General features: G+C 53.8%; 55 protein-coding genes and 1 tRNA gene (1 of these 56 only partly in view). 18 read left to right on the top strand and 38 right to left on the bottom strand.

Going from position 1 to position 57,671, the window contains the following annotated elements:
* From ntrB to DBR37_RS16110, 3 genes are all read right to left on the bottom strand, one after another.
* Positions 1-19, bottom strand: partial view of a nitrate ABC transporter permease gene (gene ntrB, locus DBR37_RS16100; RefSeq protein ID WP_124575499.1) — the beginning only. The gene continues 899 nt to the left of window position 1, outside the view; the window shows 19 of its 918 coding nt (coding positions 1-19); its start codon is at positions 17-19; its stop codon lies beyond the left edge, outside the window.
* Between the two features lie 9 nt (positions 20-28).
* Entirely contained in the window at positions 29-1,252 is a 1,224-nt protein-coding gene (locus tag DBR37_RS16105; RefSeq protein WP_124575500.1) for a CmpA/NrtA family ABC transporter substrate-binding protein, read from the bottom strand.
* A gap of 302 nt (positions 1,253-1,554) precedes the next feature.
* Positions 1,555-2,226, bottom strand: coding sequence for an ANTAR domain-containing response regulator (locus DBR37_RS16110; RefSeq protein ID WP_124575501.1), 672 nt, complete (start codon positions 2,224-2,226; stop codon positions 1,555-1,557).
* A 103-nt stretch (positions 2,227-2,329) separates the two neighbouring features.
* On the opposite strand from DBR37_RS16110, the gene tsaD reads away from it, so the two are divergent.
* Positions 2,330-3,358 (top strand): tRNA (adenosine(37)-N6)-threonylcarbamoyltransferase complex transferase subunit TsaD, encoded by a 1,029-nt coding sequence (gene tsaD, locus DBR37_RS16115; protein ID WP_124575502.1) that lies wholly within the window; start codon positions 2,330-2,332, stop codon positions 3,356-3,358.
* A gap of 39 nt (positions 3,359-3,397) precedes the next feature.
* Here the strand turns inward: tsaD and plsY are convergent, their stop codons facing one another.
* Together plsY and ybaK are read right to left on the bottom strand one after the other, a co-directional pair.
* Positions 3,398-4,003: a glycerol-3-phosphate 1-O-acyltransferase PlsY gene (plsY, locus tag DBR37_RS16120; protein WP_124575503.1), complete on the bottom strand. Its 606-nt coding sequence runs from the start codon at positions 4,001-4,003 to the stop codon at positions 3,398-3,400.
* Positions 4,004-4,047: 44 nt separating this feature from the next.
* Positions 4,048-4,539 carry a Cys-tRNA(Pro) deacylase gene (gene ybaK, locus DBR37_RS16125; protein WP_124575504.1) on the bottom strand — a complete coding sequence of 164 codons (492 nt, stop codon included), beginning with the start codon at positions 4,537-4,539 and terminating at the stop codon, positions 4,048-4,050.
* 36 nt (positions 4,540-4,575) lie between these two features.
* Here ybaK and DBR37_RS16130 point away from each other — a divergent pair, with 36 nt between their 5' ends.
* Complete coding sequence (locus tag DBR37_RS16130) at positions 4,576-5,565, top strand: endonuclease/exonuclease/phosphatase family protein (RefSeq protein ID WP_124575505.1); 990 nt, start codon at positions 4,576-4,578, stop codon at positions 5,563-5,565.
* Positions 5,566-5,595: 30 nt separating this feature from the next.
* Here the strand turns inward: DBR37_RS16130 and DBR37_RS16135 are convergent, their stop codons facing one another.
* The 7 genes from DBR37_RS16135 to DBR37_RS16165 form a co-directional block, all read right to left on the bottom strand.
* The gene (locus DBR37_RS16135) at positions 5,596-5,784 is read right to left on the bottom strand and encodes a hypothetical protein (RefSeq protein WP_124575506.1); all 189 of its coding nucleotides are present in this window, start codon (positions 5,782-5,784) and stop codon (positions 5,596-5,598) included.
* A 243-nt stretch (positions 5,785-6,027) separates the two neighbouring features.
* Positions 6,028-6,933 carry a site-specific tyrosine recombinase XerD gene (xerD, locus tag DBR37_RS16140; RefSeq protein WP_124575507.1) on the bottom strand — a complete coding sequence of 302 codons (906 nt, stop codon included), beginning with the start codon at positions 6,931-6,933 and terminating at the stop codon, positions 6,028-6,030.
* On the bottom strand, positions 6,933-7,445 hold the full coding sequence (locus DBR37_RS16145; RefSeq protein WP_124575508.1) for a methylated-DNA--[protein]-cysteine S-methyltransferase: 513 nt from the start codon (positions 7,443-7,445) through the stop codon (positions 6,933-6,935). The genes xerD and DBR37_RS16145 overlap by 1 nt, the downstream gene beginning before the upstream one ends.
* Positions 7,446-7,992: 547 nt before the next feature.
* The gene (locus tag DBR37_RS16150; RefSeq protein WP_124575509.1) at positions 7,993-9,495 is read right to left on the bottom strand and encodes a tripartite tricarboxylate transporter permease; all 1,503 of its coding nucleotides are present in this window, start codon (positions 9,493-9,495) and stop codon (positions 7,993-7,995) included.
* Between the two features lie 12 nt (positions 9,496-9,507).
* Complete coding sequence (locus tag DBR37_RS16155) at positions 9,508-9,969, bottom strand: tripartite tricarboxylate transporter TctB family protein (protein ID WP_124575510.1); 462 nt, start codon at positions 9,967-9,969, stop codon at positions 9,508-9,510.
* A 178-nt stretch (positions 9,970-10,147) separates the two neighbouring features.
* Entirely contained in the window at positions 10,148-11,125 is a 978-nt protein-coding gene (locus DBR37_RS16160) for a tripartite tricarboxylate transporter substrate binding protein BugD (RefSeq protein ID WP_124575511.1), read from the bottom strand.
* A gap of 419 nt (positions 11,126-11,544) precedes the next feature.
* Positions 11,545-12,564 (bottom strand): DctP family TRAP transporter solute-binding subunit, encoded by a 1,020-nt coding sequence (locus DBR37_RS16165; protein WP_370454267.1) that lies wholly within the window; start codon positions 12,562-12,564, stop codon positions 11,545-11,547.
* A gap of 252 nt (positions 12,565-12,816) precedes the next feature.
* On the opposite strand from DBR37_RS16165, the gene DBR37_RS16170 reads away from it, so the two are divergent.
* From DBR37_RS16170 to DBR37_RS16190, 5 genes are all read left to right on the top strand, one after another.
* Positions 12,817-14,853, top strand: coding sequence for an ATP-binding protein (locus DBR37_RS16170; RefSeq protein WP_124575513.1), 2,037 nt, complete (start codon positions 12,817-12,819; stop codon positions 14,851-14,853).
* Positions 14,854-14,954: 101 nt separating this feature from the next.
* Entirely contained in the window at positions 14,955-15,548 is a 594-nt protein-coding gene (locus DBR37_RS16175; protein WP_124575514.1) for a response regulator transcription factor, read from the top strand.
* A 91-nt stretch (positions 15,549-15,639) separates the two neighbouring features.
* A complete protein-coding gene (locus DBR37_RS16180; protein ID WP_124575515.1) occupies positions 15,640-16,530 on the top strand; it encodes an AEC family transporter in 891 nt (296 codons plus the stop codon).
* A 178-nt stretch (positions 16,531-16,708) separates the two neighbouring features.
* Positions 16,709-17,194 carry a tRNA (adenosine(37)-N6)-threonylcarbamoyltransferase complex ATPase subunit type 1 TsaE gene (tsaE, locus tag DBR37_RS16185; protein ID WP_124575516.1) on the top strand — a complete coding sequence of 162 codons (486 nt, stop codon included), beginning with the start codon at positions 16,709-16,711 and terminating at the stop codon, positions 17,192-17,194.
* On the top strand, positions 17,158-18,462 hold the full coding sequence (locus DBR37_RS16190) for an N-acetylmuramoyl-L-alanine amidase (RefSeq protein WP_124575517.1): 1,305 nt from the start codon (positions 17,158-17,160) through the stop codon (positions 18,460-18,462). Before tsaE ends, DBR37_RS16190 begins: the two co-directional genes overlap by 37 nt.
* A 52-nt stretch (positions 18,463-18,514) precedes the next feature.
* Here DBR37_RS16190 and DBR37_RS16195 read toward each other — a convergent pair whose 3' ends face one another.
* Positions 18,515-19,159, bottom strand: coding sequence for a VTT domain-containing protein (locus tag DBR37_RS16195; RefSeq protein WP_124575518.1), 645 nt, complete (start codon positions 19,157-19,159; stop codon positions 18,515-18,517).
* A 126-nt stretch (positions 19,160-19,285) separates the two neighbouring features.
* On the opposite strand from DBR37_RS16195, the gene mutL reads away from it, so the two are divergent.
* The 3 genes from mutL (at position 19,286) to DBR37_RS16210 (ending at position 22,246) form a co-directional block, all read left to right on the top strand.
* Positions 19,286-21,127 (top strand): DNA mismatch repair endonuclease MutL, encoded by a 1,842-nt coding sequence (gene mutL / locus DBR37_RS16200; RefSeq protein WP_124575519.1) that lies wholly within the window; start codon positions 19,286-19,288, stop codon positions 21,125-21,127.
* 1 nt (position 21,128) lies between these two features.
* Positions 21,129-22,073, top strand: coding sequence for a tRNA (adenosine(37)-N6)-dimethylallyltransferase MiaA (gene miaA / locus DBR37_RS16205; RefSeq protein ID WP_124575520.1), 945 nt, complete (start codon positions 21,129-21,131; stop codon positions 22,071-22,073).
* Positions 22,074-22,169: 96 nt separating this feature from the next.
* Positions 22,170-22,246: transfer RNA gene (locus DBR37_RS16210), tRNA-Met, on the top strand.
* A 378-nt stretch (positions 22,247-22,624) separates the two neighbouring features.
* On the opposite strand, the gene DBR37_RS16215 is transcribed toward DBR37_RS16210, so the two are convergent.
* The 5 genes from DBR37_RS16215 to DBR37_RS16235 form a co-directional block, all read right to left on the bottom strand.
* Positions 22,625-23,203 (bottom strand): hypothetical protein, encoded by a 579-nt coding sequence (locus DBR37_RS16215; protein ID WP_124575521.1) that lies wholly within the window; start codon positions 23,201-23,203, stop codon positions 22,625-22,627.
* A 24-nt stretch (positions 23,204-23,227) separates the two neighbouring features.
* Complete coding sequence (locus DBR37_RS17330; protein WP_233588412.1) at positions 23,228-23,479, bottom strand: hypothetical protein; 252 nt, start codon at positions 23,477-23,479, stop codon at positions 23,228-23,230.
* A 57-nt stretch (positions 23,480-23,536) separates the two neighbouring features.
* On the bottom strand, positions 23,537-23,878 hold the full coding sequence (locus DBR37_RS16225; protein ID WP_124575522.1) for a hypothetical protein: 342 nt from the start codon (positions 23,876-23,878) through the stop codon (positions 23,537-23,539).
* Complete coding sequence (locus tag DBR37_RS16230) at positions 23,865-31,373, bottom strand: hemagglutinin repeat-containing protein (protein WP_124575523.1); 7,509 nt, start codon at positions 31,371-31,373, stop codon at positions 23,865-23,867. Before DBR37_RS16230 ends, DBR37_RS16225 begins: the two co-directional genes overlap by 14 nt.
* A 318-nt stretch (positions 31,374-31,691) precedes the next feature.
* Positions 31,692-32,591: a hypothetical protein gene (locus tag DBR37_RS16235; RefSeq protein ID WP_124575524.1), complete on the bottom strand. Its 900-nt coding sequence runs from the start codon at positions 32,589-32,591 to the stop codon at positions 31,692-31,694.
* Positions 32,592-32,862: 271 nt separating this feature from the next.
* On the opposite strand from DBR37_RS16235, the gene DBR37_RS16240 reads away from it, so the two are divergent.
* On the top strand, positions 32,863-33,324 hold the full coding sequence (locus DBR37_RS16240; protein ID WP_124575525.1) for a MarR family winged helix-turn-helix transcriptional regulator: 462 nt from the start codon (positions 32,863-32,865) through the stop codon (positions 33,322-33,324).
* Positions 33,314-33,751 carry a hypothetical protein gene (locus DBR37_RS16245; protein ID WP_124575526.1) on the top strand — a complete coding sequence of 146 codons (438 nt, stop codon included), beginning with the start codon at positions 33,314-33,316 and terminating at the stop codon, positions 33,749-33,751. The genes DBR37_RS16240 and DBR37_RS16245 overlap by 11 nt, the downstream gene beginning before the upstream one ends.
* A 10-nt stretch (positions 33,752-33,761) precedes the next feature.
* On the opposite strand, the gene DBR37_RS16250 is transcribed toward DBR37_RS16245, so the two are convergent.
* From DBR37_RS16250 to DBR37_RS16340, 19 genes are all read right to left on the bottom strand, one after another.
* On the bottom strand, positions 33,762-34,184 hold the full coding sequence (locus tag DBR37_RS16250) for a YeeE/YedE family protein (RefSeq protein ID WP_124575527.1): 423 nt from the start codon (positions 34,182-34,184) through the stop codon (positions 33,762-33,764).
* Positions 34,185-34,194: 10 nt separating this feature from the next.
* Positions 34,195-34,626 (bottom strand): YeeE/YedE family protein, encoded by a 432-nt coding sequence (locus DBR37_RS16255; RefSeq protein WP_124575528.1) that lies wholly within the window; start codon positions 34,624-34,626, stop codon positions 34,195-34,197.
* Positions 34,623-34,955: a helix-turn-helix transcriptional regulator gene (locus DBR37_RS16260; RefSeq protein ID WP_124575529.1), complete on the bottom strand. Its 333-nt coding sequence runs from the start codon at positions 34,953-34,955 to the stop codon at positions 34,623-34,625. Before DBR37_RS16260 ends, DBR37_RS16255 begins: the two co-directional genes overlap by 4 nt.
* Positions 34,956-35,071: 116 nt before the next feature.
* Positions 35,072-35,599 carry a thioredoxin fold domain-containing protein gene (locus DBR37_RS16265; protein ID WP_158610263.1) on the bottom strand — a complete coding sequence of 176 codons (528 nt, stop codon included), beginning with the start codon at positions 35,597-35,599 and terminating at the stop codon, positions 35,072-35,074.
* A gap of 7 nt (positions 35,600-35,606) precedes the next feature.
* On the bottom strand, positions 35,607-36,122 hold the full coding sequence (locus DBR37_RS16270; RefSeq protein WP_124575531.1) for a TlpA disulfide reductase family protein: 516 nt from the start codon (positions 36,120-36,122) through the stop codon (positions 35,607-35,609).
* A 48-nt stretch (positions 36,123-36,170) separates the two neighbouring features.
* Positions 36,171-36,755: a rhodanese-like domain-containing protein gene (locus DBR37_RS16275; protein WP_124575532.1), complete on the bottom strand. Its 585-nt coding sequence runs from the start codon at positions 36,753-36,755 to the stop codon at positions 36,171-36,173.
* A 21-nt stretch (positions 36,756-36,776) separates the two neighbouring features.
* On the bottom strand, positions 36,777-38,495 hold the full coding sequence (gene soxB, locus DBR37_RS16280) for a thiosulfohydrolase SoxB (protein WP_199739142.1): 1,719 nt from the start codon (positions 38,493-38,495) through the stop codon (positions 36,777-36,779).
* Positions 38,496-38,610: 115 nt separating this feature from the next.
* Positions 38,611-39,228 carry a sulfur oxidation c-type cytochrome SoxX gene (soxX, locus tag DBR37_RS16285; RefSeq protein WP_199739143.1) on the bottom strand — a complete coding sequence of 206 codons (618 nt, stop codon included), beginning with the start codon at positions 39,226-39,228 and terminating at the stop codon, positions 38,611-38,613.
* 9 nt (positions 39,229-39,237) lie between these two features.
* Complete coding sequence (soxA, locus tag DBR37_RS16290) at positions 39,238-40,041, bottom strand: sulfur oxidation c-type cytochrome SoxA (RefSeq protein WP_012078316.1); 804 nt, start codon at positions 40,039-40,041, stop codon at positions 39,238-39,240.
* 86 nt (positions 40,042-40,127) lie between these two features.
* Entirely contained in the window at positions 40,128-40,439 is a 312-nt protein-coding gene (soxZ, locus tag DBR37_RS16295; RefSeq protein WP_124575533.1) for a thiosulfate oxidation carrier complex protein SoxZ, read from the bottom strand.
* 65 nt (positions 40,440-40,504) lie between these two features.
* Positions 40,505-40,966, bottom strand: a complete 462-nt coding sequence (gene soxY / locus DBR37_RS16300) for a thiosulfate oxidation carrier protein SoxY (RefSeq protein WP_124575534.1) — start codon at positions 40,964-40,966, stop codon at positions 40,505-40,507.
* A 52-nt stretch (positions 40,967-41,018) separates the two neighbouring features.
* Positions 41,019-41,453 carry a pseudoazurin gene (locus DBR37_RS16305; protein ID WP_124575535.1) on the bottom strand — a complete coding sequence of 145 codons (435 nt, stop codon included), beginning with the start codon at positions 41,451-41,453 and terminating at the stop codon, positions 41,019-41,021.
* An 88-nt stretch (positions 41,454-41,541) separates the two neighbouring features.
* A complete protein-coding gene (locus DBR37_RS16310) occupies positions 41,542-42,609 on the bottom strand; it encodes a c-type cytochrome (RefSeq protein ID WP_124575536.1) in 1,068 nt (355 codons plus the stop codon).
* Positions 42,593-43,951 carry a sulfite dehydrogenase gene (gene soxC / locus DBR37_RS16315; RefSeq protein ID WP_124575537.1) on the bottom strand — a complete coding sequence of 453 codons (1,359 nt, stop codon included), beginning with the start codon at positions 43,949-43,951 and terminating at the stop codon, positions 42,593-42,595. Before soxC ends, DBR37_RS16310 begins: the two co-directional genes overlap by 17 nt.
* Before the next feature lie 94 nt (positions 43,952-44,045).
* A complete protein-coding gene (locus DBR37_RS16320; RefSeq protein ID WP_124575538.1) occupies positions 44,046-44,393 on the bottom strand; it encodes a helix-turn-helix transcriptional regulator in 348 nt (115 codons plus the stop codon).
* 99 nt (positions 44,394-44,492) lie between these two features.
* Positions 44,493-44,924 (bottom strand): DsrE family protein, encoded by a 432-nt coding sequence (locus DBR37_RS16325; RefSeq protein WP_199739144.1) that lies wholly within the window; start codon positions 44,922-44,924, stop codon positions 44,493-44,495.
* A gap of 36 nt (positions 44,925-44,960) precedes the next feature.
* Positions 44,961-45,935 (bottom strand): MBL fold metallo-hydrolase, encoded by a 975-nt coding sequence (locus DBR37_RS16330; protein WP_124575539.1) that lies wholly within the window; start codon positions 45,933-45,935, stop codon positions 44,961-44,963.
* A 111-nt stretch (positions 45,936-46,046) separates the two neighbouring features.
* Positions 46,047-46,619, bottom strand: coding sequence for a DUF302 domain-containing protein (locus DBR37_RS16335; protein ID WP_124575540.1), 573 nt, complete (start codon positions 46,617-46,619; stop codon positions 46,047-46,049).
* Between the two features lie 121 nt (positions 46,620-46,740).
* Complete coding sequence (locus tag DBR37_RS16340; RefSeq protein ID WP_124575541.1) at positions 46,741-47,883, bottom strand: DSD1 family PLP-dependent enzyme; 1,143 nt, start codon at positions 47,881-47,883, stop codon at positions 46,741-46,743.
* A gap of 374 nt (positions 47,884-48,257) precedes the next feature.
* Here DBR37_RS16340 and DBR37_RS16345 point away from each other — a divergent pair, with 374 nt between their 5' ends.
* The 3 genes from DBR37_RS16345 to DBR37_RS16355 all read left to right on the top strand — a co-directional run bounded on the left by DBR37_RS16345 (position 48,258) and on the right by DBR37_RS16355 (position 51,378).
* Positions 48,258-49,262: a tripartite tricarboxylate transporter substrate binding protein gene (locus tag DBR37_RS16345; RefSeq protein WP_199739145.1), complete on the top strand. Its 1,005-nt coding sequence runs from the start codon at positions 48,258-48,260 to the stop codon at positions 49,260-49,262.
* Between the two features lie 76 nt (positions 49,263-49,338).
* On the top strand, positions 49,339-49,860 hold the full coding sequence (locus DBR37_RS16350; protein ID WP_124575542.1) for a tripartite tricarboxylate transporter TctB family protein: 522 nt from the start codon (positions 49,339-49,341) through the stop codon (positions 49,858-49,860).
* Between the two features lie 9 nt (positions 49,861-49,869).
* Positions 49,870-51,378, top strand: coding sequence for a tripartite tricarboxylate transporter permease (locus tag DBR37_RS16355; protein ID WP_124575543.1), 1,509 nt, complete (start codon positions 49,870-49,872; stop codon positions 51,376-51,378).
* 128 nt (positions 51,379-51,506) lie between these two features.
* Here the strand turns inward: DBR37_RS16355 and DBR37_RS16360 are convergent, their stop codons facing one another.
* Positions 51,507-52,223, bottom strand: coding sequence for a GntR family transcriptional regulator (locus tag DBR37_RS16360; RefSeq protein WP_124575544.1), 717 nt, complete (start codon positions 52,221-52,223; stop codon positions 51,507-51,509).
* Between the two features lie 296 nt (positions 52,224-52,519).
* Between DBR37_RS16360 and DBR37_RS16365 the strand changes: the two genes are divergently transcribed.
* The 3 genes from DBR37_RS16365 (at position 52,520) to DBR37_RS16375 (ending at position 57,653) form a co-directional block, all read left to right on the top strand.
* The gene (locus tag DBR37_RS16365) at positions 52,520-53,737 is read left to right on the top strand and encodes an alanine--glyoxylate aminotransferase family protein (RefSeq protein WP_124575545.1); all 1,218 of its coding nucleotides are present in this window, start codon (positions 52,520-52,522) and stop codon (positions 53,735-53,737) included.
* A 211-nt stretch (positions 53,738-53,948) separates the two neighbouring features.
* Entirely contained in the window at positions 53,949-56,951 is a 3,003-nt protein-coding gene (locus DBR37_RS16370; protein WP_124575546.1) for an FAD-binding and (Fe-S)-binding domain-containing protein, read from the top strand.
* Between the two features lie 258 nt (positions 56,952-57,209).
* Entirely contained in the window at positions 57,210-57,653 is a 444-nt protein-coding gene (locus DBR37_RS16375) for a universal stress protein (RefSeq protein WP_124575547.1), read from the top strand.
* Positions 57,654-57,671: the final 18 nt, after the last annotated feature.

Raw genomic sequence — 57,671 nt, forward strand, 5'->3', positions numbered from 1 at the left:
CAGGCATAATTGCACTCATGATGTTTCCTTAGGCTTTGATCTTGAATGATTCCGCGTAAGCTTTTGGATTCTTGCCGTCCCACACCACGCCGTCGATCAGCTTGGACGAGCGCATAGGGCTCTTAGGAACCGGTACGTTCGCCAACGCAGCCGCTTCCTTGTACAGATCGATGCGGTTCACCGATTTGGCTGTACCCAGATAATCCGGCTCACCTTTCGCCAGGCCCCAGCGTTTGTGCTGCGTCATGAACCACATGCCATCCGACAGGTAAGGGAAATTCGCCTGACCGTCGTTGTAGAACTTCATGTAGTTAGGGTCATCCCAGGTTTTGCCCAGACCGTTTTGGTAACGACCAAGAATGCGTTGGTTGATCACATCGACCGAAGTATTCACATAGGATTTGGCGGCAATCACTTCGGCCATTTTGTTTTTGTTCGACAGCGAGGAATCAATCCAGCGACCTGCTTCCAGTATCGCGGCCGTCAGCGCACGTGCGGTGTTCGGATGCTTCGCGACCCACTCGGATGTCGTACCCAGTACTTTTTCCGGATGATCTTTCCAGATGTCTTGTGTCGTCGCTGCGGTAATACCGATGCCGTCAACAATCGCGCGGTGATTCCATGGCTCACCCACGCAGTAACCATCCATATTGCCGACGCGCATATTGGCAACCATTTGCGGTGGCGGCACGGTGATGACTTTGGCGTCCTTCATCGGATTAATACCGTAAGTCGCCAGCCAGTAATACAGCCACATCGCATGTGTGCCGGTCGGGAAGGTTTGCGCAAAGGTGTATTCGCGCTTTTCCATTTGCATCAGCTTGGCCAGACCAGGACCGTCTATCGCACCGCTGTCTGCCAGTTTCTTCGACAGAGTGATGGCCTGACCGTTGTTGTTCAGTCCCATCAGCACGGCCATGTCTTTCTTCGCACCACCTATGCCTTCATGTACGCCGTACACCAGGCCATACAAGACATGCGCAGCATCCAATTCGCCGTTCACCATCTTGTCGCGCACACCAGCCCACGAGGATTCCTTGGTCGGCACGATTTTGATGCCGTATTTTTTATCGAAGCCCATGACAGACGCCATGACGACAGATGCACAATCGGTCAACGGAATGAAACCGACTTTGACTTCTTCTTTTTCCGGCTTGTCCGAACCTGCCGCCCATGCACCCTGAGTTGCCAGACCACTGAAGGCCGATACCGAAATGGCTGTGCCCGCTTTCAAGACTGTGCGCCGTGTCATATTGAATTTCCTGTCGTTCGTTGTCATGGTTTTCCTCAAGGTCTTCAGCAATAAAAAAAGGACGCCCGGTCAGCAAGAGCAGCGCTCCTGCGACACGGACGTCCTTGTCCCAAACCATACCGGCCATCATTGGTCAGCACAGTTTTTAATTCTTAACACCGTCGTTGGTGTTACCTACAGTTCAGCAATATGCATGCCAGCGTTTAACGCATGTTTAAGCAAACACAGGGCGCACTCAAACGCGTTTTACTGCTCTTTTTTCGTGCAACAGCATTTATTTAGTGCAATGACAGGTGCAAACATCAACCCAGCAAATCGGCGACATCCAGGATACGTTGCGCCAGTTCCGACAGCTTCAGGTTCTTGTCCATCGCCATGCGACGCAGCTTGGAATAGGCTTCATCCTCAGAAATCCGGTGCCGCTCCATCAGCAAACCCTTGGCGCGTTCTATGGTCTTGCGCTCGGCCAGCTTGAGTTTGGTATCGGATAATTCAGTCCGCAGCTTTTGCTCTGCATTGAAGCGCGCCAGCGCCACATCCAGCACCGGCTTAATGCGCTCAGACTGCAAACCGGCCACCACATAGGCCGAAACGCCTGCCGCCATTGCCGCCTCCATACTGGAAGTCGCGTGATCTTCGGTAAACAAGACGATGGGGCGGCGCGCGTCACGCGTCGCCATCACCACATGCTCCAGCACGTCACGCGAATCGGATTCGGCGTCGATGATGATCATGTCCGGCTGCAGTTGCGCGACACGATCCGGTAAATGCATGTCGGCCGGGAAAACCGCAATGATGTTGTATCCGGCCTCCAGCAAACCGATGCGCAAGGCACGCGAGCGCTCGGCCTGCATCCAGGCGTTTTCATCCTGCTCGCCTTCCGGCGGCATGACAGTATTGACGACGATGATGCGCAGCGACCTTACGTCGGAGCGCACATCAGGGCGAAAATCGGGTGGTGTAGTTTCAATCATCACAACATTCCAAAAGCAAGTCCTGCGGTCGGTGACCAGAATAAGCTACAATCCACGCAAGAATCACACCACATGTTGCATCTGATTGGCAACTTTACTCCCCATGCTTGTTCTCGGTATCGAATCCTCCTGTGATGAAACGGGTCTGGCGTTGTATGACACACAACGCGGCTTGCTCGCGCACGCGCTTTATTCACAGGTGAAAATGCATGAGGAATACGGCGGCGTGGTGCCGGAACTGGCCTCACGCGACCATATCCGCCGCGCGATTCCATTGCTGGAGCAGGTATTTGCCGAAAGCGGCGTCCAACACGATGCCGTCGACGCCATCGCCTATACACAAGGCCCTGGCCTGGCCGGCGCTTTGCTGGTCGGCGCTTCCGTCGCCTGCGGTCTCGGCCTGGCGCTGGATAAACCGGTATTAGGCGTCCACCATCTGGAAGGGCATTTGCTGTCGCCGCTGCTGGCCAGCGAACCGCCGGAGTTTCCGTTCATCGCCTTGCTGGTATCCGGCGGCCATACGCAATTGATGCGGGTAGACGGTGTCGGCCAGTACACCATGCTGGGCGAAACGCTGGACGATGCGGCAGGTGAAGCCTTCGATAAATCAGCCAAGTTATTGGGCCTCGGCTATCCGGGCGGCCCGGCGATTTCGCGCATGGCTGAATTTGGTGATCCGACTGCTTACAAGTTGCCGCGCCCGATGCTGCATTCGAAGAACCTGGACTTCAGCTTCTCTGGTCTGAAAACCGCGGTGCTGACCGTCGTCAAAAATCAAACCACGAATATCTGCGAGCAGGACAAGGCCAACATCGCACGCGCGTTTGTCGATGCCATCGTCGAAGTACTGACGGCCAAATGCGTAACCGCACTCAAGCACACCGGCCTGAAACGCCTGGTGATCGCCGGCGGCGTCGGCGCCAACCAGCAATTACGCGCATCGCTGAATGCAGCAGCAGCGAAGAAGCACTTCAAGGTGTTTTATCCGGAACTGGAATTTTGCACCGACAATGGTGCGATGATTGCATTCGCCGGAGCGATGCGTTTGCAGCTGAATCCCGCTGCTGCCAAGCGCGATTACGCCTTCAATGTGAAGCCGCGCTGGCCGCTGGATAGCATACGCGAGATCTGAAGCCTGCCCGCCCGGGGCCAGCTTCATTCCACTACATACTTACTTCTTCTTGCTGCCCAGGCGGCTTTCTTTTCCTGCCAGCAGGTTACCGATATTTTTGCTGTGTCGGTACACCAGCAGGATACTCATCGCCAGCACTGCCAGCAAGATCACATCCGGGCCAAACATCAAACCGTAGTAGAACGGCGCGAAGATGCTGGCGATCAAAGCCGCCAGTGATGAATAGCGGAATGCATACGCAATCACCAGCCAGGTAATCAGCGTCGCCAGACCCAGCCAGCCATTCAGTGCCAGCAAGACACCGAGCGCCGTCGCCACACCTTTACCACCGACAAAGCGGAAGAATACCGGCCATAAGTGGCCAAGGAAGACCGCAATCGCGACCAGCGCCACGCCATTCTCATGCACGCCATAGGCCGGGCCGAAGTGCTTGACCAGCCAGACCGCGACGAAGCCTTTGGCGCCATCGCCGAGCAGGGTCAGGATCGCCGCTTTTTTATTCCCGCTGCGCAGTACATTGGTAGCACCCGGATTCTTCGAACCATAGCTGCGCGGATCGGCCAGCCGGAAGCATTTGCTGACCACCACTGCAAATGAAATCGAACCAATCAGATATGCTCCGATTGCAAACAAAACTGTATTCATACCTGCCTTTTTAGTATTTCAGCGCCGCATCCCTGCGGCGGCAATTATTCTTCGAGCGCACACTGCACCGGCTGGGCCGCGAGTTTTTCGGTCAGCACCTGTGGTGCGATTCCTATCAGGTAACCGCGACGGCCACCGTTGATATATATCTGCTCCAGCGCAAGGATACTCTGCTCTACGTAGACCGGCATCTGTTTCCGCGTACCGAAAGGCGAGGTACCGCCGATCAGGAAACCGGAATGGCGGTTCGCCACTTCCGGCTTGCACGGCTCGACCGACTTGCAACCGATCTGGCGCGCCAGGTTCTTGGTCGAGACCTTGCGGTCGCCATGCATCAGCACGATCAATGGTTTGGCCGCCTCATCCTGCATCACCAGCGTTTTCACGACATGATGCTCGTCTACACCCAGTTTTTGCGCAGAAACCGTGGTTCCGCCATGTTCTTCATAATCGTACGGGTGTTCGGAGAAACCTATCCCGTTACGACGCAACCATTGGGTCGCCGGCGTTTCGGAAATATGCTCTTTTTTGGCCATGCGTGTTACGCTCATCTATAAAATTTGGAGCACATTATGCAACAAGAACTCCGCTTTGCCACCTTCAACGTATGCAATCTGGCATTGCCGGGTATTAAATACTATGAAGACCAGATTCCGTACTCTGCCGAAGAATACGAGGCCAAGATTAGCTGGATCGCGCAACAGCTGGACCGACTCGACGCGGACGTAATCGGCCTGCAGGAGATCTTTTCCCAGCAGGCACTGACCGACGTCCTCGCAAAAACACAGAAATATCGTCATGCACAACAACTGGGCGTCGATCCCGACCCTGACGCCGATCATCTGACGCCCAGCGTCGCCATGATCACACGCTTGCCGGTACTGGCAGGCGCCACGGTTTTTCGTGTTTTACCGCATCAGCTGGCGATCACGCTACCCGGCGTCGCGCACCCGGTCACGCATTTCACGCGCCCTATCCTGCACGCACAAATAGAAGCCGCGCCCGGCCTGGCAGTCGATGTTTTTGTCTGTCACCTGAAATCCAAACTGCCGGATTACCGCAGTGACCTCGACGATGAATTACCGGACCAGACCGGCATCGCCATGTTGCGTTCGCTGATGCGGCGTGGCACCGACGCACTAGGCTTGCGTCATCTGCTGTCGGATATCAAACAGGTGCAGCGCAAACCCATCGTCGTCATGGGTGACTTCAATGATGTCGCCGACGCGATCCCGACCCAGATGGTGATGGGCCTGGGCAAGTATCCATTGAACGGGGTCGATGACCGCCTGTTTGAAAGTTACCGTATCCAGTCACGCCGTGATGTCCTGCGCGATGTCGGCTATACCCACATTCACGACAATAGCTACGAAACGATAGATCACATCCTGGTGTCGGAAGAGTTCAATCCTGGTTCGCCGACTGCTTTAGGCGAAGTCGTCGAAGTGATGTACCTGAATGACCATATGGCTTTCAGGCAGGCTTATGCTTCGGATCACGGCCTGGTACTGGCGCGCATACTGCTGCATGAGCAGGTAGCGGAACCCGCATCCGACGACTAAGGGGCGGGATGCGGTAGATTTACTGGCCGATTACTTGTCTGCGGCAGGCGTCTCGCCGCTATCTTGCTCAGCATCGCTGCTGTCATCATCTGCTTCCGCTGCTACGCTGTCGTCAGGGGCATTGCCCTTTTCCAGCTTGCGCTTCAGCTTTTCTTCTTTTTTTCTTTTCTTTTCCAACTCTTTTTGACGCTTTTCGTACTGAAAATTAGGTTTAGCCAAGTGGTCGCTCTTTGAGTGGATGTTCTGTTTAGGGTAGGCTTCGGGCGCTTATGTGCATGCAATCACGCCCTGCTATGGGACGAATGCTAGCATGCCACCGTCGTTTACGTGTCGGAACTGCGGGCAGGCAAATGCATTGCCATACAACAACATCTGTCTACGTCAGCCTATGCCATGCAAGACTGCGCAATATCCACGCTTTGTGGCGCAAACATAATTTCAGGCTGATTCCGGCCGCCCCTCCTAGCCGCGCGGATGATGCATCTGATGCAGGCGTTTCAAACGCTCGCGCGCGACGTGGGTATAGATTTGCGTAGTGGAAATATCGGAATGACCCAGCAAAAGCTGCACGACACGCAGATCCGCTCCGTGATTCAGCAAATGGGTGGCAAATGCATGACGCAGGGTATGCGGTGACAGCGGTGCATTGATATTGGCGACCAGCGCATGCTTCTTGATCAGGGTCCAGAACATCTGACGCGTCATCGCCCCGCCACGTGCAGTCACGAACAAGGCATCGTCTGTCTGGCCATCCAGGATCACGCCACGCGCTTCCTTCAGGTAGCGCTCTATCCACGCCCGCGCTTCTTCGCCAAACGGAATCAGACGCGTTTTACCGCCCTTGCCTGTGACGCGCAGCACGCCCTCGTTCATGCCGACTTCGACCGATTTCAGCAAGACCAGCTCGGTCACCCGCAAACCGCTGGCGTACATCAACTCCAGCATGGTGCGGTCACGCAAACCCAGTGGCGTGTTGATATCCGGTGCCGCCAGCAAAGCCTCCACCTGTGCTTCCGACAAAGTCTTGGGCATGCGTGGCGGCTGCTTGGCCGAGCGCAGGTGCAGGCATGGATCGTCCTTGATTTTGTTTTGCCGCAGCGCCAGCTGATAGAAGCGCTTGAGTACGGCCAGGCGACGGTTCGATGAAGTAGCTTTGGTAGTGGCGTGTTTGGCGTAGAAATAACCATTCAAATCTTCGGCATACGCCTCCAGCAAAGGCTTGCCGCGCTCCTGCTGCAACCAGACGGCAAACAGACGCAAATCACGGCGATACGCTTCCAGTGAATTTTTGGCGAGACCATCTTCCAGCCACAAGGTGTCGCAGAACTCGTCTATCTCGGCCTGACTGCGCAATGCTTCAGTGCTCATCAATTACCCTGGCTCCCGTAGCCTGCGACCTTTTCATGCGCCAGCAACCAGCGCTTGACGCCGACATGGAAGCTGGTCTCATCATCGTAATGCGAGAAACCGCCGAGGCCATTCGCTGCGGTCACGCGATGGCACGGTATGACCAGTGGATACCAGTTCGCACCACAAGCCTGACCAACGGCACGTGGTGCAGACTTTACGCGGCGCGCAATGTCGCCATACGTCAGCACCTCTCCGCGCGGGATTTCTGCAATCGCTTTCCACACTTTGTTCTGGAAGGCCGTGCCTATCGGAGCCAGTGGCAGGTCGAAGCAGAAATCCGCATCGTGCAGATAACGATCGACTTGCACGGCGGCGCGCTCCGATACAGCATCAAGCGCGGCCTTTTCATGGAAGCTGGCGGGCAAGTACACCAGCTCGCGCACCTGTCCGTCTTCGACACGTATGCCGATGGCGCCGAAGGAAGCTTCGACGATGGCGGTGAACAGGGATTGTGCTGCATTCTGTTGCATGGCGATGGATAGGTAAAAAAAAGCAATGGCCTAAGCATAAAACAAAAAAGGCGCATCTCGCGATGCGCCCTCAAATACCTCCACTGTACCCTCGCCGCGTATAGCATCAGCTATCGCCGCTTTTATTGATACAGGTCTCCCCTACTATCCGGCATCGATGCCGTGTGTGTATCTGTCTCCTGCTATCTATCCTGACTATCCTGTACTGCCTGCTTATGCTGGTGCCGGCCGGGCCTTGCACCAAAGTGGGGTGATTATAGGAAGCTATCCCGCATAAATCAAGCACTCATCTGGATCGGATAATAGCCGAGGAAAACCGCCTGTGCTAGGTTTTTTAACAACGTTTTTCGCCAGACCCGCAATAATATTTTTGACAAGTTTTCAGCATTTATTGTAGGTAGCTACAAATAAAAAGGGCGCATCTGACGATGCGCCCCTGAATCCTGCTCTGCGTTCCCGGCTGTGACTGACTACCCTCACAGCATCATCAAACACAGGTCTCCTCGACTTACCAGCCTGCTGCCTGCAACAGGCAGCGGCCGTGTCTTTAGTCTTCCTTGAATGCTTCTTCGCGTTTTTTGCGCAAGGCCGGCATCAACACTACTGCCATCGCCAATACGGCAACTGCCAGCATGGTTGCGCTGATCGGACGCTGGACAAACACCAACGGATCGCTGCGCGACAACAGCAATGCACGACGCAGATACTCTTCCATCATCGGTCCGATGATGAAGCCCAGCAGCATAGGTGCAGGTTCCGCATCCAGCTTGGCGCAGATATAACCAAACAAACCAAACAAGGCCATCAGGTAAATATCGAAGTCGCTATTATTCAGGCTGAATACACCGATCGCGCAGAACAGCAGAATGGCCGGGAACAGGTGATGGTAAGGCACGGTAATCATGCGCACCCACAAACCGATCATCGGCAGATTCAGCACGATGAGGAAGAAGTTACCAATCCACATCGACGCAATCAAACCCCAGAACAAGGTTGGTTGCTCGGTCATCACCGCCGGACCTGGCTGGATACCCTGAATGATCATCGCGCCGATCATCAGCGCCATCACCGGATTCGAAGGGATACCCAAAGTCAGCATAGGAATGAACGAAGTCTGCGCACCGGCGTTGTTCGCCGATTCAGGAGCAGCCACACCTTCGATAGCACCCTTACCGAATTCTGCCGAGTTTTTCGATACTTTCTTCTCAATCGAATACGCTGCAAACGACGCCAGCATCGCGCCGCCGCCCGGCAGGATACCCAGCGCCGAACCGAGCGCAGTACCACGCAAAACAGGAGCGATGATGCGCTTGAAGTCATCCTTGGTCAGCATCAGGCCGGATACTTTCTTCATCAACAGCGAACGGGTTTCTTCATGTTCGAGGTTGCGGATGATTTCGCCGATACCGAACATACCCATTGCCACGATCACGAAGTTGATACCGTCTGCCAGTTCCGGCAAGTCGAAGGTATAACGTGCCGCACCCGAGTTAACGTCGGAACCAACCAGACCAAGCAACAGACCGAGGATCACCATACCGATCGCATTGAGCAGCGAGCCGCTGGCCAGAACGACGGAAGCAACCAGACCCAGCACCATCAGCGAGAAGTATTCGGCAGGACCGAATTTCAATGCGAGGTCAGCCAGTGGCGGTGCAAACAATGCCAGCAGAATGGTCGCCACGGTACCGGCAAAGAAGGAGCCGATAGCCGCTGTTGCCAGCGCCTTGCCTGCTCGCCCGTTACGCGCCATCTGATATCCGTCGATCGCCGTCACCACCGAGGATGATTCCCCGGGCAGATTGACCAGAATCGCAGTGGTTGAGCCACCGTACTGGGCACCGTAGTAAATACCAGCGAGCATGATCAGTGCGGAAATCGGAGGCAAGGCAAAAGTCGCCGGCAACAACATTGCGATCGTGGCCACAGGACCCAGACCAGGCAACACGCCGACAGCGGTACCGAGGAATACCCCGGCCAGACAGTACGCCAGATTCTGCAAGGACATTGCAGTATCAAAACCCAGCGCCAGATTAGTGAATAATTCCATATGAGTACCTTTTTAACCGCCAAACCATGGGCCAATAATTGCAATCGGCAAGCCGAGCAATTCGACGAACACCACTACCGCAAACACGGCAGCACCTATGGCCAGCGCAATCGCCGGAACCCATTTGAATTTTGAACTGGCATATGCGCTGAACATGATGATCGCAAATACTGCGGCCACCAGGCCGGCACCACGCACCAGGAAACCGAACAGCAAGACGCCGGTCAGGATCAAAATTGTTTCTTTGACGGCAAACTTCCCGATCGGCTCGCCGTCACGGAAGAAAGAACGTACCGATGCCGCCAGGCCGATCAGAGTCAGCAAGCCGCCAAGGATGGTAGGGAAATAAGCGGGACCCATTTTGCCTGCGGTACCCATGTTGTAATCGCGGCCGATGACGACGGCGGCCAGACCGATACAGATAAAAATAACCCCAGTCCAAAAGTCCTTGGGATGTCGGATGAATGATAACAAGTTGCTCCCCTTCTCTAAAAACCAGATGGCTCAACGTCGAATAACAAACATCAAACGTCGAACAAAAACTTTCTGTCCTGCATTGTCCCGGTGGGTGCGAATTTACCGGTCCACTTACTGAAATGACGAGATACACCTGCGCGTATCTCGTCATTTTTAAATTTACTGCATGGAGTTATCAGTCAGCGTAGACGCCAGCCTTCTTGATAATTGGTGCCCACTTGGCGATTTCCGCTTTCAGGTGTGCACGCAGTGCTTCTGGTGTTGCGCGGTTTTCAGCAACCGGCTCGGTACCCAGATCAGCGAAACGTTGCTTGACTGTCGGATCTTTCAAAGCGACTTGCAAAGCGTGTTCCAGTTTGTCGATGATAGGTTTTGGTGTGCTCTTAGGAGCATACAAACCATGCCACACAGCAACTTCAAAGCCTGGCAAGCCAGCTTCGTTCATGGTTGGCAGGTTAGGCAGTGAAGGTACGCGCGTTTTTGTGGTGACCGCGTAAGCCTTGATTTTGCCGCCTTTGATCTGGCTGGTGGTGTTGGTGGTTTGATCGCACATGAAATCAACCTGACCGCCGAGCAAATCGTTCATTGCCGGACCAGTACCTTTGTAAGGAACAGTGGTCAGTTCAGTGTCGATTGCTGTCATGAACAACATACCGCACAAGTGCGAAGCCGAACCAACGCCTGCATTGGCGTAAGTTACTTTGGATTTGTTGGCTTTAACGTAGGCCAGCAATTCTTTCAGGTCTTTCGCCGGGAAGTCGCCGCGCGCGATGAAAGTCATCGGTACGTCGGTGATCAGGCCGATAGGCTCGAAATCATCTACTGCGTTGTAGCTCAGTTTGCGATACAGCGAAGGCGCTGTCGATTGACCGATGTGGTGCAGGAACAGGGTGTAGCCGTCCGGTGCGGATTTCGCAACGCGTGCTGCACCAATTGTGCCGCCGGCGCCGCCGACGTTTTCAACCAATACGGTTTGTTTCAGTGTGTTGCCCATCGATTGCGCAACCAGACGCGCCACTGTATCGGTCGGACCACCCGCAGCAAACGGCACGATCATCGTGATCGGCTTGGTTGGGTAAGGTGTTTGGGCATAGGCAAACGCACTCGCGAACATCGCCAGGCCAGCAACCGATTTCAGAAATTTATGTTTCATGTGACGTGTCTCCTGATTTAATAATTATTGGAAAAACTACAACCGGACTAATCTTTGCCAGCCGTTTGTTCATCCTAACAAAATCGCAAATAAAGCGATACGAGGATAGTGGCTCAATATAAAAATGCACGAAGAAAACAGCTTGAACCCTTCGGGGTAGTATGCCCCAAACTAATCCAAGGGGGCTGATCATACTTACCGAACCTTTCACCAAACTTGCGGGGACAAGACTAAACGATTTTATAGACCGTCTGCAAGAAAGATTCGTGGCAATTTACACCCGTCATAACGCATATCACTGATATACCTGTGCGGCGAAACAAGAATTCACATTATCGATACATTTCCGCATACGCAATATGAAAAACAATCATATTGCATGCGTTAACTAATGTCGCTTATCTATTACTAATGAATGTTTAGCGTGGATTATTACGACGCAGATCAGCATCGCGTGTGACGCCGTACACAATCGCTTTGCCGATGCGGCCTTCCAGCAGTTTATGTACCGGCAGCAGGGCCTGCCGCCAGGCTTCGGTTTCCTGTTCGGTCAGCGTATACACTTTGACCTTCTTTAATTTTTTGATCGCCTGCAGTGCCGCGGCATTCTCTTCTTCCGCCAGATTGTTGCCATACACAGTCGCTTCGCGCATCGCGAGATCTATCGTATTACGCAAATCGGAAGGCAAGCCATCCCAGAACTTCTTGTTCACAACCACTGCACTACCCAGATAGCCATGGTTGGAAATGGTCACATTGCTCTGCACTTCATACCATTTTCTTGCGTAAAAATTAACAGGTGAGGTCTCTGCACCGTCAACAACACCACCTTGCAAGGCCGGATACACTTCGTGCGCATCCAGTATCAATGGAATGGCGCCGAGTGCTTCCATCTGCCAGGACAAGACTTTGGAAGAGTGGATGCGCATCGCCAGGCCGGAGAAATCAGATGGGACGCGCAGCAATTTATTGCCCGACATGATTTTGAAACCGTTATTCCAGTAGGCGAGGCCGACCATGCCCTTGGAATCCAGCTTGCGCAGCAGGGTTTTGCCGATCGGGCCTTCTGTCACGCGCGCGACTGATTCCTTATCAGTAAAGGCAAACGGCAAATCAAATACCTCGAAATCCTGGACGCCGAACTGGGCCAGCTTGGCCAGGGACGGCGCCAGCATCTGTACTGCACCCAATTGCAGCGCTTCCAGTTCGTCGGTTTCTTTGTAGAGCAGGTTATTCGGATAGACGTCGACCCGGATCCGGCGCTGGCTATTGCGTTCCACCAATTCCTTGAAACGTAGCGCCGCCTTGCCTTTCGGGCTGTCGGCCGGAGAAACGTGACTGAATTTAATTACAGTGGTCGTTTGCGCGGATACAATTACGCTGGTCAGCGATAATGCCAAACCAAGCATAAACAGATGCAGTTTTGTTGCTAATTTCATCGCACGATCAGGAGATCTCAAATTCGGGTTGATACTATGCGCAGTCACCTTAAGCGTCACAACTGTGGTTATCCACATCCTGTGTCGCAGTAAATGGGTTATACGCGCTCGCAATACACCAGCATTTTTTAATTTGAATGTAATGCTGAATAGAACAGCAAAAAATCGACACAGACTATTCCGGCGCAATACATGCTTCTGAAGCTGCGCTTTTTATGTAAATAGTATGGTCGGTTTTTTATTTAGTTATTTATGATACCAAATCAAACCCGCTCACCAAGCTTCGGTTTTCCAAGTCGCAAACAAGCGTGGCGTTGGCTTGCTCCATTATTCCTGGCGCTGCTGTTCCTGACCACGCTGATCTGGCTGCCGCTGCATGAGAAGCAGCAGGAAGCCGCCGAACGCCAGGAACAATTGATTGCCGACTCCCTGTGGGTCGAGCAAACCATACGCTTCCAGCTGCAACGCAACGAAGAGAGCCTGGGCCTGATGGGTTCCGAGATTGTATCCGGCTATCTGGTCGGCAAGCGCTTGCTGGACCGGATGGAAGGCCTGATTCGCAACAATCACGAAATCCATCGCATCATCCAGCTCGATGCAGACGGCAAGTTGCTGACCTCGACCGATGAAACGCTGATCAGCTTCAATGAGCTGTCAGCGCCGTCGAAACGCGCGTACGAGCGTGCGCGCACGACCCGCACTCCGCTCTACAGCCAACCGGCCACCGATATCAGCGGCCCGGTGATGATCGACTATCACGTCCCGCTTTTTGTCGGCAACAAGTATATAGGCAGCATCATCGCCAGCTACCTCGCATCCAGCATCCTGGACGATATGGTGCCGTGGTGGTTTGCCCAGGACAATGAGATTGCGCTGACGGACATCAACGACGTCATCATTCACAAGCGTGCATCCGGTGGTGCCGGTCGCGGTGTTTATACACACCGGCGCGCACTGAATCTGGCCGGACTCTCGCTCAAACTCAGCACCAACAGTATCAAGAGCGCACCGAAGCTGCTACCGAGTTTGCTGGTCGACACCGTCATCCTGCTCTCGCTGGGTCTGGCCTGGAGTTTGATCGCGCTGTGGCGCGATATTAATCGACGGCTGGCAGCAGAAACCGCATTGCGTGAACAAATCGCCTTCCGTACCGCGATGGAGAACTCGCTGATCACCGGTTTGCGCGCACGTGACCTCGAAGGTCGCGTGACCTATGTAAACCCGGCGTTCTCGCAAATGGTCGGGATGCCAGCCGAAGAAATCGTCGGCCATCTGCCTCCTATGCCTTACTGGGCACCGGAAGCGCGCACTGAATATCAGCGCCATTTCTCGCAAGTCGCAGCTGGCACCGCCAATCCGCAAGGCTTTGAAACCATCTTCCAGCACTCTGACGGGCGTCGCATACCGGTACTGATTTTTGAATCGCCGCTGGTCGACAATACCGGCGCGCAAACCGGCTGGATGGGTTCCATCCTCGACATTTCCGACCGCAAACGGGTCGAAGACCTGAACCGGCAGCAGGAAGAAAAACTGCAGGCCAGTGCACGTCTGGCCACCATGGGTGAGATTGCATCGACCCTGGCACATGAGCTGAACCAGCCGCTGGCGGCGATTTCCAGCTACACCACCGGTGCGCTGAATATGCTGGAACGTGATAAATCCAAGGAAGCTGAAGTCAATATCGACATGCTGACGCACGCGCTGGAGAAAGCACAGGCGCAAGCGCAACGCGCCGGGCAAATCATACGCAGCGTCCATACCTTCGTGAAAAAACGCGAACCTATGCGTACCGCTGTGACCATCGAAGAATTAATCGATAACGTCGCGCCGCTGGTCGAACTGCAGGCACAAAAATACTTCGTCTTCATCAAGATCGATATTCCGGACAACCTGCCTTCCGTACTGGCCGATCACGTCTTGCTGGAACAAGTGCTGCTCAACCTGACACGCAATGCAATCGAATCGATGCAAGGCATCGCGCCGGAAAAACGCGTGCTGCGTATCGCCGCCGCAGTCGATGATGCGATACCGCCGAACGTTGTGGTCTCGATCAGCGACCAGGGTCACGGCATCCCGCCGGAAGTTGCCGAGCGCCTGTATTCGCCGTTCTTTTCAACCAAGGCCGACGGGATGGGTATGGGCCTGAGCATTTGCCGTACTGCAATAGAATTCCACGGTGGCACGCTCACGCATACAGACAATCCGGGCGGCGGCACCATCTTCCGTTTTTCACTTCCGACATTGCAAAATCGCTTGATCGAAACGACAATGCGTGCAAACCAAAGATAAAAGAATATCCTTTTGATATATTTTTGACACTTATACCAGCGACGCAAACGCTGCTATCACTTAGATACAACGCAACACCCGGCAGACCGACAGGATATTTAATGCTGCACATTATTGATGATGAAGAAGTAATCCGCGACTCGCTGATGTGGCTGGCCAAGTCACGCGGCATTCCAGCCGCCGCCTATGACAGCGGCAAGGCTTTCCTCACCACACTGGATAACATGCCACGCGCCACCAGCCCGCAGGGGCAATGCATATTGCTGGATGTGCGTATGCCGGAAGTCAGCGGCGTTGCATTGTTCGACTTGCTGACCACGCGCGGCCTGACACAAACTTTCCCGGTTATTTTCCTGACTGGCCACGGCGATGTACCGATGGCGGTAGACACCCTGAAGCGCGGTGCTTTCGATTTCTTTGAAAAGCCGTTCAATGACAACAAGCTGATGGATCGCATCCAGGAAGCACTCGCCTCCTCAGAGCATGCATCGGCCAGTGTCGCCATCCACACCCGCCTGGCCGCCTTGTCTGGTCGCGAACGCGAAGTGCTGGACCTGATCCTGGAAGGCAAGATGAATAAAGTCATCGCCGACAAACTGGGCATCAGCATGCGCACGGTCGAAGTACACCGCGCGCATATCTTCGACAAGATGAATGTAAAGACCGCAGTCGAACTGGCGCGTCTCTTAAAGTAAAATCACACCATACCGGGGCGCACCTCGTGCCCCGGTGACCTTAGCACTTTCCTCAACTGTTACTCCACTCCGGCGCCCGGCGCTGATTGTCATGCATATCGTCAATATCCTGCTGCCCGACTTCATGCTGATCCTGTTCGGCGCAGTCCTGTTCCGCGTCACCAAATGGGATGCGGAATTCTGGATCGGGATGGAGAAACTGATTTACTACGTGCTGTTCCCGGCACTGCTGTTCTACTCCTGCGCACGTTCGCCGATCAACTTCGCCGCCACCGGCCAGTTCCTGCAAGTCGCCATCGCTGCCTGCGTCACTGGCATCGTCTTCGGCTGGCTGGCCAAACCGCTGTTCAAATCGGCACCCATGGTATTCGAGTCCGGCGTGCAAACAGCATTCCGCTTCAACTCCTATATCGCACTGGCGATCGCCAGCCGCCTCGGCGGCGCCGAAGGTACTTCACTGATGGGCCTGGTGATCGGTTTCGCCGTCCCCTTGTGCAATATGGCTGCCGTCCACGCGCTGGTGAAGAACAAGGGCGGTCTGATGCTTGAATTGCTGAAGAACCCGCTGCTGATGGCGACCCTGGGCGGCGTCACCTTCAACCTGCTCGGCTTCCATCTGCCGGAACTGGCAGGCGCTTTCCTGTCGCGCCTCGGCAATGCCTCAATCGCACTCGGCCTGATCATGGTCGGCGCCGGCCTGCGCCTGACTGGTTTGCATGCATCGAAAGGCATCGCCGCCTACTTCATCATCGTCAAACTGCTGATCGTGCCGCTGGTCACCTACGGCCTCGGCCTCTGGCTGGGGCTATCGAACGCGCATTTGCAAATGGTCGTCATGTTTGCCGCGCTGCCAACCGCCTCCAGCGCCTATGTGCTGGCGGTGCGCATGGGCGGTAACGGCCCGTTTGTAGCCTTCCTGATTTCGGCCGGCACCCTGATTTCGATGGCGACCCTGCCGCTGTGGCTGGCGCTGCTACAGTAAGCGGGAATTTTTCTGCCGGGCACCTGATTCAGCACTATCGCGGCTCCGTGCGCAGGATAAAATACGCTCGCCTGAAAAAAGATTGAACTCAGGACACATAATTGCATCGTAGCTGCAGGCTTGAGTGCAAGAATCAGGCGCATCGTCCGGCGCCCAACCTCAGGGATACCCTTATTCAATGCAACATTTCACTGCCCATCTGCATGAAGAAGCTGGCACCCTCGCACTGGGTGCATCGCTCGCGCGTGCGCTGCAACCGGGCCTGACCATCTATCTGCACGGCGACCTGGGCGCCGGAAAAACCGCATTGACGCGCGCCCTGCTGCATGCGCTGGGTCATACCGGCCACGTCAAGAGCCCGACTTATACACTGGCCGAACCCTATACCATCACCATCGGCGATGAAGCAGTCAATGTCATCCACTTCGACCTGTACCGGATGGCGAGTGCGGAAGAATTCCTCGATGCCGGCTTCCGTGAGTACTTCAATCAGCAAACGATCTGCATTATCGAATGGCCGGAAAAGGCTGAAACGGTATTGCCACCTCCCGATATCAGCATTTCACTCGCAGTTGCGGGCGAAGGGCGTGATGTAGAATTGCAAGCGTTGTCCGACCAAGGTGTTGAATGTCTGAACCGACTGAAATTCGCTCCAAACCTGTGAAAGCAAAAGTGCGTCGCACAGTCCTCAAGGCTGGCGGCACTTTGCTGATCTCGCTGTTTTCGCCGCTCCCGGCCTTCGCTTCGCAAATCCTCGCCGTCCGCGTATGGCCGTCCGAGGACTACACCCGCGTCACGCTGGAAAACGACGCCAACCTGAAGACCAATCACTTCATCATCAAGAACCCTGAGCGGCTGGTGGTGGACGTCGAAGGCATCGACCTGAATCCGACGCTGAAAAGCCTGATCGCGAAGATTCAGCCGAACGATCCATATATCAAACAGGTACGCGTAGGTCAGAACCGTCCCGGCGTAGTGCGCCTGGTGTTCGACCTGAAGGAAGAAGTGAATCCACAGGTGTTTACACTGGCACCGGTAGACAAGTATCAACACCGTCTGGTGTTCGATCTGTACCCGGTGAATCCGCCTGATCCTATCGCCGCACTGATAGAAAAAGGCCAGTGGTCGCTCGACAAGCCGAACGAACCGACCATGCCGCCGCCGGTAGCCGAAGTCAAACCACCGTTTGCCGAACCAAAACCGGATCGCCTGCCGCAAGTCAGTCGCATGCTGACGATAGCGCTGGATCCTGGCCACGGCGGGGAAGATCCCGGTGCGGTAGGCCGTGGCGGCAGCTATGAGAAACACATCGTGCTGTCCATCGCCAAGCGCCTCAAAGCCAAGCTGGAACAACATCCGAATATGCGTGTCATGCTGACGCGTGACGGCGACTACTTCGTGCCGCTGCATGTACGCGTACAAAAAGCACGCAAGGTACAAGCTGATTTATTTGTCTCTATCCACGCGGACGCCTTCGTGCAACCGACGGCGAATGGTTCATCGGTCTTCGCCTTATCGGAAAAAGGTGCGAGCTCGACTGCCGCACGCTGGCTGGCGAACAAGGAAAACGCTGCCGATCTGATCGGCGGCACGAATATCAAGAATCACGACAAGCAACTCGCCAGCGTGCTGCTAGACCTTTCCACTACGGCGCAGATCAATGACAGCCTGCGTCTGGGCAAAGCAGTGTTGAATGAAATCGGTGGCGTCAATCGCCTGCACAAGAATGCAGTGGAACAAGCTGGTTTTGCGGTATTGAAAGCGCCGGATATCCCGAGCATCCTGATCGAAACTGCGTTCATCTCGAATCCGGAAGAGGAAGCCAAGCTGAACGACGATGCTTATCAGGACCGGATGGCAGATGCGGTGGCGCAAGGTATCAGGAAATACTTTGCGAAAAACCCACCGCTGGCGAAAGGCCGGATGATGTAACTGGAAGGACTATAAAAAAAGGCGCTTAGGAAAACCAAGCGCCTTTTTTATTTTATTTATTTTTGAAGCGTTGCAAGACTTTCCACAACGCGCCGAGTGCTACCGGCACTGCCGCAGCACCGACACCGATCAGCACAATGGTATTCAAATGATCACGGATAATAGGAATGTTACCGAACAGGTAACCGCCAACCACCAGCAAACCTACCCACAGTACCGCGCCGATACAGTTAAATAACTGGAACCGGAAGAAAGTCATTTCCGAGACCCCGGCAATAAACGGAGCAAAGGTGCGTGCGATCGGGATGAAACGCGCGAGGATCAGGGTCTTGCCACCATGCTTTTCATAAAAAGCATGGGTTTTACGCAAGGCATCCCGGTCCAGCCAGCGGTAATCGTGGGTGAATACTTTCTCGCCTATCGCATGCCCTATCCAGTAATTCACGGTATTGCCCAGGATCGCCGCCGTCATCAGCAAAGCCATCAGCAGCCATAAATTCATACTGCCGGACGCGCAAAATGCTCCCGCAATAAAAAGCAGGGTATCGCCAGGCAGAAAGGGGAAGACGACCAGACCGGTTTCGCTAAAGATAATTGCAAACAGCACGACGTAAATCAGCATGCCGTATTGCGCGATAAAAGTGCCTAAATACTTGTCGACATGCAAAATCATGTCGAAGAACTGCATGAAATCCATAATTTTCCTTGGTAGCGGCAGAATGATACACCAGCGGCACTGCCGGCAGGCACGTAGAAAGACTACGCACAGCGCCGACAGTTCACTGCACCGTGCGGCCATGCAATCCGAAGTTATAATCTACCCATGTACGCAACCACCCAACCTTTCCGGCCGATACAGCCACTCTCCGACCAACTCATTTCGCAAATCGCCGCCGGTGAGGTCGTCGAACGCCCGTCTGCCGTCGTCAAGGAATTGCTGGAAAACGCACTGGATGCCGGCGCCACGCAAATCAATATCCGGCTGGAACAAGGTGGCGTGAAGCGTATCGCGATTACCGACAACGGCCGCGGCATTGCTCCGGAACAATTGCCACTGGCGCTGGCGCGCCACGCGACATCAAAGATCAATTCGCTGAACGAACTGGAAAATGTAGGAACACTAGGCTTTCGCGGTGAAGCACTGGCTTCGATTGCATCCGTCTCGCAACTCACGCTGACTTCGCGTACGGCAGACGCACAGCACGCATGGGAAATCAGCGGCGTGCAAGGCAGCGATCAAAAAAACACCGTCGCGCCATCGTCCGGCTCAACCGGCACCACCGTCGATGTACAGGACCTGTACTTCAATACGCCAGCACGACGGAAGTTTCTGAAAACAGAACAAACCGAATTCGGCCATTGCGCAGAAGTTGTGCGCCGCATTGCGCTGTCGCGCCCGGACGTCGCGTTCTCACTGACACACAACGGCAAGACCGTCGATCACTGGTCGGTGAATGACATCGCCAAGCGCAGCGCACACATCCTCGGCAGTGAGTTCTCCGGTGCACGCCTGCCGCTGGAAGAAACCGCAGGCCCTCTGCACCTGCACGGTTATATCGGCTTGCCGACAGCGTCCAAGGCGCGCGGCGATGCGCAATATTTCTATGTCAACGGCCGTTTCGTACGCGACAAATTATTGATGCATGCCGTGCGCTCTGCGTATCAGGATGTGCTGCACGGTGACCGCTACCCGTCTTATGTCATCAGTCTGGATCTGGATCCGGCCCTGGTTGACGTCAACGTGCATCCATCGAAAATCGAAGTGCGTTTCCGCGATAGCCGCGCCGTACATCAATTCGTCTTCCATGCGGTCAGCCGTGCACTGGCGCAAACTTCAGCGACTGCTTTCGGCGCCGTACCGTCACCGACGCCGGCACCGTCCGGCGCATTGCCATGGTTGCGCGATGCGCAGCAAACCACATTTGCGCCGCAATTCCAGCAGCAATACGGCGTTGCGCAAACGACGGCGAATTATGGCGCCTTGTTTAATACGGACGCGGCTGCTTCAGATAGCAGCAATGGCAGCGCACCATCCCTGCCCGTATTCAACGGCGCTGCAGCGCAAGCCATGTCCGACGAAGAATTCCCGCTCGGCTTTGCACTGGCCCAGCTGCACGGCATCTTCATCCTCGCGCAAAACACCAAGGGCCTGGCGCTGGTCGATATGCATGCGGCCCATGAACGCATACTCTACGAGCAACTGAAGAACGCGTTGGATGACAATGCGATGCAAGTGCAACCGCTGTTGATTCCGATCACCTTCTATGCCGACGACGTCGAAGTCGGTACCGCCGAAGACAGCAAAGAAACCTTGGAATCGCTGGGCTTTGATATCGCCGTCATGTCGCCGACCACGCTCGCAATACGCGCAGTACCGACCTTGCTCAGGAACGCCGATGCACAATCGCTGGCGCGTGACGTCTTGCGCGATGTACGCGAATACGGCGGCTCACGCGTGCTGGTGGAAAGACGCAATGAATTGCTCGGCACGCTGGCCTGCCATACCGCAGTACGCGCCAACCGCATGCTGACCGTGCCGGAAATGAATGCGTTGCTGCGCCAGATGGAAGCCACCGAGCGTGCCGATCAGTGCAATCATGGTCGTCCGACCTGGGTGCAACTGGGCCTGTCCGATCTCGACAAACTCTTCGAGCGCGGACGTTAAGATGTCGGCTAAACCACTGGTCGTCTCCATCATGGGGCCGACCGCATCCGGCAAAACTGCCGCCGCACTGGCTATCGCAGAACGCATCCCGGCAGAAATCATCTCCGTCGATTCTGCACTCGTGTATCGCGAGATGGACATAGGCACGGCCAAGCCCACCGCAGCAGAACTGGCGCAAGTACCGCACCACCTGATCGACATCCTCGATCCGCTGGAATCGTATTCAGTGATGCAATTCCGTCAGGATGCGATCCGCCTGGCCGCAGACATCCATGCGCGCGGCAAACTACCGCTGCTGGTCGGCGGCACCATGCTGTACTTCAAAGGTTTGAAAGACGGGCTGGACGCGCTGCCGCAGGCAGATGCCGCACTGCGCGCAGAGCTGGATGCGGAAGCTGCAGCAATCGGCTCGCCTGCGATGCATGCCAAACTGGCGGCACTCGATCCCATTACTGCCGAGCGCCTGAAACCGAACGACTCGCAACGCATACAACGCGCACTGGAAATCATTGCGCTCACAGGCCAACCGATGTCGGCCTTGCTGGCGCAGGCGCCGAAAACCGAACTGCCGTTTACGCTACTGCCCATCGCACTGGAACCATCCGATCGCAGCGTCCTGCATACACGTATCGCCACGCGCTTCGACGCGATGCTGAAAGGCGGTGCCCTGCTGGATGAAGTCAAAGCACTGCGCGCACGTGGCGACCTGCATCTGGGCCTGCCATCGATGCGCTGCGTAGGCTATCGTCAAAGCTGGGAATATCTGGATGGCGCTTACGGCCTGGCAGAATTACGCGAACGCGGCATTGCTGCCACCCGTCAACTGGCGAAACGACAACTCACCTGGCTGCGCTCCATGGACGACCGCCACATCATCGATTGCCTGGCGCCGGATGCGACTGGCAGCATCCTGCAACAAATAGAAACGGCGCAAAATCAGGGCTGATTGCAAATTCCACAATATTTTTAACGAATATTCAGCAAGTAATGGAATTTGGATATTGACAGGGAATGCCAAAAACGCGATAATTTTCGGCTATCTGGTGATATAGCTCAGTTGGTTAGAGCACAGCACTCATAATGCTGGGGTCGGTGGTTCAAGTCCACCTATCACCACCAAGAACATGTTTCGGGAGCAATCCTGAACTTTACAAAAACCCGCTTTCAGCCCCGGCCGAAGCGGGTTTTTTGTTGTCTGTCTCTTTCCGGCGCGGCCGTTCAGTTGGTATCTGAAAAACCTATGCTGTCATCCGCTGTACGGTGCTCACTCACACATCCCGGTAAGTTCGCGTAGTTCAATGTGAATCATTACATTTGCTTGCTGACGTTGACGGATACGGAACTGGCACCAGAACAGAACGCCGGTATACATAAACTGCCCCCCGAAACCGCTGCTTTTTTGTTCGCTTTGGTATTCGATATCGCCTCCCTTGCATTCAGGCAAGACAAAAATACCTGGAACGTGCCAGGCATTTTAATCATCGACCATCTGATCGTTTATCTCTTTCTTCCGCAGTCAGTCGTATCCTTATACTCAACCGGCACCATCGTCATGGACTCGTTAGTCTTTACTATCTTATGCGCCGTCGCCAGACATTGCGGAACGTCGGTAAAGATCAGCTCATAATCAGCGTCAGGCTCGGGGATCAAGGTCTTTTTCATATAGCAACCATCCTTAAGAACGATGTCATAAGCCCCGCCTTTAAGCACTGTATTTGGCTTGAGAAACCTGAATGTAATCGGTTCATTAGCAGCGACATAAATCTCTGAAGTGACAAAATTCTTGTCAACAGAATGTGCCGTCTCAGGCATGCCTATTTTCTTATTGTTCAGATTCTTTTCAAATCCAATAGCCATTTGAACATTGGCTACCATGCCGTTTCCTGGCAATTTATCATTCACGCATGCACTGTTTGGATAAGCACGCACTCCACGATAATCGATATCTTGTATAACGACCCGGACTCTTGCGCGCTCTCCGGCTGTAGGCTCAGTGACAACAACGTTTTGTTTGAGTGTGTTACAGCCGCTCAAGAGAAAAGCTGCGGCTATTAGAAACAGAAGTTTTTTATGCATTTACAGACATTTCAAAATAAAAACTCAACGGCCCGAACTGCGCTTCTCGTAGTACCAACTTATCGTACCGGCAAAAAAACCTATGAAGAGAACAAGTAAAACCATACGACCAGCACGATTCCAGCCAGGGAAAGTATAGGGAATACCGTGAAGAAACCATTGAAAGATTGGTCCAATCACTAATTCGCTAAGTACTACTATGCAAGCAGCACTTAAAAAGAATAACAACATATGATGAACCCATCTTACAAATTCAAACTTCTTACGGCTTTCCACTTTTTCTCCACTTTGCTCTGCATGGCTGACCTTAGTATTTCTTGAGTCACGAAAGAATCAATGTAAGTACTCATCTAATAAAGAAAGATTTTCTTCCAGGTCTTTAACTGTGTTCCCCATTTTTATTCTTGATTGAAATGGTTCATCTACCAACCAATTTAGACCCACATATACCGGCCCAATTCCAAGAGAGACCGTCGAATAAAAATTTCGATGATCCGTTGCCACAAAATATTCTATAGCATGTTTTCGATCAATCAGGATGCAAGAAGAAAATCCGCCATCTCTATCCTTGCCCCCAAGTGATAAAAAAAAACGCTTTCTGGAACGATAATATTCAACGAGTAAATTCATTAGATCCAAACCGTCCAGAATTTCTCTATCCTTATCTAACTGCACGATATATTTCTCCATCTTTTATAAATTTATAACCTTTAGACTCCAAATACGAAATCTCTCTATTAGTAAATGACACAGGTGCCGTTTGTGAAATCACTCTTGGATCACTAGTAAAAACAATTTTCTTCCCTTCTGCAATCGCCTTATCGAGGAAAGATTTATTAATCTCCCACATCCTTTCTCTTCCCAGCTCTTTCATCATCGCGTCCCAAGCTGCCACTTCATAATACGTAGCTCCGCGAGCTTGAGCAATCTGTTCATATGACTTAGAACTACCGAAAATGAAACGCCCCAATACCACTTCGTCGCTCATCGGATTTTGCATAGCTGCTACAGCAAGTTTCTCATAAACGATACGAGCAGTTTTTAGATTGCTTACTTGTTGTAATAAGCCAGAAGGCGTTACAGCGCCACTAACAATAGCAGCTGCAGTCTCCGCAGTAATAATTCCTGCCTGTGAAGCAGCAAAAGGATTATTTAAAGCCCATAGCAACATGGCAGGGCTAAGGCCCGCCAAAGTCGCTGAAGCGGAAACTCCTAATGCAGCTTTAGTTGCAACATTTAAATTGGAAAGAATATAACCACTACGCTGTGCTGCTTCCGTTAGCTGCTCTAGCGTAGGCTGTTGAAGGCCATTTTTCTTATAAAAATCCGCATACAAAACGGTGCTCGCCAAATACATGCTGTCATTAGCTCTTTGCTCCGGACCGGCAAAAAACATATGACCAACATTCTGACCAGGCATATTGAGGTCGCCAGGCAAAATCTGTTGCCCCGCTTTGCGTAAAAATTCTGAAGCGCTGACATCCCACGAGGCACGATCACCTTCTGCACCAAACTGCACTTGTCGAAATGCTTGTTCCGCCAATAGTCTTTCAGCCAGCTCTACAGAGATCCCCTTCTCTGCGGCATATTTGGCTGCATTTTCTTTTATCCAATCAATTTCTTTGGGATGCAGCTGTCGATTATTAATATCAACATTCATTGCCGATCCAGCACCGGCAACGTTACCGCCCGCAGCCGCAGCACCGACTCCTGCTGCTGCAGCTTGTGTAACGACTTGTCCCGCTGCATTTGCAACAGTGTCGCTGGCACCTGCTTCTTTTAGTGCGGCAACAACGTTCTTCTGAAGTTGTTCTAACAATGGCGCTGCACTTGCTGCAGCACCAGCGCCCAGTGCACCACTAGTACCACCAGTCAAACCACCCACAACTACATGCAAGGCAACCCGATACGCACCGCCTTCGTCCCACTTCTTCGCTTCTGCTCTGAGTTCATCCGCTCTCTCCGTATTACCAGCATCACCTGCTTCTTTCGCGTCCTTCCTTAGCGTCGTTACTTTGTTAGCAGCGTAGGTACCGACGTCTTCCGCCATTCTTTGGCCTATATCACCCATGATGCGCGCCGCCTGCTCCTCCAGGCGCGCCTTCTGCATCTTTTTCTCCAGCTCGGCTGCTTGCTGCAGTGTGAGCGTATTGCTGAGTGCGCCGTTGGCCGTCGATGCATCACGGTTGGTGAGCTCTTCCGCCGTTTGCTGACTTAGCACATTCTGCTCCGTGTCGCTGCCAGTGATGGTGATGTTGGCCGGACTGATGACGCTGAGGGTCTGGCTTTGCTCACTGCTGTTTTTAGGTAGTGCTTTTTTTGCAGCCGCATTACCCAGAAGGTTGAGAGAAGTGTCGTTGCCTAGTTTTGTGAGGTTGTTTTGGACCGTTGCACCTGTTCCTACTACGGCAGTGCCACTGAAGCTTTTGCTTTTGGTGGCGGTGCTTTGCGAGTTGCTGAGATCGCTGCTGCTCAAGCTACTGGTGCTGAGGGTGTTCTTCGTTTTGTCAGCTGTACTAGTGATAGCTGCCGCAATGAGTTCCGTAGTGCTGCCGACTTTGATGTCGAAGCCACCACCACCCACTGCGATACCGCTTTGACCCTGCGTGCTGACGTAACCGTGCTTGATGCTTTGCTTGCTGGTGTTGACAGATACCGAGCTGGTACCAACACAAAACGGCGGGATGCAGACGCTGACGCCGAAGCCGCTGCTTTTTTGTTCGCTTTGGTATTGGCTGCGATCCTGCAGGGTTTCTATCGTAAGGTCACGGCCTACTTCCATCTGAACTTGCTTCGCCGCGAGCTGCGCTCCTTTTAAGGTGGTGTCCTTGCCACTCTTGACGCTGAGTTTGTCGGTCGCAGTGATGAGTGTGTTGTCGTAGGTGGTTTCATCACCCTTGGCACTGCCCTTGCCTTGTTGCATACCTGCCTGGAAGCTGATGCCACTTTGCTGGCCAACACCAAAGGTAGCGCCGACACTGGCGCTTGATGATTTGTTTGTGCTTTGCATCGCACTGGTGTTAGCTGCAGCCAGCAGTGTGACATCGCGCCTGGCTTCGAGGTTGATGGTTTCGGCCTGCAGCTTGGCGCCTTCCATGGCGATGTCAGTCTGACGCGCGGTCAGGTCTATGGATTTGGCTTGCAGGTTAGTACCTGTTACTCGCGTGTCCGCGGTACTGCTACTGCTGCTCGATTTGGAGCTACCGACAGTGACCGAGACACCAAAGGCGGAGCCACCTGGATCTGCATTTGCCAGGTCAGTTGCTGCGTCTTTGGCGCTCTTGGCAAACGCGGCACCTTTTTCAAAGGCTTTGTAGCTGTCGTAACCTGCTTTTAATGCCAGCGCATTGTCCAGTCTGTCGTTACCGCTGCCTTTGTTCGCAGCCATCGCAGCTTCGACCGCGCCATAGATGAGGCTGCCGACTTGTCCTGCAGGTTTGCTACCGACTGTGAAGCTTTTACTTTCTGCCTGGTGACTACTACTGCTGGTGTCGCGAGCGGCTAGCAAATCGATGCGATCTGCTGCGAGTATGATAGCTTTGCCTGCCAGCAAATCCGCACCGCGTGTGGTGATGGTCGCATCCCGCGTACCAGCGTTCCCGGCAATCATGCTGAGGTTGCCCTTATTGGCCGATAGCAAGCTGGTTACAGCGCGCTGCCCATCTGCCTGACCATTTTGTTTGTCGGCGGTGGTGCCAAGGATGGTCATGCTGCCGCTCAGACTTGGCATCAACCCTATGCTGGTGCTGGAGCTCTTGCTGGTGCTGGTCGTGCTCTGCGCTTCGTTGACGACATCGATATTGATGTTGCGGCCGGCGCTTATGTTGATGTCCTTGTCAGCCAATACCGCACTACCGACTATGTCTGCGTCGCGCTTGGCGTCGATTTGCACATTGCTTCCGGAGACACTGGATGAGATCGCCGTTTCGCTCTGTTGATCCAAGGTTTGCCTGGTTTTACTGCTACCAACCGAGACACCAGTCTGTGCGCTGCCGGATAAACCCGATCTCTTTCTTTCGCTGACCTGCGAGATGTTGTGCTGCTCAGTGGCGGCCGCGATTTTGACGTCCTGACCTGCGCTGAGTTTGACGTCTTGCACAGCATTGACGTGGCTGCCGAGCAGCGCTGCATCATTGCCTGCGGTCAGTGTGACGTTCTTGCCTGCAATCGAACTACTGACTACCTGTGTATCAAAGGTATCGGCGGTGCCTTTGTTACTTTTGCGTGAGACCAGGCTGCCGTTTTTGCTGGCAGAGAAACTACTCGACTGACTGGCATTGGTAGCGTTTTCTATAGTGAGCTCTTTCGCTGCGATCACCGTCACATCGCCACTGGCAATGACTTTGGAGCCACGGATGACAGTATCGCTACCGGAGGTAAGCGATACGTCCTTGCCGCTGAAGTTGCTGCTGATAGAGGTATTCCTATCAGTTTGTACACGACTCTCAGTGCTGTGCGAGGAGGCAAAACTTTTTTTCTTCGCATAGCGCGCTTCATCGCTCTGACTGGTCGCGCGACCTTCCGCAATCTGAATATCTCCCGTTGCGCTGACACGCAGATCTTCCTTGGAATTTACATTTGCAGCGGTCGCGGTGAGATTATTTCCGGCTGAAATAGTCGCCTTGCCACCTGAAGTGATTTGGCTGCCTACTTCAGTCGCCCCTGATTCGCGTATGTAGTTGCGCGCATTGGCGGTGAGATCGCTGTTGTACGCGGTCTCTACCGTACCCAGGTTCACATTGTTACCTGCGGTAGCCTGTATATCTCCCTTGCTGGACAACACGCCTGCGAGCACGCTGAAGTCATTACCTGCACTCGCAACCAGTATGCCTTTCTCGCCCGTTACGTACAGTCCTGCCACGCGGTCTATCTGGGTGAGACTACTGCTGGAACGGCCCGACGAAGCGGTGCCCGTGCTAGTCGTACTTTCAAGAATGAGATCCCTGCCTGCATTTGCATTCAGGCTATCCTGCGCAAGCACGCGTCCACCTTGATTGCGTATGTCTTGCTGTGCTGTTACTTCAACGGTCTTACCCGCTATGTCTGCAAGGTTGTGCACGTTGTCGGCCTTGATTTGCATGACATTACGACCAGCGATGGTGCCACTGTTCTTGAGGTCGCCACTGAGCTGGATGTTGACGTTCTGACCTGCTAACAATGAACCTCCACCAGAGAGGTCGCCTGATCTCGGCTTGACGTAGACCTGTGGCACCAAGGCTGTGGTGATACTGCCATCCGGCAGCACGACTTCTTGTGCGACCAGCCAGACAATGTCACTGGTAAGCACTGCCATCTGCGCAGGCGTGAGGCTGACGCCTGGCACTAGCTCCCATTGCTTGGCATAGGCAGTACCAGCCCGCATTAAAGCTTGATACTGCGCTTCGTCATTGGCATAGCCATCGAGGAATCTGCGCCCCGTCAGCTCCGCGATTTGTTCGCGGATGAGCATTTGCTCATAGAAACCATCGCCCAGGCGCTTTTGTATAGTGTTGGGATCGGTGTTGAGCTGCTGCAGCATGTAATCGCTGGAGAGCCATTGCTGCTTGTTGTAGAGGCGTGGATCACCTTTATAGATGTGGCTGTCGTTCGGATCAGGATTGAGGATGAGCAGGCTGCTGCTCGGTGGCTTCCGCGGCCCTATAACCTGTGCGCCTGATCCGGAGACACTGGCATTGCCCTGCGCGACGGAGGTATCCAGTTTGGTTGTGACGCTTTCAACGACTTCTACATACGAGCCCGTCCCAAAATAACCAACGCGCAAGCGGTACGGTTTATATTCAACGTTGTCGCCTCTTATCGTGCCGTACTCAGTTACCTGGCGACTCCCCTGCGTCTCTGTGTTGGTCAGTTTGCCACCTGAAATATTCAGGTCGCCGCCGGCCAAGATGCGACTGTTGTCGTTAAGGATCTGATCACTTACAAGTGTCATGGAACCACCAGCAATGATTTTCGCTGGTGTGCCCGGATTATCTACAACCGTTTCTACGATTTGCTTGCTTGTCACCCAGATTTGATAGAAGTCACGATAACCGCGTGATATCAAATCGCGGTTGTAACTCAGAAGCCTGCTTCTGAGCGTTACCTGATCATCCACCGCTACACCGAAGAGCTTCCATACAGGACTGTCACTCGGATAGTCATAAGGAACCTGGATGGTGGTGTTACCCTCCATAGGATCATATACGGTCTCATATGCAACTAGCTGATAGGGAACACGTGAGTACCCCTTCTCAAATGGATAAACACTACTAGGCCTGACATATTCAAGACGGTAACGTCCCGGCTCTCCATCATCAAATCTATCTGACGCACATTTGAAACAACGACCTAGTTCGTTTTCCAGATATCGCGTTCCGCCCAAACGTATGTAATGCCCGGACGCAGATTCGCTCGTAGTATCGGTACGTGTACTGAAGTCAGGATTCAGGTTATTGATCTTGCTTGCCGTGATGACCAAGCCGCCCATCGACTCTATCGTCGCAGCCTGGTTGGTGACGACATCTGCCGTGCCGGTCGCATGTGCTTGCGCATCCAGGCTGCGGCCTATGTTCAGTGCGGTTGCATCAGTTCCCGCGCTGAAGAGTAGAGAACCATCCCGATTGTTAAGCGTGCCTACACCCAGATCCATACGCTGGCGGGCAGCAATGAGGGCATCAGAACGCAGATTGGCTAAGGTTTCACTGTCGTTATTAAGTGTATTCGCAGCAATCGCGAGTTGATCACCATAGATGCGGCCAGTGCCTATGTTGTCGAGTTGATCTGCACGCAGAACGGTTTCCGCACCGTCTATCAAGCCACGATTGCTGATATTGTTTGTGGCAGTAACAACGGTAGTCTTAGCTGCTATTTCTCCAGTCGCTGCGTTGTCGATATTTGAGACTTTGACTACGAGGCGATCTGCGGCAGCCAGCTTGCCAGCATTGCTCAGTGTGTCTGCAGTAATCGTAAGATTATTATTTGCATCTATACGCGCATCGGCAGTGTTAAGTAGCTCACCAGTCGTCACAATATCGGCCTGATCTTGCGCACTGATCACCGCCTTCGCGCCACTGTTGCTGATATTGCCGGTTGTCTCGATATGCAGCTTGCCACCACTACCATTTGACGATGCAGCCTGTATAGCGCCCTCATTCGTGAGGAAACCGTTCGATAGCAACACCAGGTTGCCGCCGTTCGCATTGATAGCGCCCTGGTTACGTACACCCATACCGCTTTCACTGCCGACCAGATAGATGTGGCCAGCGTACATGCCACCCAGTGCCGCAACATCAAGACTGAATTGCGGAACCGGCCCCATACCTGTAATGGAGGTAATACCTTGCGCCACGTTGCCCGGATAATCAGCGCTGTTGATGCCGACTTCATTCGCACCTGTTACGATTTTTAGTTTATTCGCCCAGATACCCGCATTGACTTGTACTGACCTGGCCAGGATGTCGGTGTAAGTCGCACCACGCGTATCCAGCCCCAGGCCTTCGACGCTGATGGCGCCTTGCGTGATGCGGTAGCTTTCCAGTGATCCGTTGTTGACCGGATTGCTTGTTGCAGTTCCCGTCGTGAGGGTGACGCGATCAGCATTGATGAAGCCACCACCATTGATTTGTATGCCTGCCGGATTGGCGATGATGACTTCCGCTTTCTGACCTGCGACTTCGACGTAGCCACGCAAATGGCTCGGGTTGCTGGAGTTGACTTCATTCAGGATCACACGTGCGGCACTACCCGACAGCCAAGGATTACCCTGTACCCAGCCGCCGGTTTGCGTGAGCACATTGTCCCGGCTGTTGTTGAGTATGGCACCATTGCTCTGCACGTCGAACTGGCTGTAGGTATTACGCGATACGCCTGCGGCAGATGGTGCCTGGATGTTGACTTGCGGCAGACCATTCGCTGTTTGCACTATGGTCGGACGTTGATTATTCGGTGCACCTGGATCTGCGACGATCTGCGCATGGGCAACAGGCATGATGACTGTCATGACACCCGCAGTCAGTTTGGCAGCGAAAGATATCGATTTTAGCTGCAAGCAAATCTGTTCCATCGTCGGTTTAAACACGCCAGGCGCAGATGATGCGGCATCGCCCTTACATTGCGCAGCTACATTCTCTGCGACCGCCATCATGATGCCGCGCGTTTTATTAAAGACGATGCGATATAGGTGCTTGTTCATGCCTGCCTCTTGCCTGATTTATTCAATATGTAGGTACCGCCGCAATACGTCTCAACGCATTGCAAAATTAAAACCCTTCGCTTTTTTATCTACGCATGCGTCCTAAACATGAAGTACGCATCAACGCGAACCAAGAATGCGTATGACAACATCAACGAAGGGGAGTAATAAAGTAACTACAAAGGAACTACAAAGGAACTACAAAGGAACTTATCTCAAGCGAAGACGATATCTATCGCGCACACCTCGAATCAGGACAAATTCGAATAATGCGAATCTAATTGGCTGATAGCTCAAACCGCCGGAGAAGCATGAACGTCATTCATACATCCCCGTCACTGACGACCATTTGAAAACCCGCTTCCACGTCCCGTTACGTTCGCGCAGTTCGATATCAGCATAACCATCCCGCATCTCCGGTAGCACGGTCAGCATATTCACCGTTTCCGATACCGCACGCTCACTTCCGGCACCAACAGATTCCGTCTTGATAAAAGCCATCGGTCGCGCAAACACCGGACGCAGTCTTGCGCCATCCATCATGAACAGATACAACATTTCAAAATTGGCACCACCACCTTTATATTCTTCATCCCAGCTGGCGCGCACAGCCACGGCCCATCCCTGCTCTGTATCGCCAGGTCGCAGCAGATAAGGCTGCAAGTCAAAACGTCGCCAACTGTCCGGCCATCGCAGCACAGGCTTATGCGCCGCACTCCGGTCCAGGGCTCGCGGCTGAGGTATGTTGGAGTTCGCCCAACTGACGGGAACAGACACAGCTTCATGGCTACGTGCCACCAGTACCGGCGACGCACCGGGACGCTTGCTAAACACACCCAACCATAAAGACATCTTGTCCTGTACTTCTTGCGAGTCTGCATCGCAGCCATGCATCACAAACATACGGTAGCGTTCTGCCGTTTCCGCACGCGGTGCGAGGCAAACCATGGCCAGATACATGTCCGGACGTTGCGACCAACGCAACACACCAGCAGTCGCCAATAATTCTGTCGGCTGCCCGGATGCCAACTGTTGCAGCAGGCTATCCCTATCGTAAGTAACAGGCAGCGGCGTACCAAAGTCCTGCGGTTCCGCACCGGGCGCCATCGCGGCCCGGTCATACATGATGCGCGCTTCTTCGGTACGAAACGCGGCACGGACGTGATCCTGGGTTGGCACCCTGATCTGTGCCTGCGTTGACGCATGGATAGATAGCATAAGAAGTATCAGCTGAGAGCAAAAAGACGACAGTCGCATACGTGCCTGGTGACACCAGTCCGAAATAAATGATCGAATGACACTAACTCAAGCGCTTCACGAAACGTGCCGGACAGTTCTCAATTACTCATGAGAAGCATGTGATTAGACTCAGAACTTAGTTCGCACCGCACGACATGCAGCAGCATTTTATTTGCGATTTTTCTGGTTATACTTAAATTGACAACCAGATTCCAATTATGAAAACTAGTTGTCAATAAAGGGAAATCATATGCGATCAAACAAAGCCCATAAAATCACGGAACTTACTCTGACAGTATTCCGCCTTAACGGCGCACTGGTAGATTGGGGGGATGATTTTTCAGCACCAGAAGAACTCACCAGCGCACGGTGGAAAATGCTGGGGGCACTGGCATTAACCACGCAAGCGCTGACAGCGCCGCAGATTGCGACCTGCATGGGTGTTACCAGACAGGGAGCACAGAAACAGCTGAATTTACTCGTCGAAAGCGGTTTGGTAGAGCCCCGTTACAATCCGCAGCATAAACGCTCACCCTTGTATTCACTGACAAGACAAGGACGAAAAATTTATAGCACGATTAATCTGCGCTGGACTGGTCATGCGGCTAAGCTGGCCGCTGGCTTCACCGCTGCCGAGTTGGATACCACCACCAAAGTATTGCAGCAGTTGGCGGCTGTCTATGCAGATCTGGGACGTCAACATGAAACGTAAAGTCCACGCCATTGCCGCAACGCTGGCGCTACTATTCATCGCAACATTCTGGACCTCCACTGTCGCTGCCGAATTCCTGCTGTCCCAGCCCGCAGTTATTCAGGTCAAACTAGGGATCGCGTATGCATTGCTGGTTTTCATTCCGGTCATGGTCATCACCGGAGCCAGCGGCTTTGCCTTGGGCGGGAAAAGTACGCAGGCATTGATCGTCGCCAAACGCAGGCGCATGCCCTACATCGCGGGTATCGGCTTGATCATACTCGTACCGTGCGCACTATTCCTGGCAGACCGCGCACAAAACGGACTGCTGGACAACAGCTTTTATGGCATACAAGTGGTGGAACTGATTGCGGGGGCGATCAATCTGGTTTTGATGAGTCTGAATTTCCGCGATGGCTTACGATCGCGCCATTGCAGACAACAGTAAATAGCAGGCATCAAGACTTGCCCTTATAACGCTCCAGCAATTCAAATATCGCCATACCCAGCACCATCGCCGTCACAAAAATAATGGTCTTGCTATTGCCGATGACCAGTGAAGCCAGCGCCGGCCCCGGGCAGTAACCAGCCAGCCCCCAGCCAACACCAAATGCCAGGCCGCCAAATACCAGACGTTTATCTATCTGCTTCGCCTGCGGCAAACGCAAAGGCTCACCCAATAAAGTCTTGCTGCGTCTGGCAGCAGCACTAAAGGCAATCAGGCCGACGCAGATCGCACCACCCATCACAAAAGCCAGTGACGGATCCCACTTCCCGCCCAGATCAAGGAAGCCGATGACTTTGGCCGGGTTAGCCATGCCAGAAATAATCAAACCTATACCGAAGATCAGCCCAGCCAGTAATGCCATAAAGATTTGCATGACGATGCTCCTAGGCGATCAAATGACGCACGATGTACACGGTCAGGAAGCCTGCCGCCATGAAAGCCAGCGTTGCAACCAGCGAACGCAGCGACAGGCGCGACAAACCGCACACGCCATGACCACTGGTACAACCGGCGCCGTAACGCGTACCCAATCCGACCAGCAAGCCGGCAACGACTAGCGTCACATTGCTGGCCTCGATCGTGGCATCCGGCAGCGGACGGAACAGCGCGTACAACAAAGGTGCCGCCATCAAGCCGATCAGGAAAGCCACGCGCCACAGCAGGTCGCCCTTCACTGGTCTTAGCAAACCACCGAGGATGCCGCTGATACCTGCGATCTTGCCGTTGAAGAGTATGAATAATGCTGCCGCCAGTCCGATCAGCAAGCCGCCGACCAGCCCGTGCCATGGCGTGAAATGCATCCAGTCTATCGTCATGATTTTTTCCTCTTCGCAGGTGCGCAGTACTGTTGATACAGGACTTCAATCACGGCCATCGCTTCTTTGCTGGCCATGCTGTAATAGATTTGCTTGCCTTCCCGCCGCGTATGCACCAGTTGCTCTTCACGCAGTACCGTCAACTGCTGCGACAAAGTCGGCTGCCGTATCTCAGTCGCTTCTTCCAGCTCACTGACACAGTACTCGCCCTCGGCCAGCTGGCACATCAATAGCAATCTATCCCGATTGGATAAAGTCTTGAGCAAGCCGCAGGCTTTAGTCGCGGCTTGCTGCAAAGCATCCAGATCCACACTTTCAGTTGCACTCATACACACTCTTAATCATCGAACAATATGCAATATTTTAATATATATTTATATATATTATTAAGGAAAAATAAAGCAGCCCAGGTAGCCAGGCTGCTCGCGCTTATCAAGCTGATCAATTACGGTGGCGCACATTCTTGCACCGCACCTTTCTTTCCGCTGCCCGCTTTCTTCGCTGCGGCTATTTTTTTGGCGGATGCATCAAACGCATTATCCAGATAGCCGCCATAAACCCCGGCAATATCGCCGCCTATGATGGGCGGTGCCAGCATGCAACCACTCGCATCCACGAAGATCACCGTAGGTGCAGCGATCACTTTGTATTTTTGCGCGATGCCACGCGGACTGGTACTGCTACGATCAAAACTCTGTACGCTTTGCGCACTCGCCATATCCACTTCACGGATGACAGGCCGCTCCTTAGGTTTGCTATCCCTCAGTAACGGATACAAATAGTTATTCCGCACTACATGACAAAACGGACAACCCGGCAAAGAGAAAAAGAGTATGACAGGCTTAGCTTCACGTTCGGCCTGCGCACCGTCACGCGCCAGATCGCTCACCATAGGAATCGCGGCAGCCTTATTATCAGCAACAGCATGCGTGCTCAATACCAGGCACAACAGACACAGGAACAATGATTTCATACGCGCCTCAATCCTGCTGCGCGAATCTGGCGATGTCGTCGAAGTCTTCGTCAAAGATTTCACCGACATCTACGCGTCTAAGCATGCCGCGTTTGTCGAATACATAGTTAATCGGCAGACCTTGTCGTTTGCCCAGTACCCGCTCCAGCGCCGGGAAGTCAGTAGTAACCGGATGCGTGAGCTGATACTTGCGCACCCACTGCTGCGCCTTCTCTTTTTGTTGCGGGTCTTTGCTTTCGATGTTGACGCCGATGACGATCAGCTTGTCCGTGTTCCTGCTGTACAGCTTTTGCAATTTCGGCGCTTCATTTGCGCAGAACGGGCAATAGGAAGCAAAGTAGCTGATAACGATGACTTTGCCACGCAGGCTGGCAGGATGGATGGTCTTGCCGTCCAGCGTCGTCAGTATCGGTAGTGCCGGGGTGTCACCCGGACGCACATCGGCCGCGTACGCTGCTCCGGACACAGCGATGCATGCCAGCAATAGCAAACGAGATACGGCGAGGGACAGGCGCTTCATCATGCTGCACACCTAAGGAAGCAGGCTACGCGCAATAACACGTAGCGAATTTCAATACCTGGGGAAATACAATTTACTCTTGTCCAGCTTATAGCTCCACGGCAGTCCTGCATTCTTCCAGCCATTCACTGCTCGCTGCCCTGCTTGCGGCCCGGTCTTGGCCAGGTCACCTTCAAAACCGTCAACTACTGAATACACCCTGGTATAACCAAGATCGGTCAGCAAGTTAGCAGCACGCGAACTGCGATCACCGGAGCGACAGATCAGGATCACGGTATCGTTTTTACCAAGTCCTGCTGCCGTCATGCGTCGCGCCAGTTCCGGCCCGAAGTCGCTATTCACGTCCAGCTTGAAGCGTCCGTTCTTATCATCCCACGGCGCATCATCCGGATGTTCGACGTAGGGAATGCTGGCGTCGGCTATGGTCGGCATGCCGACATAAGTGATTTCCCCGCGCGTACGCACGTCTACAAAATAAGCCTTGTCGGCCAGCTTTTGCTTGAGCCGATACGCTTCCTTCGCATCCAGATACAGCCCTGCCCTGGTCTGTTTGATATCCGGCACTTGTGATGCATCGTAAGCCCATGCAAATACGCAAGCCGCACCCAGTATCAGAGCAGCGATCAGTTTCTTCATTTTGCATCAACCTCACACAATTTAATTCGCAATGCCCGGATTACCATCCATGCCGACGATACGCGGCGTATTCAGTTTGCGTGGTGTAACGACCTTGTTGCTACGTAGCCACTGCGCCACCACATCCCACACTGGTTCGCCGGATGCGCCTTCTGCGACTGGCGCCCAGCCCGCCACCTTGTAGGTCTTGCTGGCATCAATCAGCTTGCCGTCCAGACGCATGTCCTGGATACGCGCACCCATTTTTTCCTTGGGCGCTATCGTGTAGCTCATGCCGCCTACCCGTACCATATCGCCACCTTGCTGATAGTAAGGATCGGGGTTGAACAGATTGTCGGCTACGTCTTCCAGTATGGTTTTGATAGTCGCACCGCTCATATCGGTCAGCGTGCTGTATGAATATGTCGTCGCGGTCTGATCCATCAGATGTTCCATCAGGATAGGACTGTCCGGCAGCAACGATGTCCCCCAACGGAAACCCGGAGAGAAAGCGATGTCTGCACCTTTGACATCCATCAGCGCATCGACGATGAGTTGATCGAAGGTACCGTTGAAATTACCCCGGCGGTACAAAGTCCCTTCCGTCATCGCCAGACGTTCATTCAGTTTGGATTCATACGGTGCACGTATCTTGGTGATCAGTGCATCCATGTCCTTGTCCGCAGGCAGGAAGTTGGAGAACACCGGCAACAAGCGATATTTGTAGCCCTGCACTTTGCCGCCGCGCACATCGAAGTCGAGCACGCCGAGGAATTTGCTATTGCTGCCTGCGTTGGTGACCAGTGTTTTACCGCCAGGATTGCTGACGATGACAGGAGCAGGCATACCGTCATGCGTATGCCCACCCATGATGGCATCTATGCCGCGCACGCGCGACGCCATTTTCAGATCCACATCCATACCGTTATGCGACAGCACGACCACGACTTTCGCGCCTTTGCTGCGCGCTTCGTCGACCATCTTTTGCATATTCTCTTCCTGGATACCGAAACTCCATTCCGGTACCAGGTAACGCGGGTTGGCGATAGGCGTGTACGGGAAAGCCTGGCCGATGACGGCGATTTGCACGCCATTCATTTCCTTCAGCACATAGGGCGGGAAGACCGGATCGCCGAAGTCGGTGGTCTTGATGTTTTGTGCGACGAAATCGACTTTTCCCTTGAAGTCTTTCTCAACGATTTCCTTCACGCGTTTGTCACCCAGTGTCATTTCCCAGTGTGCGGTCATGACATCCACGCCCAATGCCAGGCAGGCGTCGACCATATCCTGGCCATTGGTCCACAAGGCAGTTGCCGAGCCCTGCCAGGTATCGCCGCCATCCAGCAATAATGCGCCCGGACGGCCAGCCTTCATGCGTTTGACCAACGTCGACAAATGCGCGAAGCCGCCGACTTTGCCGTAGGTTTGCGCTGCCTTTTCAAAATTCAGGTAGCTGAATGCATAGGCTTCTGGCGTATTCGGTTTGACGCCAATTTCCTTCAGCAATTTTTCGCCGACCAGATGCGGCATGCGTCCTACCGCGTCGCCTATGCCCAGATTCACATTCGGTTCACGGAAGTAGATCGGTTTCAATTGCGCATGGCAATCGGTGAAGTGCAGGAAATGGACATTGCCGAAACGCGGCACGTCATACAGTTTGCCGGCGGAAGGTGCCGCCAGCGCGCCTTTGGAATCCAGCAACATACCGCCTGCAGCTGCGATACCCATGACCTGAATGAACTCACGACGATTCAAACCCATTTTTTCCTCTGATTATTCGGTAGACGAGCTCGCCATGCTTGCAGGTGCAAGCGATGCGATAAGGTGATGCAATCAAAGCGCAGCAAGTGGCACTGCGCCTTGATTTAGCGGTTGCTTACTTGTTGACGGGCGAAGCCGGATCCAGCAACAAGGCCATGACATCCTTGATTTGTTTCTCTTGCAGGATGCCGTTATGGCCGAAGCGCGGCATGTTGGAACATGCGGTAAAGGCCTGGGCGTTGTAGATCTTGGCCCAGGTGTACTTCAGCATGTCTTCGCTCTGGCCACGTATCTTCCCGTACTGATACAGGGAAGGACCGATGTTGCCGAAGGAGATTTCTGCCTTGCCGATTTGATGACAGGCGTAACAGTTACCACCGTTGACACTGCCGACCGCATCCGACGATTGCATGCCGCGACCGTTCTGGGCAATTTTCTCGCCTTCTTTCCAGTCACCCAGGTACTTGCCGTCAGCCGGATACTTCACCTGCTTGAGCTGTGAAGCTTCCAGTGCTGCTGCCTTATCCTTAGGTGTATCGCTCGGATATTCACTGCACAGCTTTTGCGCCTCGTCCTGATCCAGCATACGCTCCATGGTGGCCGGGCCTTTGGATTTGAAGTCTGCTTTTAGCATGGCGATTGTTTCTTTGCCATAGTCGCTATCCGCTGCTACGGTGGCACAACCGGCGATGGTAACGACCGATGCTATCAAGATGCCTATTCTTTTTTTCATATCGCCTCCCTATCGTTTCAGCGCTGGGCCGTTATACACACCACCGTCCGCGCTCTTGGCCAGGAACATCGTCACTGCAGTGATGACGTCAGAGCCGTACAGCGGTTCCGGGAAGCGTTGCTGACGGAAGCAATCATTCAGGCGATGCTGCATGGTGCGCACTTCGCCTTGCGAGACGCGATAAGCAGGCCAGGTGCCATACGCAGCCTGTGCATTGCTCTTGTTCAGCAAGTTGGGGAGGTCCTGCAAACGGATGCGTTGATTGTCAACGGCGTGGCAGGTAGCACAGGCAAAGTCATGCGAACCGGCACGGTAGAAGAAGATCTTCTTGCCGATCTCATAGGCACGCTTTTCTTCCGGATGCGCAGTCGATACCGACATCTTCATGCCACGCGATTCGGATGTGATGTACGCCACCATCGGTTCGATATCAGACGGCTTGCCGGCTGAACCGAACGGCATCTTCACTGCCTGCTCACGCGTCAGGCCCTGCAGGTTCATACGGCAATAGATCAGCCGCTGTTCCAGGTCCATGACCTTGTTGACGTCCTTGAAGTAACGCGGCAATTCGGCATAAGCACCTTTTACCACGCCAGCGCCTTTGCCCAGATCGCATTGTTCCAGGCTGACATTTTTCGGACCGGCTTTGGTGCGCCATAGTTCTTCACCGCGCATTTCCCATAACTCAGCGGGATTACCGTCAGCCAGCAGCTGGCGATACTTGGCAATCTCATCTGTAGTCGATTGCGCCATTACAGATGCAGTTGCGCTGATCGCGACCGCTGCAAATAAATACAAGCTTCTCTGTCTCATTACGCCCTCCTCAAATTTAAGTGGATGCGGTCTGATGCCACATTCGTATCACTTGGGTACTTCTGCTCCCGTTTGCTTACTTAGCTTCAGGAAACTGCCGCTTCATCGGTACGACTGTCACCCGTGTTATCGGTCCAGCTGATGGTGATCTTGTCGCCTTTGGCACCGCCCTTGAATTTGAACGACAAGAACGGATCTTTTGAAATCGAGGTACCCATCAACATATCGAGCACGACCTTGTCGTTACACTTGGCAGTCAGTGTCTGGATGAAGTGCGCCGGTACTGCTTTGCCGGAGGCATCTTTGCGTTGACCGGTTTCCATGTCATGACGCATCAAGACTTTCACTTCGACCACATCGCCGGTTGCGTTCGCGCGTATGCGCATCGGATTGCCCATGATTATTTCCTCTCAAATTGGTATGGATAAATAGCGCTCAGTTCAGCTAATGCATTGCAGCTTGATTAGCCGCCGCAGCCGCCGAGCGTGACCTTGATCTCTTTGCTTGCGATCAGCCACTTGCCATTTGCCTTGACCAGTGCATGCACGTTCGAGGTACCACCCATCTTGACGCGCGTACTGACGTTGGCTTCCGTACCGGCCGGCAGCGTCATGGTGGCGGACAGTGGTGTCGGGTTTTTCTCTACCAGGATGGCCATGAATTCGGTATTCGGCACGTTGCTGGAAACCGAGACCGGAACGACCGCACCGTTTTCTGCGATATCAGGACCGTTGACTGCGATGTCGGTACTGATGGCTGCTTTATCCGCGCCCAATGCAGCCAATGCTTCCTGCAGGGATTTCGCATCAAAGCCGCTGGACTTCCAGTCAGCTGCCAGTACATCCGTAGGCTTCAGTATGCCCGCGGTAATCGCCAGTCCGAGTACCGTTGCAATACGCAACGCGTCACGTCGTTTCTCATTCATTAGATTCTCCTCTTGAAAAATTGATGCCATCGCAAGATGGCATAACTACCACTTACTTCACTTGTGCCAGTGCTTTGGTCAAACGATCCTTGTTCATGACAAAGCTCTTCGAGAGCTTGTCGGCTTCAGCTTTTGCCGCATCCAGGTTGCCCGCTTTGCCGACCTGAATCACGCCTGCCATGCCCATCGTTTTATGTGGATCGCAAACATAAACATACACGCCCTCTTGCGTCAGCGACACAACAATTTCTTCATCCATCTTGCCTTTCCATTCCTTGGCGCCGGCAGGTACCAGAACGGATGCGCTGTTGTGCGCTGCATCAGTTTTGATGAATTTAACGGTGTCACCTTTTTCAGCTTTCAGGAAGGTAGGCTCGAATGACATCATGCCGTCCTTGCCGTTGTTAACCATCTTCACCTGATGTTCGGCAGCCGACACGCTCAATGAAAACAATGCCAGGGTCACAGCGCTTACCAGTTTGTACATTTACATCTCCTCGTTTTAGTTTTGTTTAATTCACGTTCGCACTACACATGCTGCAGTTCATCTTTTCCTGCATTTTTTGCTGCTACTTTTATTTCGCACCGCCGAGTATCCAGCCCACCAGGGTCTTGATGTCCTCATCCTTCACGTGCGCCTGCGCCGGCATAGGGATAGACCCCCACGCTCCGCTACTGCCTTCCTTGATCTTTGTCGTCAGTGCGGCGGATGCGTCCGCGTGGCCTTTGTACCTGGCGGCGATCTCATTAAAGCCCGGCCCTATCAGTTTGCTGCTGACGCCATGACAAGCGACACATGCATATTGCCTGGCCAGCGCCAGTCCATCTGCCTTGACTGGTGCCGCCGGTTTGGCCATCGCCAGTTTCTGCTCGGCAGTAACTGACGAGATTGGCTTGGTAGAAGCTGGTTTGGTGGTATCTACGCCGCGCACTTCGCCGAAGGTACGGTTTTGCAGCTGGATATTGCCGTGTGCATTACGCGATGGCTCCGGCAGGCTGGAGCGCAAGTCCGTACTGGTCTTGCAATCCTTCATGCAGGCCACGCTTTTTACATCCGGCTTGCCTTTGATATCCCACATGCCGTGCTTGCGCGTCATGCCATTCCGGTTAGGCATCAGTTGCTGTACCTCTGCGATGTTCTTGTCCGACAACGTGAAATCATCGGGCAGAATTTCGGCCATGTTCAGAATGTAGGCTGTCACCGCATAGACTTCTTCGGTCGTCAGCGATTTTGGCGTAGTCCATGGCATCGCCCGATTGATGTAATCCCACAAAGTCGATACCGTCGGCACCTTCATGATGGTGGTGCGCTGCGGTTGTTTGTTGTTGGACAGCGCCGCGACATGACCAGTCTTGATGTCTTCCTTGGTGGTGCCGCCGACGATAGGCGTAAACACTTCATTCGATTCACCGAAGGTGCCGTGGCAGGATGCGCACTTGCCTTCCCACACCGCCATCCCTTTGGCGACCGTACCGGAACCGGGTGGCAGGCCTTTGAAGTCAGGACGTACATCGATGTCCCAGGCCGCGATTTCTTTCGCGGTCGCAGGACGGCCGATATTCGTATACGCCGCCTGCGCCAGCGCCATCGTGCTACTCGTCGCCAGCAACAGGGCGACGACAGTTTTAGTAAACCTGTACATTCGACACCTCTCCTGATTCCGATACTTTCCACGATTGGATTGCGTTGTTGTGATAGATGGAGCGGGTACCGCGTACCGCACGCAGTTCATTGATCTTCGGCTGTACATAACCGGTTTCATCTATTGCACGTGATTGCAATACGACTGGTGAACCATCCCAGACCCAGTTGATGTTGAAACGTGTCAGGCACTTAGTGTTGACCGGACCTTCCAGTCTTGCGGTACGCCAGTTGCGTCCGCCATCGACCGAGACATCGACGCGCTTGATCTTGCCGCGCCCCGACCATGCGAGGCCGGTGATGTTGTAGAAGCCTTTATCCAGCAGCATTTGTCCTGCCGACGGCGTGGTGATCACCGATTTGCACTCCTGTATCGAGGTGTACTGACGGTACATGCCATCCGGCATGGAATCGATATAGTGGATCGCCTCATCCTTGGTGCCGTACTCCTTGTCGCCGACTTCGATGCGACGCAACCACTTGACCCAGGACACGCCCTGCACGCCAGGGACAACCAGGCGCAGCGGATAACCGTTTTCCGGACGCAGCATTTCGCCGTTCATGCCCCATGCGACGATGACATCATCGAGCGCTCTGTCCATGCTGATGGTGCGTGTCATGCTGGAGCCGTCCGCGCCTTCGGCGAGGATGAATTTGCCGTTCTTTTTGTCGTAGCCGCAGTCTTCCAGCAGCACCGAGAGTGGTACTCCCGAGAACTCACAGCAGCTCAGCATGCCATGCGAGTACTGCACGGTAGGCACGGCGACATTGCCCCACTCCATCGCTGTGTTGGCACCGCATTCGATGAAGTGCATGCGCGATACCGAAGGCAGGCGCATCAAATCATCCATGGTGTAGACCTTGGGATTTTTTACCAGGCCATTGATCATGAAGCGATGCTTGCCCGGATCGATGTCATGCCAGCCCTGATGATGCCGCTCGAAGTGCAAACCGCTCGGCGTGATGATGCCGAACAGGCCTTGCAGCGGCGCGAACGAAACCGAAGCTGCAGATACGCGCGTCAGTCCCGGCGACTCGCGACGCAGAAGATTGGTTTCATATTTGGAAGGAACCCCGTAACCATTGGTCGCCACGGCCTGGCCGAGCGTGGTTGAGTGTTCGGGGAGATTCAATATATTCGGATCGCCATCGCTGATCGCGCTGCCTTGTGCAAACGTGACTCCGCTTGCCATGGCCGCACTCGCTGCGAGAAAGCTTTTACGCAGGAAGCCCCTGCGCTCTTCACTCAAACCATTTGCTGTAATTTCCTGGGCCACGACCGGGTCCAGAAAATTTTCAGGCGCGCGCACTAAACGGCCTGCTTTAATCGCATCCTTAGTCATCCGTTGTCTCCTACGGCAATTTTGTTTAATTATGTGCCTATATAACTATATGCGCATATACGGATAATGCGCATCGTTTTTTTATTTTTTATTTTTATCTGCTGGCGACGCGTCGCTTGGGCGCCACGACTGGCAGTTGTACTACCGGCGATGGCATGCCTATTTGTGCAGCCACACGGCCACATACTGCTTTGCACAAATCCACTGTCTTTTCATCATCGACACGATAGTAAACCTGCGTGCCCTCCTTGCGACGCGCAAGGATTTTGGCGCGGTACAGCATGTTGATCTGGCGCGATACATTGGCTTGTGTCGATTCGACTTCATTGACGATATCACCTACCGAGCGCTCGCCATTACACACTGCATAGAGGATTTTCAGACGCGTGGGTTCGCACAGCAAAGAAAAGTAATTCGCCACTTCTTCGAATAGCTCACTCATGTCTTCTTTGTTGAAATTTTTATCCACAACACACGTCCACTAATTTAGTTAAATATCTGTTTAATCCAGAGCCGGCCTCGCTCAAGGCCTGATCTGCCATTACGGTTTGATGTAAGCGTAACCTTCTTGTATCTGCAGGCGCGCTACTTCGGCGACACCCGACGGAACAATCTTGGCTTCCGGTATAACCTGTTTCTTGTCTATCTTGCGCGTTTCCAGCGTGTTATTACAGATGCGGAATTCCACATGATCGCGATCTGTTAATTCCTGCACCGCGATGTCGTAGGGATTACCGTTTTTATTCTTCGCACCTTCCAGCAGGAAGTCTATGCCCGCGCCATGCGCCACCACCACAATCTTTGCTTTCGGGCTGGCGTTCAGGTGATTACGGATATTGTTCAATGCCTGGGTGGCGACCGTACTATCGGTGATGTGATACACCACTTTCTCTTCACGATCAGCAGCATAGGCGACAGTCATGCCAAGCGTCGCGCAAAAGAGCAGCAGGAATGTTGTGCGTATCAGTTTCATCATCGTCTCCTTTTATATACTGCTTGCTCCAGCGGACTAGCGCTTTTCCAGGCTTTCTTTTTCCATCAGTATGTAGGTGCCGTAAGCGTTCAAACGATTCGCCTGTTCAAATGCAGGATACTTCGCAAACCCGGCCCAGTCCACTTTTGTATACGCTTCGTCAAACGGCAGCATCTCCGCCACCGCAGCCCCCATCTGCTTGCGCAGGAAGATCAGGTAATCACGTGTCAATTGCATGTCTTGCATAGGCTGCGTTGACATCTTGCCATGTCCCGGCACCACCAGCGCAGGCCTCATTTCCAGCATACGGTCCAGCGCTTCCAGCCACACCTTGCTATTGGCTTCGCCGACAAATGGTATGCGCCCGGTGAAGAACAGGTCGCCAGCAAACAAGACTTTGTCTTCCTCTACATACAACATGATGTCTTCCGCAGAGTGCGCGCCGCTGGAATCGATGATGCGGAAATGCATGCCGCCCATTTCAAACGACATGACCTTGCCATCCTTAAAATTCAACCAGTGATCGGCCGGGATCAATTGTGTTTTGTCATTCACCCATGGTGCGAGGTCGGTGCGACGTTGCTTCAGTCTTTCTTGGGTCAGGTCGGAATTGAGCGCGGCACGACCGTTTTCATGCGCCCAAACTTCAGCGCCTTGCGCCTTGAATGCCTGCAAGCCGTAGAAATGATCGGCGTGATAGTGACTGATGATGACGCGCTTGACCGGCAGCGGCGTAATACGTTTGATCGCCTTGAGCATGGCGTTGCCCAGTACCGGAGTCGCCAATGCATCAAATACAACAACGCCATCTTTGGTAACGACAAAACCGGCATTCGACATGAAGCCTTTGTTGGCGATGCTGGCCATGCCGGCCGTGCCTTCAAAGTAATACACATGCGGGGAAATCTTGATAGGCCTCAGCGTGATCTCATCCGCAGCAACCGCTGTACGCACACCGAATAGCGCCAACGCAAGCAACAGCAAGCCGCACATCCTGTGGTAAGCCAACATATCGTCTCCTCGGTGTTGCCTGGTCAATACGGTCCTGCCAGACAATCAAACTTAATTATATAGTTATATACGCAAATACTACCAAAGCAAATCCGGTTCGCATAGCGTTGTTCAGAATTCGCCCAACGCCCCGCGCTCCATCATTTTCCACATGGTATCGCGCACCTGCATCACGGATTTGCGCAGATCGGGCGGCAACTTGCGCCCCATTTTGATCAGCATGTCCATATTCAGCGCATAGATCCAGAGGCCGTCATCTTTCTCGACTACCGTCAGGCGACATGGCATATAGGCCGCCATATGCGGACTGAAATCGACCATTTGTCGCGCAATCACAGGACTGCAATATGAATATACCTTGAGGAATTTCTCCGGCTTGCCGCTACGCAAGGACAGCTCTTTGGATAAATGGAATTCACCTACCGACTTGATATTGTCTTCTGCGGCAACACTGGTGAAAGCCTGCTCCACTTCCGCTATCGTCACACCATCTTTAACCTTGCGCTCCCAGGTCGTCGCGGCAGCGATATCACCGTCCGAGTCTACCCAGCGGCTCCAGACATTCATCGCCTCGGCGCCGGCGCCATCTTCAGTGTTATTGATAGCGCGCAGGGTGCCGCACGCAGTCAGGCTGGTGAGGATGGCGCAGAGCGGCAGTAGCTTGATCCAGTAATTTATTTTCATTACGACTAGTCTGACTTGGTAGGAGTGCCGGACTCAGGCAAGGTCTAAGCCTGGCATTTTAGTTCAGCAGCCGTACTATACCGCGCCCTGCCGCCAGCCCCTATCATGAAATACCAGGCCGTTACTGGCTGAGTCCGCGGGCATCTATCTCCCATATGGACTCCACCACATCGCGGCGATAGCCTACATACTGCTGATACAGGTTGGCAGTAGGGTCGCAATGCCCGGGGATAAGGTAGAGCCTGGCGCCCAGATAATCCTGCGTATCGCCAGCCGCTACCTGCAGGATGCCGTGCTCGTCATTTGCCGCCTTGTACTGCAACTGGTCGCCGTGATCACCCGGACGCAACACCGGCAATCCCGAATCAACCGCCACACCCTTGAGTCCGACATCGCACACCGCCAGTCCCGGCTTGGCAGTGCTCATGACAGTGCTCGCGATGAATAAACTATGCGCCGGTTTCCAGCCGCCCAGCCAATCCCTGGAACCGTAATCACCATCCATGAATACATAAGAGCCCGGCTGGATTTCGGTGTACACGCCACTAGCCACATCAAACTCTGCAGTACCGGTACCGCCGCCAGTGATGACGTCGCAGCGGATACCGCGCGCGGCCAAAAACTGTACATATTGTGCCGTTGCATGGGCCGCACTTCCCGCGGCCTCCTTGCGTTGTTCCCAGGTCGCCAGGTGCTGTATGCCACCGTGATACGCCTGCAAACCACCGAAACGCAAACCAGCGTACCGAGCGATGCGATCTACCAGCGCCACCAACGCATCGTTTCCCTTTACGCCGCAGCGCCCCTGACCTATATCCACTTCCGGCAACACGGTGATGACCACACCTGCCTGCGTCGCCGCCAGCCCCAGCGCATCCACCTGCGCCGGATGATCGACGCATACGCTGAGCCTTGCATAGCCAGCCAGTTCTACCGCCATCGCCACTTTGTCGGCACCGACGAATTCATTACTGATATGGATGCTCAGCACGCCTTTTGCCACAAATGGATAAGCCTCACTCATTTTTTGGCAGCACACACCGACCGCGCCCAGCTCCAGCTGACGCAAGGCAATCGCAGTCGATTTATGCGCCTTCGCGTGCGGCCGTAGTGCCACACCGTGACGGCGCGCCAGTTCAGCCATGCGCCGGGTATTTGCATCAAAGGCATCGAGGTCCAGCACCAGTGCAGGCGTACTGACCTGGGAAATCGGATCCCCGATACGGGCGAAGGATGGCGGCTTTAGGGCTGATACGTCTTTCATTCGATGCTCCTGGCTAAATAAATGAATACAAAAACTATTTCTTAATAGAAATATTGAAGACCAGCGCAGCGCGAGCTGGTACTCAAAATGCCACTCCTGACGCCTGAGTGCAATTTTTCTAAAAAAATTTGCTCATCTCGCATCCAGTAATTGACATTTTTTCTCAAATGTATATTGTATTCAATATTCTAAATGCATAGATCGCAATTTGCGATCCTGTGTTTTCAAGACCGGCAGTACCGCCGAAATGAGAAAAGCGCGTCAGACGCAAGGCATTCCGGCTAAAAACGAATTCAGATGCGGGCATCGTTGTGCGCTACTGATGCAGTAGATCGTCAAATAAGGGCTTCAACCCAATTACAGGAGACAACATCATGCAGAAAAACTTCATACGCCAGCCGATGAAAGTCGGATTCTTTGTCACTACCATGTGCTGTGCACTCAGTGCTTCCGCCTGGGAACCGACCAAACCGGTGGAACTGGTGGTTCCTTTTAGCGCCGGTGGTGCATCCGACCAGATGGCACGCTCTATTCAGGGCATCATCACCAAGCACAATTTGATGAAGCAACCGCTCATCGTGCAAAACAAGGCCGGCGCCAGCGGTGCGGAAGGTTTGCTGGATCTGAAAGCAGCTAAAGGCGATCCGAATAAAATCATCGTTGCCTCCTCCTCCATCTACACCACGCCACTTGCGACCAATTTGCCATTCAACTGGCGCGACCTGACACCTATCGCGATGATTGCGCAGGATGCATTTGTACTCTGGACCAATAGCCAGGCTGGTTATAAAACACCGATGGCCTACATCGACGATGTAAAGAAAAAACCTGAAACCTTCAAGATGGGTGGCACCAGCTCCAAGCGCGAAGATCACATGATTACCATGATGATCGAGAAGCAAACCGGCGCTAAATTCCTCTATATCCCATACAAAGGCGGCGGCGAAGCAGCGACGCAATTGTCCGGCAATCACATCAATTCCGACACCAACAATCCATCCGAATCGGTCTCGCAATGGCGTGCCGGCGAACACAATGCACTTTGCGTGTTCTCGGATAAACGCATCAGCTACACCGCCAAGGTAACGGCGACCCAAGGCTGGTCTGACATCCCGACTTGCAAGGAACAAGGTCTGAATGTCAGCTATGAAATGCTGCGCATTTTCATGATGCCAGGTGGCGTGAAACCGGAACAAACCCAGTTCTACGTAGACCTGTTCCAAAAGGTCATCGCCACGCCTGAGTGGAAAGCGTATCTGGAAAAGAATGCGCTGAAACCGGAATTCGTGACGGGCGACAAGCTGAATGCATTCCTGCAAAAGGATGAACAGCTGCATCGCGAAATCATGAAGGACGCGGGCTTCCTCCTCACCAAGTAATTCACCGTCATCACCCTGGCTCAATGACCAACAGCACCCTGTTGCCGTCATTGGGCCACATCACGGACTAACGAATATGAATCCATCAGAAACTTCCGCAGACGAAGAGAGGGAGCACTCTCGCGCTGTGATTACCATCCGTAACGCCGAAATACTGGTTGCCATTACCCTCGGCGTTGTATCCCTGATTACCATCTGGAGCAACTATCAATTAGGTGCAGGCTGGAGCTCATACGGCCCTGACGCCGGCTACTTCCCGCTGCGACTGGGTGTCGTCATCCTGTTAGCCAGCATCGTTGTACTGGTTCACGCGATACGTGACAACGACCAGACCGCCTTCCTTGAAATTGCACAGGCGCGCCTGGTGGCTGTCATCCTGTTGCCATTGATCGCCTTTGTATTTGCAATCGCCTATCTCGGCATTTACGTTGCGTCTGTCATCTTCATCGCAGCCTTCATGCTCTTCCTCGGCAAGTTCCCTTGGTGGAAAGCGGCCAGTGTCTCCATCATCATGATGCTGGTGTTCTTTTTTGTTTTTGAAATCCAGTTCAAGGTGCCGCTGCCCAAGGGTCCGATTGAAAACTGGCTAGGCTTCTGAGGAAAAATCATGGAAGAAATTAACTCACTCATGACGGGCTTCGGCCACGTCCTCAGCTGGCACAATATTGCGCTGATGTTCATCGGCATCCTGCTTGGCATCGTGGTCGGCGTGCTCCCTGGTCTGGGCGGGCCGAACGGCGTCGCCATTCTGTTGCCACTGACCTTCTCGATGAACCCGACCTCGGCCATCATCCTGCTCTCCTGCATTTACTGGGGCGCACTATTCGGCGGCGCCATCACCTCCATCCTGTTCAATATACCGGGGGAGGCGTGGTCAGTGGCCACCACCTTCGACGGTTATCCACTGGCGCAACAGGGCAAGGCCGGACAAGCGCTGACATCTGCTTTCACCGGTTCCTGCATCGGTGCATTGTTTGGCGTCATCGTCATCACCTTCCTCGCTCCGGTGGTTGCGAAATTCGCCTTGCGTTTCGGCCCGCCGGAATTCTTCGCTGTCTACTTCCTGACCTTCTGCAGCTTCATCGGCATGGGCAAGGAGCCAAAAGCGAAGATCATCATTTCGATGTGCGTCGGCTTCATGCTGGCTGCAGTCGGTATGGATACGGTATCCGGACAGTTGCGCATGACTTACGACATGCCTGATCTGTTGCGCGGCTTCGACTTCCTGGTTGCGGTGATTGGCTTGTTTGGCGTCAGCGAAATCCTGATCACGATGGAAGAAGGCCTGGCCTTCAAGGGCAAGAAAGCCGCCATCGATCTGAAGATCGTGTTCAAAACATGGGCACAGATGCCACGCTACTGGATGACCCTGCTGCGCTCGTCGGTGATCGGTTGCTGGCTGGGTATCACTCCCGGCGGTGCGGTTGCTGCGTCCTTCATGGGTTACGGCATGGCGAAGAAGTTGTCGCGCGATTCGGCATCCTTCGGCAAAGGCAATATGGAAGGCGTACTGGCACCGGAAACTGCAGCACATGCAGCAGGTACTAGCGCACTCCTGCCTATGCTGGCGCTCGGCATCCCTGGTTCAGCAACTGCCGCAGTTCTGCTCGGCGGCCTGATGATCTGGGGCTTGCAACCAGGCCCTATGCTGTTCGTCGAACAGAAAGACTTTGTCTGGAGCCTGATCGCCAGCATGTACCTCGGCAACATCGTCGGCTTGCTGGTAGTGCTGAGTACGGTACCGGTGTTCGCAGCGATCCTGCGCATTCCGTTCTCCATCATTGCGCCATCCATCATGGTGATCTGTGCCATCGGCGCTTATACCGTACACAGTGCCGAATTCGATATCTGGCTGATGGTGGTCTTTGGTGTAATCGGCTACATCTTCAAGAAATTGCAGTATCCATTGGCACCGCTGGTGCTGGCACTGGTACTCGGCGATCGCGCAGAAGATGCATTCCGTCAAACCATGGTTGGCTCCAAAGGCGCGCTCGGCGTGTTCTGGGGCAGCGGCCTGGTCGGCACCGTAATGACGCTGGCTGTCATCGCACTGATCTGGCCTATCATCAGCAGCCTGATCAACAACTTCCGTCAAGCCAGTCAAAAGCCAGCCTGATAGATGTGCGTTGGATGGGTATCTGCCCATCCAAAACAAAAAGCCTGGAGAGTAATCTCCAGGCTTTTTTCTTTTACGCCGCCTGTTAAATGCAGCGCTAGTTCAACATCCGTTTATGAAACGCTTAGTTACGCAGCTTTACCATTCGCAGCACGCAAGTCAGCCATGACTGAATCACGCTTGTCCAGCAAATGCTGACGCAGGATACCTGCCAGACGTTTGCCGTCGCGCGCTTCCAGCGCCTGTATCATTTCGTCATGCTCGTGTATTGCGCGATCCCACTTCTCTTCTTTAAAGTTTGATTTAAAGCGCAGGGCCAGCAAACGACGATTCACCGACAAATAGATCTGGCGCAGCATCGAATTGCGTGCGGCTTCATTGATCTTGTTATGAATCGTCTGGTTGCGGCTGTAGTAACCGGGCAAGTCATTCTGTGCACGGCACACCAGCATGGCCTGATGCAAGGCTTTGATGTCGGCGATCTCTGCCGGCGAGATGCGCTCTGCAGCCAGTTCACCTGACAAGGCTTCCAGACCGCTCATCATTTCAAATGCTTCCCAGATTTCAGTGTCGTTCATCTTCGAGACAAAGGCACCGCGATTCGGCACGATGTCGATCAAGCCCTCAGATGCCAGCACCTTCATCGCTTCACGCAAAGGTGTACGCGAGATACCGAGTCGTTCGCACACTTCGCGCTCATTCAGTTTCATGCCCGGCGTCAGCACGCCTTCAATGATCAGCCGCTGCAAATGCTCAACCACTGCATCGTGCAAACGCTGACGTTCCATTCTGGGCAAATCAGGGCTGTTCATCTTTGCATCACCATCCATCAATGTATTTTGCATACGAAGTCCAAATAAATTTAACTCTATTTTAATCTAATTGTGTCTATGGTGACGCAGCGCGCCATATAGCCAGGCAATAAAAACGATATATCAGCAAACGCTAGCCAAAGCCAATGCCAGAAAAGGCTGGCGCGCCACAGACAAAGTGATTCTGCGTAGCTACTCCGACAACACAAATCTCACCCTCAGCAAAATAGTCACGTTTACCTGCAAAAGGCTTTACTAATCAAAAACCCTCTGCTAGAGTATTTTGTATGCAATATTCAATTGACGCGTAGTTTCCTTAGGAGAATGAAATGTTGAAGTTAGACTTCCACCCAGCAGGCCGCCATTTCTTGCAAATTCCAGGTCCTAGCCCGGTGCCAGACCGCATTCTGCGTGCGATGAGCCTCCCGACCATCGACCACCGCGGCCCTGAATTCGGTGCGCTGGGATTGCAAGTTCTGTCCGGCATTCAAAAGATTTTCAAAACCACCCAGCCTGTTGTGATCTACCCTGCCTCCGGTACCGGCGCATGGGAAGCAGCACTGACCAATACCCTCAGCCCTGGCGACACCGTACTGATGTATGAAACCGGCCACTTCGCTACGCTGTGGAAAAAAATGGCGGAAGCACTCGGCCTCAAACCTGAATTCATTGGCTTGCCTGGCATAGAAGGCTGGCGTCGCGGCGTTCAGGCCGATGCGATCGAAGCGCGCCTGCGCGCCGATACCGGCCACGCCATCAAAGCGGTTTGCGTCGTGCATAACGAAACCTCGACCGGCGTAACGTCCAATATCGCAGCAGTACGTAAAGCTATCGATGCAGCAAAGCACCCTGCACTGCTGCTGGTAGACACCATCTCCGGCCTCGCCGCCGCTGACTATCGTCACGATGAATGGGGCGTCGATGTCACCGTCTCCGGCTCGCAAAAAGGTTTGATGCTGCCACCAGGCATCAGCTTCAATGCCATCTCGAAAAAAGCGATTGAAGCCAGCAAAACCGCCAAACTGCCGCGCGCATTCTGGGGCTGGACTGAAATCATCGAGATGAACAAAACCGGCTACTGGCCATACACACCGAACACCAATCTGTTGTACGGCCTGAACGAAGCACTCGACATGATTCTGGAAGAAGGTCTGGACAATGTATTTGCACGTCATGACCGCCTGTCCGCAGCATGCCGCCTGGCAGTCAATGCCTGGGGCCTGGAAGTGCAATGCGCCGATCCGACTGTGTACTCACCTATCCTGACCGGCGTCATGACACCGGAAGGCTTCGACGCTGATGCGATCCGTAAAACCATCTACGAGCGCTTCAATATGTCGCTGGGTACCGGCCTCGGCAAGATGAAAGGACGCATGTTCCGTATCGGCCATCTGGGTGAAGCGAATGACCTGAGCCTGATGGCGACACTGGCTGGGTGTGAAATGGGTCTGAAAATCGCAGGCGTCAAACTGGCGGGCAGCGGTGTAGGCGCGGCGATGGAATACCTGGCTGAACAAAAAATCCCGCCGCTGAAAATCGCAGCGTGATTCAACTGTCACGGAAATGAACTTCCATGCTTGCACAACAGCACATCGTTAGCAGGCTGCATTACAGATACAGGCTTGCCCGGCAGGGTAAGTCTGTATCGCATCCTTTCGCCATGGAACTCTCCGCTGGCAGGTTTTACAGATGTAAGCACAGCAACAAAGTACAGCACTACCAGAATACTTATCTGCTCCAGAAAAGGACAACCCGAACATGCTCGTCAAGCCTATCCACTTCGTTCCTGTAAGCGGCAGTAGTCCTAGTCCGCTGGCCAGCCGTTTGCGCAAGGAATTGCGAGGCGACGTATTGTTCAGCAAGGCGGATCGCGGGCGTTACGCCACCGACGCATCCATCTATCAAATCATGCCGATAGGCGTGGTCGTGCCGCGCGATCAGGATGACCTGCTGCTTGCCCTCGACATCGCACGCTCGGAAAAAACACCTATCCTCGCGCGTGGCGGCGGTACCAGCCAGTGCGGCCAGACCGTGGGCGAAGCGCTGGTCATCGACAACAGCAAATGGCTCAACAATGTCATCGACTTCGATCCGATCGCACGCACCGTCACCGTCGAGCCGGGTATCGTGCTCGATCATTTGAATGCGTGGCTCAAACCGCATAACCTGTGGTTCCCGGTCGATGTCTCAACTGCAGCGCAATGCACGATAGGCGGCATGGCTGGCAATAACTCTTGCGGTTCGCGCTCGATTGAATACGGCAATATGGTGCACAACGTGCTGGCTATCGATGCGGTACTCGCCGATGGTACGCAAGGTCGCTTCGAAACACTGGAAAAGATGGCGAACAACGCGCGCCTGCAGGAGATTACACGTGGTCTGCGCAGTATTGCCCTGCGCGAGCAGGATGAAATTATCGAACGCGTACCCAAGGTATTGCGTCGCGTCGGTGGCTATAACATCGACTTGTTTGACTGCCAGAACCCACGCGCGTACACCGATGACGGCAGCGCCAATCTGGCGCACATCCTGGTCGGTTCCGAAGGCACGCTGGCATACAGCCGCCAACTGAAGCTCAAGCTGGTGCCACTGCCTAAACACAAGGTACTCGGCGTCATCAACTTCCCGACCTTTTACCAGGCGATGGATGCCGCACAGCACATCGTCAAGCTGCTGCCTACCGCAGTTGAACTGGTCGACAGCACCATGATCAAGCTGTCGCTGAATAATCCGGCCTTCCGTCCTGTAATAGAGAAAGCACTGGTCGGCACGCCGGAAGCGATCCTGCTGGTGGAGTTTTCAGGTGACGACAAAGCGGCATTGGTAGAGCGCCTGTCCGCATTGTCCGACCTGATGAGTGATCTGAGTCTGCCGGGTTCGGTCGTCGATATGGTTGATGCCGGTGAACAAAAATCATTGTGGGATGTGCGCAAGGCCGGACTGAATATCATGATGAGCATGAAGGGCGACGGCAAGCCGGTTTCCTTCATCGAAGATTGCGCAGTGCCCCTGGTGCACCTGGCGGAATACACCAGCCGCCTCACCGAAGTCTTCCACAAATACCATACCGAAGGCACCTGGTATGCACATGCCAGCGTCGGTACGCTGCACGTACGTCCTATCCTCGACATGCGTCGCAATGGCGCGGCCGACATGCGCCAGATCGCGGAAGAAGCATCAGCGCTGGTACGCGAATACAAAGGTGCATACTCCGGCGAACACGGCGACGGCTTGTGCCGCGGCGAATGGGTGTCCTGGCAATACGGTCCGAAGATCAATCAGGCCTTCAGCGAAATCAAGGACTTGTTCGATCCGGAAAATCGCTACAATCCGGACAAGATCGTACGACCGCCGAAGATGGATGAGAAAAGTAATTTCCGCTTTGCGCCCGGCTATCGCGAACTGCCGCTCAAGACACAAATGGATTGGTCAGACTGGGACGTCACGCGCGATCCGGCCAGCGGCGTGGAAACTGCACCTGGCACCGGCGATGACCGCACCGGCGGTTTGGCCAAGGCGGTAGAGATGTGTAACAACAATGGTCACTGCCGCAAATTCGATGCAGATACCATGTGCCCCAGCTATCGCATCACCAAGGATGAACGTCACGTTACGCGTGGTCGCGCCAATACCTTGCGTCTTGCGATCTCCGGCCAACTGGGCGACGACGGACTGGCCAGCGCAGAAGTCAAGGAAGTGCTCGACCTGTGCGTCTCCTGCAAAGGTTGCAAACGCGATTGCCCGACCGGCGTCGACATGGCAAAGGTCAAGATAGAAGCACGCGCCGCCTGGGCCAGCCGTCATGGCAGCACGCTGCGTGAAAAAATGGTGGCCTTCATGCCGCGCTACGCGCCGTATGCCAGTCGCATCGGCGGCTTGCTGGCGGTGGGCGACAGATTACCGCTGATCTCAGGCTGGCTGAAGAAGAGTCTTGGGTTGGCACCGCAACGCGCCTTCCCGCGCTTCCGCACCTCATTCCTGTCGCAACTCGGCGCCCGCAGCAAGACCGCGGGTGGTACCAAGGAAGTACTGCTGTTTGTCGATACCTTCAACAATTACATGGAACCGGAAAACGCTCGTGCCGCACAGGCAGTGCTGGAAGCAGCAGGCTACACCGTGCATTTCAATGTAAAAGAAGACGAACGCCCGCTCTGTTGTGGTCGTACTTATCTGTCCGCCGGCCTGGTCGATCAGGCAAAACAGGAAGCACGGCGCACACTCGATGCCTTGATGCCCTACATCAATCGCGGCGTCGCCGTGGTTGGTCTGGAACCATCCTGCCTGTTATCGCTGCGCGATGAATTCCTCAGCTATGGCTATGGTGAAGAAGCGAAAAAGCTCGCGAGCATGGCCTGGCTGTTTGAAGAATTCCTCGTCAATGAAAAAGCGGCCGGACGACTGCAACTGGATCTGAAACCGCTGGCGGTCAGCAAGGCTATGGTGCACGGACACTGCCATCAGAAAGCATTCAATGCCGTGCGTCCGGTGCAAACCGTGTTGCAATGGATACCGCAACTCGATGTCGCACTGATCGAATCATCCTGTTGCGGCATGGCCGGCAGCTTCGGTTATGAAGCCGAGCATTACGAGGCATCACAGGCCATGGGTGAGCTCAAGCTATTCCCGGCAATACGTGCAGCAGAGGAAAATACGCTGTTCGTCGCTGACGGCACCAGCTGCCGCCATCAAATTGCCGACGGGACACAGGAAAACGCGATGCACGTCGCCCGTGTACTGGCAGATTCCTTGCGTACACACTAAGCTCGCTTCAATCTAATTACATCCGTCAACAAAGGCCCATCCGGTTTCCGGGTAGGCCTTTTTTTTATATCATGCTGATAAGAAAGCCGGCTACGGCAGGAACCAATCCGGCTCTTGCAACTCCGACAAATATAAACAGGCGAGATCTGCCGCTTTGGAAAAATTAATCCACCTCCTTTGACATGGATCAAGCAAGGGCTTTACCGTCGTCCTAGAATCAGAATGAGCACCTCCCCCTACACAGCGAAGGAGTACATCATGTTCAAAAAAATCCTCATCCCTACCGACGGTTCAGCACTATCCGACAAAGCCGTCGATGCCGCCATCGAGTTTGCGCAGAAAATGGGTAGCGAACTACTCGTACTATCGGTCGCCGAGCCTTATGTATACATGGGTCTGATGGAAGGAGCAGGTGTATTCCCGACCGATCCGGCCATGTATGACGACAAGGTCAAGGAACTGGCGCAAAAGCATCTGGACAAGGTTGAAGCCGCCACGCGCAACAAGGGCATCAGCTGCCAAACCATGGTAGCGGTCGGACTCAGTCCTTATGAAGAAATCGTACGCGTTGCAGAAGAGCAAAAATGCGACGCCATCTTCATGGCCTCACATGGCCGCAAAGGTTTGAACAAACTCTTTATCGGTAGCGAAACGCAAAAAGTGCTCGCCCATACCACCCTGCCAGTACTGGTTCTGCGCTAAAACGCGCCGCCGCAACTC

The organism is Herminiimonas sp. KBW02, from assembly GCF_003852535.1.
In the GTDB taxonomy this organism is placed as follows: domain Bacteria; phylum Pseudomonadota; class Gammaproteobacteria; order Burkholderiales; family Burkholderiaceae_D; genus Oxalicibacterium.

What these genes read in the sequence shown, in the direction of transcription:
- DBR37_RS16240 (WP_124575525.1), top strand. Translation starts at nt 32,863, where the DNA reads ATGCGATCAAACAAAGCCCATAAAATCACGGAACTTACTCTGACAGTA.
- DBR37_RS16245 (WP_124575526.1), top strand. Translation starts at nt 33,314, where the DNA reads ATGAAACGTAAAGTCCACGCCATTGCCGCAACGCTGGCGCTACTATTC.
- soxA (WP_012078316.1), bottom strand. Translation starts at nt 40,041, where the DNA reads ATGAGACAGAGAAGCTTGTATTTATTTGCAGCGGTCGCGATCAGCGCA.
- DBR37_RS16250 (WP_124575527.1), bottom strand. Translation starts at nt 34,184, where the DNA reads ATGCAAATCTTTATGGCATTACTGGCTGGGCTGATCTTCGGTATAGGT.
- DBR37_RS16335 (WP_124575540.1), bottom strand. Translation starts at nt 46,619, where the DNA reads ATGAAAATAAATTACTGGATCAAGCTACTGCCGCTCTGCGCCATCCTC.
- soxB (WP_199739142.1), bottom strand. Translation starts at nt 38,495, where the DNA reads ATGGGTTTGAATCGTCGTGAGTTCATTCAGGTCATGGGTATCGCAGCT.
- DBR37_RS16375 (WP_124575547.1), top strand. Translation starts at nt 57,210, where the DNA reads ATGTTCAAAAAAATCCTCATCCCTACCGACGGTTCAGCACTATCCGAC.
- DBR37_RS16175 (WP_124575514.1), top strand. Translation starts at nt 14,955, where the DNA reads ATGCTGCACATTATTGATGATGAAGAAGTAATCCGCGACTCGCTGATG.
- miaA (WP_124575520.1), top strand. Translation starts at nt 21,129, where the DNA reads ATGTCGGCTAAACCACTGGTCGTCTCCATCATGGGGCCGACCGCATCC.
- tsaD (WP_124575502.1), top strand. Translation starts at nt 2,330, where the DNA reads ATGCTTGTTCTCGGTATCGAATCCTCCTGTGATGAAACGGGTCTGGCG.
- DBR37_RS16310 (WP_124575536.1), bottom strand. Translation starts at nt 42,609, where the DNA reads ATGTACAGGTTTACTAAAACTGTCGTCGCCCTGTTGCTGGCGACGAGT.
- DBR37_RS16160 (WP_124575511.1), bottom strand. Translation starts at nt 11,125, where the DNA reads ATGAAACATAAATTTCTGAAATCGGTTGCTGGCCTGGCGATGTTCGCG.
- DBR37_RS16145 (WP_124575508.1), bottom strand. Translation starts at nt 7,445, where the DNA reads ATGCAACAGAATGCAGCACAATCCCTGTTCACCGCCATCGTCGAAGCT.
- DBR37_RS16105 (WP_124575500.1), bottom strand. Translation starts at nt 1,252, where the DNA reads ATGACACGGCGCACAGTCTTGAAAGCGGGCACAGCCATTTCGGTATCG.
- tsaE (WP_124575516.1), top strand. Translation starts at nt 16,709, where the DNA reads ATGCAACATTTCACTGCCCATCTGCATGAAGAAGCTGGCACCCTCGCA.
- DBR37_RS16265 (WP_158610263.1), bottom strand. Translation starts at nt 35,599, where the DNA reads ATGAAATCATTGTTCCTGTGTCTGTTGTGCCTGGTATTGAGCACGCAT.
- soxX (WP_199739143.1), bottom strand. Translation starts at nt 39,228, where the DNA reads ATGAAAAAAAGAATAGGCATCTTGATAGCATCGGTCGTTACCATCGCC.
- DBR37_RS16345 (WP_199739145.1), top strand. Translation starts at nt 48,258, where the DNA reads ATGCAGAAAAACTTCATACGCCAGCCGATGAAAGTCGGATTCTTTGTC.
- DBR37_RS16235 (WP_124575524.1), bottom strand. Translation starts at nt 32,591, where the DNA reads ATGCTATCTATCCATGCGTCAACGCAGGCACAGATCAGGGTGCCAACC.
- DBR37_RS16320 (WP_124575538.1), bottom strand. Translation starts at nt 44,393, where the DNA reads ATGAGTGAGCTATTCGAAGAAGTGGCGAATTACTTTTCTTTGCTGTGC.
- DBR37_RS16110 (WP_124575501.1), bottom strand. Translation starts at nt 2,226, where the DNA reads ATGATTGAAACTACACCACCCGATTTTCGCCCTGATGTGCGCTCCGAC.
- DBR37_RS16355 (WP_124575543.1), top strand. Translation starts at nt 49,870, where the DNA reads ATGGAAGAAATTAACTCACTCATGACGGGCTTCGGCCACGTCCTCAGC.
- DBR37_RS16325 (WP_199739144.1), bottom strand. Translation starts at nt 44,924, where the DNA reads ATGAAACTGATACGCACAACATTCCTGCTGCTCTTTTGCGCGACGCTT.
- DBR37_RS16330 (WP_124575539.1), bottom strand. Translation starts at nt 45,935, where the DNA reads ATGTTGGCTTACCACAGGATGTGCGGCTTGCTGTTGCTTGCGTTGGCG.
- ybaK (WP_124575504.1), bottom strand. Translation starts at nt 4,539, where the DNA reads ATGGCCAAAAAAGAGCATATTTCCGAAACGCCGGCGACCCAATGGTTG.
- DBR37_RS16255 (WP_124575528.1), bottom strand. Translation starts at nt 34,626, where the DNA reads ATGACGATAGACTGGATGCATTTCACGCCATGGCACGGGCTGGTCGGC.
- DBR37_RS16275 (WP_124575532.1), bottom strand. Translation starts at nt 36,755, where the DNA reads ATGAAGAAACTGATCGCTGCTCTGATACTGGGTGCGGCTTGCGTATTT.
- DBR37_RS16260 (WP_124575529.1), bottom strand. Translation starts at nt 34,955, where the DNA reads ATGAGTGCAACTGAAAGTGTGGATCTGGATGCTTTGCAGCAAGCCGCG.
- DBR37_RS16270 (WP_124575531.1), bottom strand. Translation starts at nt 36,122, where the DNA reads ATGATGAAGCGCCTGTCCCTCGCCGTATCTCGTTTGCTATTGCTGGCA.
- soxY (WP_124575534.1), bottom strand. Translation starts at nt 40,966, where the DNA reads ATGAATGAGAAACGACGTGACGCGTTGCGTATTGCAACGGTACTCGGA.
- plsY (WP_124575503.1), bottom strand. Translation starts at nt 4,003, where the DNA reads ATGAATACAGTTTTGTTTGCAATCGGAGCATATCTGATTGGTTCGATT.
- DBR37_RS16305 (WP_124575535.1), bottom strand. Translation starts at nt 41,453, where the DNA reads ATGTACAAACTGGTAAGCGCTGTGACCCTGGCATTGTTTTCATTGAGC.
- DBR37_RS16180 (WP_124575515.1), top strand. Translation starts at nt 15,640, where the DNA reads ATGCATATCGTCAATATCCTGCTGCCCGACTTCATGCTGATCCTGTTC.
- DBR37_RS16170 (WP_124575513.1), top strand. Translation starts at nt 12,817, where the DNA reads ATGATACCAAATCAAACCCGCTCACCAAGCTTCGGTTTTCCAAGTCGC.
- DBR37_RS16130 (WP_124575505.1), top strand. Translation starts at nt 4,576, where the DNA reads ATGCAACAAGAACTCCGCTTTGCCACCTTCAACGTATGCAATCTGGCA.
- DBR37_RS16230 (WP_124575523.1), bottom strand. Translation starts at nt 31,373, where the DNA reads ATGAACAAGCACCTATATCGCATCGTCTTTAATAAAACGCGCGGCATC.
- DBR37_RS16150 (WP_124575509.1), bottom strand. Translation starts at nt 9,495, where the DNA reads ATGGAATTATTCACTAATCTGGCGCTGGGTTTTGATACTGCAATGTCC.
- xerD (WP_124575507.1), bottom strand. Translation starts at nt 6,933, where the DNA reads ATGAGCACTGAAGCATTGCGCAGTCAGGCCGAGATAGACGAGTTCTGC.
- DBR37_RS16215 (WP_124575521.1), bottom strand. Translation starts at nt 23,203, where the DNA reads ATGCATAAAAAACTTCTGTTTCTAATAGCCGCAGCTTTTCTCTTGAGC.
- soxZ (WP_124575533.1), bottom strand. Translation starts at nt 40,439, where the DNA reads ATGGGCAATCCGATGCGCATACGCGCGAACGCAACCGGCGATGTGGTC.
- mutL (WP_124575519.1), top strand. Translation starts at nt 19,286, where the DNA reads ATGTACGCAACCACCCAACCTTTCCGGCCGATACAGCCACTCTCCGAC.
- DBR37_RS16340 (WP_124575541.1), bottom strand. Translation starts at nt 47,883, where the DNA reads ATGAAAGACGTATCAGCCCTAAAGCCGCCATCCTTCGCCCGTATCGGG.
- DBR37_RS16165 (WP_370454267.1), bottom strand. Translation starts at nt 12,564, where the DNA reads ATGAAATTAGCAACAAAACTGCATCTGTTTATGCTTGGTTTGGCATTA.
- DBR37_RS16350 (WP_124575542.1), top strand. Translation starts at nt 49,339, where the DNA reads ATGAATCCATCAGAAACTTCCGCAGACGAAGAGAGGGAGCACTCTCGC.
- DBR37_RS16365 (WP_124575545.1), top strand. Translation starts at nt 52,520, where the DNA reads ATGTTGAAGTTAGACTTCCACCCAGCAGGCCGCCATTTCTTGCAAATT.
- DBR37_RS16360 (WP_124575544.1), bottom strand. Translation starts at nt 52,223, where the DNA reads ATGCAAAATACATTGATGGATGGTGATGCAAAGATGAACAGCCCTGAT.
- DBR37_RS16195 (WP_124575518.1), bottom strand. Translation starts at nt 19,159, where the DNA reads ATGGATTTCATGCAGTTCTTCGACATGATTTTGCATGTCGACAAGTAT.
- DBR37_RS16370 (WP_124575546.1), top strand. Translation starts at nt 53,949, where the DNA reads ATGCTCGTCAAGCCTATCCACTTCGTTCCTGTAAGCGGCAGTAGTCCT.
- DBR37_RS16190 (WP_124575517.1), top strand. Translation starts at nt 17,158, where the DNA reads ATGTCTGAACCGACTGAAATTCGCTCCAAACCTGTGAAAGCAAAAGTG.
- soxC (WP_124575537.1), bottom strand. Translation starts at nt 43,951, where the DNA reads ATGACTAAGGATGCGATTAAAGCAGGCCGTTTAGTGCGCGCGCCTGAA.